This is a genomic window from Kribbella caucasensis (genome assembly GCF_004361855.1).
GTDB lineage: Bacteria > Actinomycetota > Actinomycetes > Propionibacteriales > Kribbellaceae > Kribbella > Kribbella caucasensis.
The window spans coordinates 112,892-162,379 of the sequence record NZ_SNWQ01000021.1 but is presented as its reverse complement, the minus strand read 5'-3'; the positions used below and the strand labels follow the sequence as shown (position 1 = coordinate 162,379).

The window sequence follows — 49,488 nt, the reverse complement described above, 5'->3', positions numbered from 1 at the left end:
TGAACTGTCTCGACAACAGCCAGTGTTCAGAGGCCACGAGCCCCTACCCCGCAGGCAGAGACCGCGTGTCGTGCCCGGTCAAGATCGAAGAGCCAGTTTGTTCGTATTGGCGGACGGGACAACTATTCACGGTACGCACTTCCAGGCGATCTGGGCACTACTCGGCTTGACCGGTGATTGGCGCAATCATCCGAATGACGCCCTGCTCTTGAGGGAAATTCGAGAAAAGCGCAACGATGTTGCTCACTGGAAAGCGGATCCTGTCGACGTGGGACGCAGCAAGAGGCCCTCGGATCTTAAGCGGATGGTCGAGAACCTCACGAAACTGTTAGAGCATCTCCAACTTGCAATCTGGTACTGGCTCGAAGAGCGATTGCCAGCAGTGGCCCAACTGTTGTTGGGTTGCCTCCGCGGGACACACGCGGTCACGACCTAGCTAGTGAGCGGCAACTGAAACAGGGCACCGCTCATTCGGCCCGGCTCGTTGCACGTTCGCACGTGCTCGAAACCGTGGGCGGTGTAGTACCTATGCAGTTCGGTGTTGGTGCTCCAACAGTTGAGGCGGATCCAGTGCTTGCCTTCCCGCCGCGCTTGCTCGATGACCGCCCGCAGCAGGGCGGAACCGTAGCCCTTGCCATGCTGCACAACGAAGAACCGACTGATGTACGTCTGTGGCTCCTTGAGTTCCTCAGGTGACCAGAACTCAGGCTCCGGCTCAATGAGAGCCATCATGGCCACAACCTGGCCATTGACCACCCAGCCGACGAAAGGGTAGGCGTCGAAGTCGCTGTCGATATTGGCGTGGACCTGGGCCATGTCGAGGCCGCCTCGGTACTGGTCGGTGCCCTTTGTTGCTAGCCACTCGCCCGCCTCGTCGCGGACCTGGTGGACGAGCTGGCGGTGGGATTCGTCGAGCGTGATCAGCATCAGGCGTCCACATCGTAGGAGACTTCGACGCGGTCGGCCGCCATGCGGGAGACCATGTAGCGAACGGGGCGACCTTCGGCGTCGTAGCCGACGCGAGTGTGGACGAGCAGAGGCGTGCCGGGGGCCATCATCAGGCGCTGAGCTTCATCGGCGCTTGGCATCCGAGCAGTGAGGGTGTCGTGCCAGCGGACCTGCGTGTGTCCGGTTGCCGCCAGAAGGCCGCCGTTGACACCGAGGTCGCTGGGGTTCCAGAACAGATCGTTTCCGTCCGTGACGAACGGTGGGAAGTAGGAGTCGCTGAGCTGGTGCGGCTCATCGTTGACCCAGCGCAGGCGGTTGCGCGCCTGGATCGCCGTTCCTACAGGGATCTGGAGCGCTTCGGCAACATCGGCCGGCGCCTGGATCGTGAGGATTTGCAGGTCGTTCCCGGGCTTCCCGCCCTGAGCCTTGATGGTGTTCGCCCAGGCGTCACCGTCGTTGTTGTGGGCCTTCTCCCACTCGGCCATCTTCCATTCCCAGCGGCGGATCTCGCGGACGCGGCGGGTCCGGCCTTGGCTGCTGGTGATCAGACCTTCGGCCTCCAGAGCGGCCAGCGCGGCCCGAACCGTGTTCCGGCTTGCGCCGTAGCGGGTCACCAGCTCCGCCTCGCTGGGCAGGGCTGACCCCGGTTCGCCGAGTGAGGCGCGAATCAAGCGCGCCACTCGCTCTTGCAACGTCTCTGGCATCCCACATTCCTCTCGTTTGCTGCTTGACAAGCTTATGCGGCTTGTTCCAACATGTCACTCAAGCAACTTGTTCCTACAAGCCACATAGGTAGACCAAGGCCTATAGGCAGCAAACAAGCGACGCCCCGGCGGTGGCACCCGCCGAGGCGTCTGGGTCGCGCCCGTCCCATTACGAACAGGAGCACAACCCGTGAAGATCATCCACCTTCAGGCCGCCGACAGCGAGGGTCCGACCGCCGCCGAGCTGGCCGAGATCGCGCAGGAATGGCCGCTGATCGCGGCCGAGCTGGACCTGCTCGACGCTGAGATTTCCTTCATCACCGCTGGACCGGCCGCCTCGGTTCTGGACCGCCGCCGCATCCGCCGCGCTCAGCGCAAGGTCCTGGCTGCTAGCCGCGAGCTGGCCGTTTACGAGACCGCTGCGGATGGTGCGGCATGAGCACCGCTGACATGGCCCGCGCCGGTGATGCCGCCTACGAGGCGATCCGATCCCTGAACCACGAGACCATCTCTCGCACGGTGCCTGCTCCGGTGGCCTATGACGTGCTGGGCAGCTTGCAGCAGGTCGGGTTCGCCCTGGACCAGTTGACGCGCCAGCTCGGTGCCGGGCTGGTCCGGTCGCTGACCACGTACGACGTGTACGACGACAAGGGCGACCCAGCCGCCAGCGTCGCGCTGGCCGTCGATGCGCTCCTGCTGGCTGGGCAGCATGCCCGCCGGGTCGGCGAGTGCCTGGCCACCGCGCAGAGCGCGATCTCCGGTCAAGGCCACACGGGAGTCAAGGAGGACCAGCGATGAGACGTGCTCGGACGCTGAGCTTCGGTGAGATCTTGGCGAACCGCCTGGGCGTCAAAGAGACCGACCTGTACGACGAGCTTGAGGCCCGGCTCGGGTCGTTGCTGGACACGGTGAGCGGTGACGCACCGGCTGATTCTGCGGAGGTTGCGACCGCCTATGGCGACCTGTGGGCGCTGGGGTGGCTTGTTGATGACGCCCGGCGCGAGCTGGCCATCCGGGAGGCCCAGTCATGAGCACCCTGGTTCGTACCTCTGAGATCGGTGAGTCCGGCAAGGCGAAGCGGTCCGGTGTCGAGCGGCTGCGGGTCGCCGCGGCTGAGGCATCGCAGGTCCGTGCGTTGTCCACTCACCCTGACGTGGTCGCGCTGCGGGTGGAGTCGATCCGTACGCAGGTGGATCGCTGCATGTGGCTGGGGATCGTGCTCGGTCTGGCGTTCACGATGGTGAACGTTCAGGACTTCGCCGCCCGTGGCGCGGCGGTGTTCTCGCTGGCATGGTTCGCCGCCTGGCTGCTCGACCCGATGGTGTCGCTGGTGCTGATCGCGGTTCTTCGGGCCGAGCAGATCACCGCCCGGTATCAGGTGAGCGATGTCGGTCCGTGGATCGGTCGGACGAAGCGGTTCGCGTTCGCCGCGACCTACGCGATGAACACGTGGTCGTCGTTCCTGAAGCTCGACGTTGCCGGGATCGTGCTGCACTCGGTGCCGCCGCTGTTGGTGTTCTGTGCTGCCGAGACCGCCCCGGTTCTGCGGGACCGGCTGACCGAAGCGGTGCTGCGGGCCGAGCAGGCGGCCGCGCTGGCTGACCCGGTGAAGGCCGCTGAGTCGTTGGAGATGCCACCGGCCGGGGCAGGGACCCCGCCCGCTCCGGCAGCTCTGGTGGCGAGTCCTGCGGCGCCGACCGAGTCCGAACCTACCCACGTGGCCCGCAAGCCCGGCAAGCCCCGCAAGAAGGCCACGGCGAAGCACGGCCGCAAGCTGCTGGCCGACTACGTGGCCGACGCCCTGGCGGCCGTTGAGCCGGACGTCGAGATCACTCCCGCGTGGGCTCGCCGGGTTAGTGGCTGTTCGGCCGGCCTTTCGGCCAAGGTCGCCGCCGCCGTTCGCGCCGAGCTGAGCAACCGAACCACCACGGCCGCCTCGGCGGCCGTCGAGACCACCACTGACGACGCGGCTGATGCGGGCGACCTCGCCCGTGCGGCGGCTTGATCGAGACAGGAGGCAGGTTCATGGACAACGTCCACAAGCTGCACGACGACAGCCGTGAGGATGCTCACGAAACTGTTCAGGACAGCGTTCACGAAAACCTTCAGGACGAGGTTCAGGACATCGTTCACGAGGACGCTGAGCGGGTGCCCGCCGAGGATGTTCACGGCGCGGCGGAAGTGCAAGTGATCGAGGGCGAGATCCTGACCGATGAGGAGTCGGCCGACCTGGACCGCCGGTTGGCGAACCGGGGCGCGCTGGTCCGCCGCGCCGTGACCACTGGTCAGGTCGCGACCCGCGCCGTGGTCAAGGTCAGCACCCATGACCGGACCAAGACGGTCGGCAAGGTCGTGCTGCGGGAGTCGTTCACGGTCGTGCAGGGCGTGGAGTCCTGGGCGAAGCGGCTGTGGGATGCCTCGACCATGGGTGTCTACCGCCGTCAGATCAAGGCCGCTGAGGCGGCCGGTGACCGCGAAGAGTTGAAGGAGTGGGCTGACCGCAAGGAGATGGCCACCGAGCGCCGTCACCGCCGCCTGATGGACCTGCCGAAGCTGTTCGTCGGTGTCGTGAAGGTGTTCGCTGCGCTGGTGCTCGGGGTCCCGCTGGCGGTGTTCGTGATCGCGGTGCTCACCAAGGCCACCGGCAACGGATCGTTCACGGGTGTGTGGTTGGGGTTCTTCGGACTGATCGGGTTCGTGATCGCTGCTGTCGCGTTCGTGTGGGGACTGTTTACGATCGCCGCACCGTTCCTGCTGGTGCTGGCCGCATGGCGGGAAGGCAAGCGGCGCGCTGAACCGCCGTCCTGGCTGGTCACGACCGGGGATCAGGCGTGGGATGTCGCGATCGATGAAACCACGATCGCGAGCGCGCTGAACGCGCTGCGGATCCCGTCCATCACGCAATACCTGAAGTCCGGGCTCAAGCTGCAGTTCATCACCCCGGCCCGCGTCGACGGGCGCGGCACCCACGCGGTCGTGCGGCTGCCTGCCGGTGTCACGGCAGAGAAGATCGCACGTCGCCGCGCGGAGCTGGCCACGGGGCTTAGCCGGGCTGCGAAGGAGGTCTGGCCCACCACCGGCAGCGAGGCCGGAATCCTGGATCTGTGGGTCGCGGACAAGGGCGCACTCGCCGAAGGTGCGGGCGAGTATCCCTTGCTGGAGGGAGGTTTGGTCGACTTCTTCAAGGGCGTTCCGGCCGGGCGGACGCTGCGGGGTGATCCGATGCTCGCGCCGATGGCGGAGCGCAACACCATTACCGGCGGCATTCCCGGTCAGGGCAAGTCCGCGTCGGCGCGGGTGATGATGATCGGTGCCGCGCTCGACCCGACCGCAGAGCTGCGGATCTGGGTTCCGGACACCAACTACGACTTCGAGGTGTTCCGGCCTCGCTGCTCCCGCTACGTGATGGGCTCCGACGCCGAAGCGATTGAGAAGATTCGCGACGATCTGAAGGAGTTGTACGACGAGGTTCAGGCGCGCGGCGCGCTGCTCGTGAAGTACGAAATCCCTTCTGTCACAAGGGAAATCGCGAACAAGGGCGTAGGTCTGCACCCGCTCGTTGGGCTGCTCGAAGAGGCGCACGTTGCGCTGTACGACGACACGTACGGCAAGGAGATTCAGAAGTACGTGATCGAGATCGTCAAGCTCGGTCGCAAGCGCGGTATCCACCTCGTCGTGTCCACCCAGGCGCCCACGGCCACGTCCATGCCGCGTGACGTGACCCGCAACTGCTCCAACGGCATCGCGTTCGCGGTCAGCGACCACGTCGCCAACGATGCACTGCTGGGGCAGGGCGCCTACACCGCCGGGCACCGCGCAACCGAGCTGATCCCCGGCACCGACCGGGGAACCTCGATCGTCAAGGGCTTCAGCGGCGAGCGCTCGGAGATCTTGCAGTGGTACTTCCTCGATGTGTCGAGGGAGAACGACCAAGTGACACCGCTGATCGAGCGGGCGATGGCCGCCATCGCCGAACGCGGCGGCTCCAAGCCGGGCACCGCGCGGATCGAGATCGAGACCCGCGACCTGCTCGCCGACCTGGACGAAGTCCTCGGAGATGACCCGGTGCCGAGCGCTGACGTGCCCGCGCTGCTCAAGCGGCTCGCGCCGACCTGGGCGCCATACCAGGGCATGACAGGCAAGTCCCTTCGCGACGAGCTCGCGAGGGGGCACGGGGTCAAGGTCCCCTCGACCGGGAACCGCTGGCCGGTCGATCCAGCTACGATCCGTGACGCGATCGTCCGGCGCGAGCAGGACACGGACGAGGCCGACGACGGCACGGGGCAGCTCGCGAGTTAACCCACGGCCGGGGGTCGGAACACCGCTCTGAGCGGCTCTGACCAGCGGTTTCCGACCCCCGTCTAACTCGGCTCACTCCCTAACTTTCCGCAGGTCAGAGCCGCAATCAACCCACCTCACCCGCCGAGTGACGAACCTAACCCGATCACCGGCAGCTAACTACATCCCGAAACCTCCCGGACGGACACCGCGCAAGGTGCCCGGCCTGGCCCGTCGCACCCTCATCCGACTACAGAAAGTGACAGAGATGGCTGAGTATGTGCCGCCGCTAGTCGCACTCGTCACCGCCGGATCGGTCCTGCTGCTCGCCGCGTTCGTCGCCGTCATGGTCGTCGGCTACCTGGCAGGTTGCCGGATCTGGCCCTACGCCAACTGCACCCGCTGCGCAGGTTCCGGCAAGTCCGGATCACCGACCCGCAAAGCCTTCCGCAACTGCCCCCGCTGCCAAGGCACCGGCCGCCGGACCCGCCTCGGTCGCCGCCTGCTCGACCGCAACAGCAACCGCTGACCCGAGGAGACCGCGCCCATGACCACCCCACGCAAGCACCGCAAGCCCGTTGTCAAAGGCAAGCAAGACCCGGACCGGCCGCAGACGCCGCGCGAGGAGTACCGCGCCGCCCTGGACGAACTGAACCGCTACTCCGAGAACAACGAGACCGCCGAAGCCGTCGACGCCCGCGACCGCTTCGACAAAGCCGACCGGAACCGCCGTCGCTGGTGGAGCTTCCGGTGACCGGCCCGCTGATGGATCGGGCCAGCTTGCACCCGGCCGCCTCGAGGTGGATCGAGCTGTGGAACGGCAAGCAGGCGCTCGGCTGGGATCTGCACGGAACCCCGGTGTTCCGGTTCAAGTGGGCGCCGGCAGGACTCGCCACCCGCCGCCAGCTCCGAGCCATGCGCATGTGTCCGGGCGGACACGAGCCGTACGCCGTTCTCGTGTGGAGGCACGGGCAGCGGTGGGCCTGGCTCTACCGGCTCGACCTCGCCAAGCCCTCCCGCGTCCCGTCACCGGCCCAGCTCAACGCACTCGACAAGGCAATGGAAGCCCGGCGCCGCTGCCAGCTCTGCGGGACCGTCGCCGACTACTGCATCCCGACCTCTGACGGCCGCTGTGTCGACTGCATGACCGCACCTGCCTACGCGCCCGCTGCCTGACCACACCAAAGGAGAACCCATCGTGAACGTCTACCTGGCTGCCGCTCTGACCGCCGCCGCACGTGGCTGGCACGTGTTCCCGCTCGTGCCGGACGGCAAGCGCCCCGCGGTTGAAGACTGGGAGAACCGCGCCACCACCGACCCGAAGCGGATCGAGCGGTGCTGGTCAGCGGGTCCCTACGGCGTCGGCATCGCGTGCGGACCGTCGCGGCTGGTGGTGGTCGACCTGGACCAGCCCAAGCCCGGCCAGACGGCACCCAAGGAATGGAGACGGCCGGGGATGACGTGTGGTGCGGACGTGCTGGCTGACCGCGCCGACGAGGCCGGAGAGCGCTACCCCTGGAACACGCACACGGTGATGACCGGCCGGGGCGGTGAGCATCTGTACTTCGCCGCCCCGACCGGTGCTGACCTGCGGAACACACAGGGGCGCCTGGGATGGCTGATCGACTCCCGTGCAGCCGGTGGCTATGTCGTCGGGGCTGGCTCTACGGCCGCTGGCCGCCGTTACCGCACCGTCCACGACATCACCCCGGCCGCGCTGCCGGGATGGCTCTCCGACGCTCTCACGGCCGCACCGCCACCGGCTCAACTGACGGCACCGATCCAGCTGGCAACCGCCCGCCGGTCGAGCTACCTAGATGCCGCGATCCGTGCCGAAACCGAACGCGTCGCAACCCCGGACGAGGGCAAGCGCAACCTCAACCTCTACAAGGCTGCGGTCGCGCTCGGACAGCTGGTGGCCGGTGGCGCTCTAACCGATGCCGAGGTCCGCGCGGTGCTCGGTGATGCGGCGGCCGGCCAAATCGCGGCGGGTGCCTACACCGCTCGCGAGGCGGACAAGACAATCAGCTCCGGGCTCCGAGCTGGGGCCAAGCGTCCCCGGCAGGTGGCGGCATGAGTGTGGCCGAAGACTTCCCGGACAACGTGTGGCCGCTGCACTCCGTCGAGCCCCCGCCCGAAGACGAATGGGAACCGCCTTACGACTTGGCCGACGCCGTACCAGACAAGCCGATGAAGGCCGACCCGTTCGCGAACGCGTGGACCGCAGACAAACTACTGGCCGAAGAGTTCCCGCCGCCGCGCTGGGCCGTCTGCGGGCTGATCCCCGAAGGTCTCACGGTTCTCGCGGGGGCGCCAAAGGCCGGGAAATCGTGGCTAGCGCTGAACTTGGCGCTGGCAATCGCGAGCGGCACAACGGTCCTTGGAGAGATCCACGTCGACGCCGGAGACGTTCTCTACCTCGCGCTCGAAGACACTCCCCGCCGTCTGCAAAGCCGCATGCGCAAGATCCTCGGAGACCAACCGGCACCGGCCGGACTGACGTTGCTGACGGAGTTCCCGACCCTGCCCAGCGGGGGAGCCGACGCTATCTGTGCCTGGTTGGAAGCCCGGCCGAACGCGCGCCTGGTCGTCATTGACGTGTTCGCCAAGGTGCGCGGGAACAACGCTCCCGGCGTGAATCCCTATGACGCGGACTACGCGGCAATGGGCCGGGCAAAGGCCATCGCCGACCGATTCGGTATCGCCGTCATCCTTGTGCACCACTTGCGGAAGATGGCAGCCGACGACTTCACCGCTGAGCTTTCCGGCACCAACGGAGTCGCTGGATCAGCCGACACGATCATGGCGCTGAAGAGGCCGCGCGGTGAAGCTGACGGCGTACTCCACATCACCGGCCGCGACGTCGACGAAGCCGAACGCGCCATGCGCTTCCACCCCGACAACGGCACCTGGGAACTGCTCGCCGGACCCGCGATGGACCACACGTTGCAGCCGACCCGCGCCGCAATCCTGACCTACGTACGTCAGTTCCCTGGCGCGACGCCAAAGGCCATCTCTGACGCCCTCGGAGAAGACCGCGAAACCATCCGCCGGACCTGCTCCCGTATGGCCGACGACGGCCAACTACGGCGCCGTGACGGAGGCCGCTACTTCCCGGCCGAACCTGGGACAGCCACCGAGCAACAGCTACCTGTCCCAGGTGTCCCACTGTCCCAGAACCCCGCCTGACCAGCGCAAACACCTGGGACAACCCGACCAAGGCCCTGTCCCAGATGTCCCAGCAACCAACCGTAAATCAGGATCGAAGGAGAGACCTTTCCCGATGAGCATCAACGAGGGTTCGACCGCTACCGCTGGTCCCTTGCTGCTGACGGTGGAGGAAGCCGCGCAACGGCTCGGCATCGGACGTACGACCGTCTTTGGACTGGTGAAGTCCGGCGAACTGGAATCGATCCCGCTCGGTCGCCTACGGCGCATTCCTGCCGAGTGCATCACCGAGTACATCGACCGTCTCCGAGCGGCCGCCCGCGCCAACAACCAAGCCGCCTAGGAAGGAAGCTCAAGTGGACAAGCGACACAAGAACCCGGACGGCCGGTCAACCATCTACCTCGGCGCAGACGGCAAGTGGCACGGACGCGTCACGATGGGGGTGAAGGACGACGGAACGCCGGACCGGCGCCACGTTAAGCGCAAGTCGAAGTCGGACGTAGTCGACCGCGTCAAGGAGTTGGAGAAGGAGCGAGACAGCGGGAAGGTCAAGCCAGTCGGCAAGGAGAAATGGACAGTCGCGGGATGGCTCACCCACTGGCTGACGATCGCCCGGCCGAACCTCCGAGATGGCGCATACGCCGCCTACGAAGTGGCCGTGCGCGTCCATCTGATCCCCGGCCTCGGTGCACACAAGTTGCACAAGCTGGAGCCTGAGCACCTGGAGCGTTTCTACACGCGAATGCAGGAGAAGGGAGCCAGCGCGGGAACGGCCCACCAGGCGCACCGCACCATACGAACGGCACTCGGTGAAGCCGAGGCGCGCGGAGCGCTCACGACAGGCAACCCGGCGGAGAAGGCAAAGCCGCCACGGCTCGACCTGGAGGAAGAGGACGAGATCGAGCCCTACACGGTGGAAGAGATCAAGGCACTGATGGGCGAGGCGAGCAAGCGGCGGAATAGCGCTCGGTGGGCGATCGCGCTAGCGCTGGGCCTACGGCAAGGAGAGGCACTCGGCTTGAAGTGGTCAGACGTTGACCTAGACACGGGAATTCTGAAGGTTCGCCGGAGTCTCAATAGACCGAGATACGTTCACGGCTGCAAGCCGCTGTGCGGACGCAAGCCCGACTTCTGCCCGGACCGACAGAAGGCGCGGCCGGATGCCGCACCGACTAAGTCACGAGCTGGCCGCCGGACCATCGGTCTGCCAGACGAGCTAACCGCAATCCTACGAGAGCACCGGACTCAGCAAGCTGCCGAGAAGGCGCTAGCGCGACAACTCTGGAACGACGAGGATTGGATGTTCGCCGGACGAACCGGCAAGCCGATCAGCCCGAACATGGACTACCGGGAGTGGAAAGCTCTGCTGGCCGCCGCTGGCCTTCGGAACGGCCGCCTGCACGATGCCCGGCACACTGCCGCTACGGTGCTCCTCCTCTTGGGCGTCCCAGAGCGAGCGGTCATGGATGCGATGGGCTGGTCCTCATCAGCGATGGTGAAGCGATACCAGCACATCACCGCGCCGGTACGAATGGACATCGCGAAGCGGGTTGGCGGCCTGCTCTGGGCGGAGCCGACAAGCAAACCGAAGGGCGAGAACGAGGACCCGGAGGACGGGGTTGCCGGGGTGTTGGCGTCGGCCTGAGAGGGCTGTTGAGACCCTCGTTGAGACCCTGAGCGAAAAGGTGGGCCGGTCGCGGTTGCGACCGGCCCACCTTGTGTTCGTCCCTCTGAGGGTTAGAACCACGCTCTGACCTGGGGAAACGTGGTTCTGTGTGCCTCTCGGAGAGTGGCGGAGGATACGAGATTCGAACTCGTGAGGGGTTGCCCCCAACACGCTTTCCAAGCGTGCGCCCTAGGCCTCTAGGCGAATCCTCCAAGCGGAGAGGATACGCGAGGCGGGGGCGTGGGATGAAATCGGGGTTGGGGAGCTGTGAACTGTGGGGTGGAGGGGGAGGGGAGGTGGCCGGGTGCTGATTTAGGGTCCCGGCATGGAAATTCGGGCGATCGGGATCGATGACGTCGGTCAGGTGCAGGAGTTGATCGAGTCGGATGCGGGGTATACCGAGCGGATCACGGGGTATCCGCCGGGCGCGGCCGATGCGCAGAGTTTGTTGATGGGGCGGCCGGAGGGGGTTGCCGAGGACGCGAAGGTTGTGCTTGGGGTGTTCGACGGGGCGCGGTTGGTGGCCGTGGCTGATCTGTTGCGCGGGTATCCGGTGGAAGGGAAGGCGTTCATCGGGTTGCTGGAAATGCATGGGGAGTACCAAGGGCGCGGTGTCGGCAGAGCGGCGTACGGGTTGGTGGAGCGGTACGTCGGGGACTCGTGGCCGGAAGTGCGGACGTTGCGGCTTGCGGTAGTGGACACGAATGCCGAGGTCGCCGAGGGGTTCTGGCGGCGGCAGGGGTTTGAGCCGACGGGCGAGGAGAAGACGTACCAGTACGACAAGCTGGTCTCGACGGTGAGGTTGTACGAGAAGAAGGTCGGCTAGGTCAGTAAGGCGGGGGCCAGGGTGCGCCACTGGTTGACTGGCTGGGGGCCGGTGATGCCGGTGATTACGTTGATCGCGACGTGGTCGGCGCCGGCGGCCAGGTGTTCGTGGAGTTTGGTGGCGATCTGGTCGGGGGTTCCCCAGGCGGCTAGTGCGTCGATCATCGGGTCCGGGAGTGTGGCGAAGTCGGACCTCGGGAAGCCCATCCGCTCCAGCGAGGCGGCGTACGCGGGTATCCGGGTGAAGAAGCTGATCGTGTCCCGGGCGATCGCGCGGGCACGGTCGGCGTCGGGTTCCACGACGACGAGGTGGTTGACCGCGAGCAGCTTGTCGTCGCCCAGGATCGCGCGCGCCTCGGCCGTGTAGGCGGGTGTGATCAGGAACGGGTACGCGCCCGCCGTACGGTCCCGGGCGAGTTCGAGCATCCGCGGGCCGAGGGCGGCGAGGACGCGGCGGTCCGCTGGTACGGCGTCCAGTCGATCCAGGAAGCGACCCAGTACGGCGAGCGGATGAGGACCGTGGGCGCCGCCGAGACCGACTGTGAAGCGACCCGGGTACTCCGCTTCGAGTGTCTCGTATGTCGCGGTGATGTCCGCCGGGCCGTATTTGTCGACCGAGAGGATGCCGGGCACGAACTTGATCGTGTTGGTCGCCTGGATCAGGTCGGTGACGGTCCTGAGGCCGGGCAGCGGACCACCGGACAACCAGATCGCGGGGTAGCCGAGTTCTTCGGCAGCGGTCGCGGCTTCGAGGGACTCTGGGGAGCTGGTGAGGCCGGTGGTGATCCCGAACGGGCCGAAAGCGAGTCTGCTCACATCCGCCAGCCTAGGTCGCCGCTCAACCCGCGCTGCCCCGTCCGCCCGGCGCACCCGGCGTATGTCCTAGCCACTCAACCGGGGCCCGGCGGAGGTGGGGTCGGATTCCGCTTTGGGGTTGGTGATCGCGTACACTGCTGGCTGGTTCCCCGCGTGGCGGTATCTCGCCCAACTCCCCCAGGGCCGGAAGGCAGCAAGGGTAAGTGAGCTCTTCCGGGTGCGCGGGGAATCCTCATGTCTGGACCCCGAACGGGCGTGTCTAGGCTGGACGGGCCGACCCACCGCAGCAAGGGAGCCCGATGAGCGACGAACGCCGCTACCTGCAGGAACTGATCATCGCCGAGCTCGGCGTCACCGCGTCGTTCGACCCGGACGTGGAGATCGAGCGCCGGATCGAGTTCCTGGCGGACCAACTCCGGCGGACGGGCGCGTCGTCGTACGTGCTCGGCATCAGTGGCGGCGTCGACTCCAGTACGGCGGGACGCCTGTGCCAGTTGGCGGTCGAACGGGTCCGCGCCGAGGGCGGTGAGGCGACCTTCATCGCGATGCGGCTCCCGTACGGCGTCCAGGCCGACGAGGCGGACGCGCAGCAGTCGCTCGAGTTCATCCGGGCGGACGAGACGCTCGTGGTGGACGTGAAGCCGGCGACGGACGCGATGGTCGAGTCCGTCCAGCACGCGGGTCTCGGCGACCGGGCGGACTTCCACACCGGCAACATCAAGGCGCGGCAGCGGATGATCGCGCAGTACGTCGTCGCCGGCGCGCGCAGCGGGCTCGTGGTCGGGACGGACCACGCGGCGGAGGCGGTGATGGGCTTCTTCACCAAGTACGGCGATGGTGCGTGCGACCTGACGCCGTTGTCCGGGCTGACCAAGCGCCGGGTCCGGGAGGTCGGGTCGCGGCTGGGTGCCTCCGACGAGATCACCGGCAAGGTGCCGACGGCCGACCTGGAGACCGACAACCCGGGCGTGCCGGACGAAATCGTTCTCGGCGTCACGTACGACGAGATCGACGACTTCCTGGAGGGGCGTGAGGTCGACGACAAGGCGGCCGCCACGATCATCGCGGCCCACCGCCGTACCGCCCACAAACGGGCCGTGCCCCTCGCCGTCTGATCTCCACCTGATCGGCTGCCACAGGTTGGGTTCTTCGTCGCCGGACCTGTGTGCACCGGAACTCCACACCGGGCAGGAGCTGGGGAGCAGCCTTTACAAGGGTGTCGGTGACCAGAACCATCTACGGTGGTTGAACACCGAACGGCTGGAGGGGCTCATGGTCGACTTCTCGCTCAGTGAGGAACAGCGGGCGATTCGCGAGACGACCCGCGAGTTCGTCCGGAAGGAACTGATGCCGCTGGAGAGCGAGGTGCTCAGGCGGGAGCGGGAAGGGCTGCCGGGGGTGGAGCCGGCCGTCGTCCGGGAGATTCGGCTGAAGGCGAAGTCCTTCGGGTTCTGGGGTCTGAGCACGCCGGAGGAATACGGCGGGATGGACCTGTCGGCGGTCGACCAGGTGTTGATCACCAGCGAGCTCGGCCGGACCTTCGTGCCGTTCTCGTTCGGTGGCGAGGCCGACAACATCCTGTACGAATGCAACGAAGAGCAGCGCAACGACTACCTCCTGCCGACCATCTCCGGTGAGCGGCGGTCGTGTTTCGCGATCACCGAGCCCGGCGCCGGTTCGGACACCCGCGCGATCCGGACCACTGCGCGCCGCGACGGTGACAAGTGGGTCATCCGGGGCGAGAAGACCTTCATTACAGGAGGTAACGAAGCCGATTTCGCCATCGTCATCGCCGTCACTGATCCGGAGAAGGGCTCGAAGGGCGGGTTCACCGCGTTCCTGGTCGACCGGGACCGCGGCTGGACCTCCGACCGGATCGTGACGATGGGCCCTGCCGTCCCGGCGACGCTGAACTTCGACGATGTACGGGTCCCGCAGGATCACGTGCTCGGCGAGATCGGCCAGGGGTACGAGCTGGCGATGCGCTGGATCATGAAGGGCCGCTTCATCATCCCGGCCCGCGGCATCGGTGCCTGCGAACGGCTCCTCCAGCTGGCGATCGACCACGCGAACACCCGGCAGACCTTCGGCACCCCGATCGGCGACAACCAGGCGATCCAGTGGATGGTCGCCGACTCCGAGGTCGAACTGGAGGCCGCCCGCTGGCTGGTCCTGTACGCCGCCTGGACGGTCGACCAGGGCCGGCATCCCCAGCACGACAGCGCGATCGCCAAGCTCTACGGCACGAACATGGTGAACCGCGTCGCCGACCGGGTCCTGCAGATCCACGGCGGGATGGGCTACACCAAGGAACTCCCGATCGAACGCTGGTTCCGCGAGTTCCGCCTCTGGCGCATCTTCGAAGGCACCGACGAGATGCAGCGCCTGATCATCGCCCGGGACCTCCTCCGCGGCCACCGCAAACCCGGCGCCCACTTCAGCTGACCCCACGGCCTGCCGAGAGTCAGCTGTCCAGCAGTACCGCGTCAGCGCCTGTACGGCGGCGGTTGCGGAGCCAGTGGCCGAGGGTGATGAGGCCGAAGCCGACGGCGTAGATGGTGCTGGTGAAGGCCAGGTAGCCGAAGGAGCCCTTGGTCGGGTCGGCTGGGAAGGCCTCCGTGGAACCCTTGGCCCACTCCATCAGCAAGGTGGCCGTCTGGAAGGTGAAGACCTGCGCGAACAGGATCGCGTAGGTCAGGTAGGCGGCCAGCCGGTTGCGGACCAGGAGTCCGAGTGGCAGGGCGACGAGGATGGTCAGAATGGCGATCATGGTGATCCCTCCCGGAGATGGTGGAGGTTCCAAGGTCGCTCGCCGGCGTCGTCCGGCGCATCGTGGTCTGCGCTGATCCGAAGGTCAGTACAGGTACTGATCACCGGATCGGCGATTCCAGTGGACAATGCGGGCATGAGCCGCAGGTTCTGGCCGATCTGGCTCGCGACCGCCGTGTGCGTCGCCGCCGAACTGGTCCTTGCCCTGAACGCGTTCCACCCGGCTGGCGAGGGGTGGCCGGCGGCCGTCTACCTGCTGGGGGTGGTACCTCTCGCGCTGGGCTGGCTACTCGCAGTACGTGCTCCTGCTTCACCTGTGGGCGCGGCAGTGGCTTGGCTGGCCGCCTCCCTGCTCGTCGTCCCCGCGCTCAATGCCTGAGGTCAGATGTCCTGGCCGGCGGCGGACTTCGTCGATGCCCTGAGCGTGGTCGGCTGGCCGTGGCAGCTCACCGGCTTTCTGGCGCTGCTACTGCTCTTCCCAGACGGGTTGCTCGCCGGTCGCCGCTGGGTGGTCATCGCAGTCGGAGTTCCGGTGTCGGCCCTCAGCGTCGGCGTGGCGATGACCGTCACGATGGACTACGGCGAGCCCCGCTACTTCACGGCGCCCTTGCTCGTGCCGGAGCCGATCGCGATGCCGCTGATGATCGGTGCGCTGACGTTCCTGCTGGCCGTGGTAGTTGCCTGCAGCATCAGCGTCGTGCTGCGTTACCGGCGCGGGGACGAGCGGACGAAGCAACAGCTGCGCTGGCTGATTCTGGCGACCGGTGCCGTGGTGGCCTTGATGGTGGCCAGCTGGATCGTCAACTCCTTTGGATTGATCGGCGAGGCGGCCTATTCGGCTTTCCTGCTGGGGATTCTGGTCCTCGTTCCGGCTGCCGTCGCCATCGCCGTACTGCGGTACGACCTGTTCGAGATCGACCGGATCCTGAGCGACTCGGTGGCCTGGGTGCTGACGACGCTGATCGCTGCCGCGCTGCTGGCGGCTGGTGTCGTTCTCACCGGCTACTTGGCCGGACGGGACTCCGTGATCGGGCTGACCGGCTCGGTGTTCCTGGTGGCAATCCTGGTGCTGCCCTTGTATCGAAGGATTCATGGTGCGGTCGGAAGGCTGCTCGACCGTTACCGGACCGTTCTGGTCGCGCAGATCGAGCGCTTCGTCGAGCAGGTGCGTGACGGATCAGCCGAGCCCGAGGAGGTCGAGCAGGTGCTGAGGTCCGCGGTCCGGGATCCCGAGCTGACATTGCTGTTGACCGATCCGGCCGGGACCGGGCTGGTGGATCTGACGGGCACCGGGCAGGTGGCGGGAAACGACCGGGTCGGGGTGCCGCTACGGACCGCCAGTGCGGACATCGGCGTCATCCTGGTTCGTCCCGGCTCGATGCGCCGCCTGCGCCGGGCCAAGCTGGCCGCGTCGACCGCGCGGTTGCCGATCGAGGTCAGCCGGCTCCGGATCGGACTGCGGCGGGCGCTGACCGAGGTGGACGAGAGCCGTCGACGCCTGGTCTCGGCCACGATCGACGAACGCCGCCGACTGGAACGGGACCTGCACGACGGCGCCCAGCAGCAACTTGTTGCCATCGGCATGCAGCTGCGGGCGGCGCAGTACCGGCTCCGACCCGATGACCCAGTCTCCGACGATCTCGAACTGGCCGTCGAACGACTGGAGGCAACGGTCGGCGAGCTCCGCCGGCTGGCCCACGGCGTACGACCCGCCAGCCTGGACGACGGGCTTCCCGCCGCCCTGGCCCGGCTGGGTGCCGAGTGCCCGTTGCCGGTCGACTTCGTCGTCGAGGAGACGGCAAGCTCCGAAGTCGTCACGGTGACCGCGTACTTCGTCGTCGCGGAGGCGATGGCGAACGTCCTCAAGCATGCTCGCGCATCCCGGATCGGCATCACCGTCGAACGTCAGGGCGACCGTCTGCACGTCGCGGTGATCGACGACGGGATCGGCGGCGTCCCGGTCGGTGCGGGTCTGACCGCGTTGAGGGATCGCGTCGGTTCCGTCGGTGGCCGCCTGAGTGTGACCTGTGGGCCAACGGGCGGTACGACGGTTGAGGCGGTGCTGCCGTGCGCGTCCTGATCGCGGAGGACTCGGCGCTGTTCCGGGAAGGTCTCGTCGGGCTGCTGACCGCCGCGGGGCATGAGATCGTAGCGTCCCTGACAAGCGCGGACGGCCTGATCGACGCGGTCATTGAGCACGAGCCCTCGGTCGCGGTGATCGATGTGCGGATGCCGCCGACGATGACCGACGACGGAGCGGACGCGGCCCGCGAGATCCGGCAGCGTCGACCGGAGCAGCCGATCGTGTTGCTGTCGCAGCATCTCGAGACCCGGCACTCCGTGCAGTTGGTGTCGACCGGGGCGTTCGGATATCTGCTCAAGGATCGGGTGCTCCGGGTCGAGGACTTCCTCGACGCGCTCGAACGGGTCGCAGCCGGTGGATCGGCGCTCGACCCGGCCGTCGTCTCGGCACTGCTCGCTCCCCGGCGATCGGAGCTGGAACCCTTGTCACCAAGGGAGCTGGAGGTACTCGGTCTGGTCGCCGAGGGCCACTCGAACGCCGCGATCGCCGGCAAGCTCTTCGTCGCCGACCGCACGGTCGAGAGTCACCTGCGCTCGATCTTCCAGAAGCTGGCGCTCGACGAATCGGCGGCCACGCATCGCCGGGTGCATGCGGTGCTCACCTATTTGCGGGCCTCAGGCAACGCCTAGGACCCGATCCCGCAGCCGCTCCAGGCGTACTGCGGCGATACCGCGGTAGGCAGAGCGCAGTACTGCGGCCAACGGGCCGCCGTGTTCGAACGAGTGGGTGACCATGCTGCCTTCAGGGCCGTCTTCGAGCAACCACTCACCGCGCTCGCGGAAGCCCGGAACCTGCCAGCTCATCTCGATCCGGCCCGGGGTGATCGCGGTGTACTCCAGCCAGCCGCTCAGCCCGGGGCGAACCCGCAGCGTGTACCGCACGCCGACCGCAGGGGTGGCAGGACCGTCGATGCTGAGGAAAGCCTCGTTCCACAACGGCAGAGCGAGCGGGTCGAGCAGTACGTCGGCAGGTGATCCGTTGATGGCGAGACTCGCCTTTTCCATGGTTCAACCCTCCTGGGCAGCAAGCCGCCGAGCCAGAGCCTGTCCCGCGGGAAAGGCGCTTGCGACAGCGCGCAGTGTGGTGATGGTCTCGTCGACCGGTTGTCCGGCGACCAGCTGATCAATGGCGTCGTGCAGCGCGTCCTCGGCTGCGACGATGCGTTTGCTGAGCGCTTTGCCCTCAGCGGTCAGGCTCAGGGCCAGGTAGCGGCGGTCGTCCGGATCGGTGTCTCGTTGGACCAGTCCTTGTGTGACCAGGCGATCCACCAGTCGGCTGGGGCTGTTACCGGTCTCGCAGACGAGCATCCCGCCGAGCGCGCTCAGCGTGAGCGGTCCGTGATCGCGCAGCACCCTCAGCACCTCAGCCTGTGAAGGCGTCAATCCCAACGGACGAAGCTCTGCCGCCAGCAGCCGGTTGCCCTCCCGCTGAATCGCCAGGATCAAGTACCGCAGCTCCTCCGCGACGTTCATGCCACACCTCGTACTGCGATGCGCCCGGCCGCGGCGGGATCGTGGGCGGCGAGGACCACCAGATCCGGGAACAACTCCCGCAACTGGTTGACCTTGGCAACCGACCGGCGGAGCTCCGGCTTCTTGCCGATCCCGGGGACCTCGCCGGCCGCGAGCAGGTTCGCGTCGTACGTGAGGTCGCCGACCATCAACAGCGGCGCCTCGTCCGGTCGCCGTACCAGCATCGACAGCGATCCGGGCGTGTGTCCTGGAGTCGGCAGCACGAGCAGGCTCCCGTCCCCGAAGAGATCGTGTCCATCGGTAAAGGGCCCGACCGACCCGGAGCCGAGCGACTCGAAGTGAATCCGCTCCCACTGCAGGTCATGGCGCTCGATGTGCTGCCGCAGATAGCCCCGGGCGGCGGCCAATGGCCGGCGCATCGACTTCCACTCCTCGTCGGCGATCACGATGCGCGCCTTGCTCAGCTCGGGCAGACCGCCTATGTGGTCCTGGTGCAGATGCGAGAGCACAGCCGTGTGGACGTCGCGGACGTCGTACCCGTTGGCGGCCAGCAGGCGCGGCAAGGTCTGCTCCGGCCCGATCTCGAAGGCCGCCAGCCGGTCGTAGATCACGCCGTTCAGTCCGCCCGGAAAGTAGTCGGGCTCGGTGACCGATGCACGGTCCTGGCCGGTGTCGAACAGCACCAGGCCATCCCGGTGCTCGACGATGTAGGTATTGATCGGGCGCGGCGGGGTCCAGCTCTTCGAGGTCGCGAGCCAGACGTACATGTTCTTGTCCGTCGGTCCGACATGTTCAGGCCGGATCCGGACGTTCCCGGTGCTGACTGCGCTGACGCTGCTGATCTCCATGGCAGATACATTACACGACATATATGTCGTGTCAACTGTTTGTCGTGCAGCTGTTCCGGCGGCGGGGTCAGGCGGCGAGGGACGGGTCGGCGAGCTGTTTCAGCCGGCGCAGGGCGGCCTTCTCCAGTTGGCGCACCCGCTCGGCGGAGATGCCGTGGACCGCGCCGACCTCGGCCAGCTTGGCCGGTTGGCCGTCGTGCAGGCCGTAGCGGCGCCGGACCACGTCTGCCGACCGCGGGTCGAGTTGATCGAGCAAGCCGAACAGGTCCGAGCGATCCGACGCCTCGTCGACGAGCTGGTCCGGACCGCGAAGTGTCTCGGCGGCGATCAGGTCGCCGAGACAGCCGTCACCTTCGTCGTCGATCGGGCTGTCCAGGCTGAGGTGCTCGCGGCTGAGGTGGAGCAGCTCTGTGACTCGCTCGGGGTCCAGGCCGAGGTCCGCGGCGATCTCGTCGACCTCCGGCTCGCGGCCGAGCGTGGCCGCCAGTGTGCGCCGGGCGGTTTCGATCTGGTTCAGCTGCTCCACCAGGTGCACGGGTATCCGGACCATCCTGGACTGCAGTGCGATGCCACGGCTGATGGCCTGCCGTATCCACCAGGTCGCGTAGGTCGAGAACTTGAATCCCTTCCGGTAGTCGAACTTCTCCAGCGCGCGGATCAGACCCGCGTTGCCCTCCTGGATCAGGTCCAGTAGCGGCAGCTGGGACCGTGTGTAGCGGCGAGCGATCGAGACCACCAACCGCAGGTTCGCGGTCACGAACTGCTGCTGTGTGCGTCGGCCATCGTCTGCGAGCCACTCGAGTTCTTCCTCGGTGGCACAACCGGGGGCATTGCCCGTACTGCGTCCACCCCGTCTTTCGGCCAGCAGTTGCTCCGCGAGCAGGCCGGTCTCGACCGTCTGAGCGAGCTCGACTTCTTCTTGCGCGGTCAGGAGGGGGGTCCGGGCGATCTCGTCGAGGTACTGGGCGACGCTGTCTCGGCCGTTGTCGGGCCGCCGGGCCTGAACCATATGAGCCGCCTCTCGGTTGGAGCCCTCCCGATCACTATCACCACCTGCAGCTGGCTCGGGGACCGGGGAAATACCTAGATCGCTACGTATCCGCCGTATGGTCGCTCACGGATGGCGGAGAACCTCGAAGACGATCGAGTCGTCCTTGCGGCCCAGGCCCTTGCGGCGGCCGGTGAGGTAGAGCTGTTCGGCCGCGGAGGCGAGCGGGGTCGGCTGTTCGACCGACTTCGCGGCAGCCGTGACGATGCCCATGTCCTTGACGAAGATGTCCAAAGCGCTGCGGACGTCGTCGAAGGCGCCGGTGACCATCCGCTCGCCACGATCGCCGAACATGAACGAGCTCGCCGCCCCGGACTTCAGCACCTGCCAGGTCGACTCGACGTCCAGTCCCATCGAGTCGGCCAGTGCCAGTGCTTCGCCGGCGGCCGCGATGTGCACACCACAGAGCAACTGATTGACGACCTTCACCTTCTGCCCGTCGCCGGGTCGTGGTCCGACCACCGGCGCAGTCGATGCCATCGCGTCGATGATCGGCTGGGTCACCGCGAGAGCTTCGGCCGAGCCGGACACCATCACCAGTAGGTCGCCCTTGGCTGCCCGGGCGACCCCGCCGGACACGGGCGCGTCAACCAGGCCCACCCCGATGTCACCCAGCCGACGAGCCCAGCCCTCGATCGGACCCGGACCGACCGTCGCCATCACGACGACGATCGCGCCGGCTTGCAATTGCGCAGCCGCGCCGTCCGAGCGGAACAGGACCGACTCGACCTGGTCCGGCGTCGCGACCATGAGTACGACGACCTTCGCGCCGGTGACCGCTTCCTGCACGGACCCGGCTGCGCTCAGACCGCCACCGGCCAGCGACCGCGCCCGCTCGACCGACACGTCGTACGCCGAGACCGGGAACCCGGCCTGGGCGACGCACTGGGCCATCGGTCCGCCCATGGCGCCAAGGCCGATCCACCCGACCGTCGTGGTTGTCACCATGTCAGTTCTCCTTGCCGGACAGGACGCCGATCTTCTCGGCGGCAGTAATGGTCATCGCCGCGACGGCGGCTCGCTGGATGCGGAGCAGGTCATCGCCTTGTTCAGCGAGGGCGTGCTCCATCGCTTCCCGATGGGCCTTGCGCAGTTCGGCGTTGACGTTGACCTTGGCGATGCCGGTCCTGACTGCGGCGGCCAGGTTCGCGTCGGGAAGACCAGACGCGCCGTGCAGGACCAGGGGTATTTCAGTGCAGGCTGCGATCGCGGCCAGCCGCGGGAGGTCGACGTACATCGGAGTCGCGCTGAAACCATGGACCGTACCGACGGCGACCGCGAGCGCGTCGACTCCGGTCCTGGCGGCGAAGTCGGCGGCCTGGGCGGGATCCGTCAGCTCCACCGCGCTCGCATCGGTCGACGCGTCTTCGTCACCGGGCAGAGCACCGAGTTCCCCCTCGACCCAGACACCCTCGGCATGCGCCAGGGCCACCACGGCCTTGGTTCGCTCGAGGTTCTCGGCGTACGGCAGGGCGGAACCGTCGAACATGACCGAGGTGTAGCCGAGCCGGATCGCGCGGGCGATCTCGGTTTCGTCGGTGCAGTGGTCGAGGTGGACGCCGATGGGTACTGACGCGCGTTCGGCCGCAGCCAGGGCGGCGGCCGCGAGCTCCGGGGCGCCGGTGACCCGGTACGAGCTCGACCCGGAACTCATCAGCACCGGTCGTGCGGTGGCTTCGGCGGCGTCGACGACAGCGCGGATCGATTCGAGGGTATAGACGGTGAAGGCGGCGACGGCGGTACCGGCAGCCTGCTCGTACTTGAGAAGATCGGTGCCGCGGGCAAGCATCAACGCACTCCTTGAGTTGCGGCGACGAGTCGGTCGCGGACGTCGGCGAGGGCTTCGATGCCGCCGACGTTGCCGGGGAAGACGACGTACGGGCAGCCGAGGACGTCCGGTGGCGCCTCGACGGGGGTGAACAGGGAGATCTGGCCGGGGAGGAACTGACCGGCGACCTTCGCCCGGCGGATGCCCAGGCCGTGCACCGCGACATCGTGGGAGGTGATGCCGCCCTTGGCGATGACCCACGCCGGGCGGGCCTTCCGGGCCTTCTGGACCAGGGTCACGAGCGCGGTCGAGACCGAGCGGGAGATGGTCAGGCTCGCGGCCGGATCGTCGTCCACGGCGATGAGATCGCGGCTGGTGTAGACGAGGACGTCCGACTCCTTCAATGCGGCGATCACCCGCTCGGTGGCGGCATCGACAACCGCTTTGGACGTCGCCGGGTCGAGCAAGGCCGGAACGTCGAGCTCGACCTCGACCAGGCCGCCGCGATCCCTTGCAGCCTTGACCTGCTGGGTGGTCAGCCCGACGTGACTCCCCACCACGATGAGACCGTGATTCGCTCGCGACCGGTCGATGGCGATGTCGCCGGGACCGAGCGGATCTCTGGCCTCGATACCGGCCAGGGCACGAACCAAGGACGGCCCGGATCGGGCCAGGAAGGTCTTGCCCGCATCTTGAGCGAGCTGCAGACCGAGTACGACGACCTCGAGGTCCGCGTACTCCGTGACGTTGACGACCACCCACCCCAGATCGGACACCCCGGCCAGGATCTCGGCGACCCGTTCGGGACCGCCGAGCCGGATGTCCTCCAGCGACAGGCTATGGACGTCAGCCGCGTCGACTGCTCCGCCGGACCGCTCCTCGAGGAACTCCCGCAGGTTCGACGAGGTGTAGCCGAAGGACTTGTCTTTGGCGAACTCGGTCTCGCCAACGGGAGTCGGAACGCCGTCGACCAGGGCGAAGTGGACATCGCTGACGGTGAACCGTCCGGCCTCCAGCATCGCCGGGCAGAACAGCACGCCGTCCACCGGCCGCCCGGTGACCGCGAGGTGTTCGGCGGCGATCGTCTCGATCTCGGCGAAGACGTGCCCGCGCAGCGTGCTGTCGCTGCGGGACACGATCTCGACGGTCGACCCGGTCTCGGCTGCGAGCGTGTACAGATCGCGTGCCGCGGCTGCGTTCAACGAGACCGCCTGACCCTCGTCGATCGCCCGGGTGTTGGTCAGGATGAAGCAGGTGTCTCCCGCGTCGGCCAGGCCACCGGCGTACTCGGCCTTCTCCAGCACGGTCACAACGGACACCCCGTGTACCGCCTGGGAGCCGGTCGGGTCGTCGTCCAAGGCGGCCAGCCGCCGGCCCGTACGCCGGTTGTGCTCGCGGATCCTGGCCGCCGCCCCGGGAATCTCGAGTACGGCAGGCAGAGTGATGAGGGTCATGTCAGCACCGATCCGGCGCCGGCGGGGACCTTGTCGTCGACCTTCAGCTTGCGGCCGACCGGCTCGATCTTGCCCCGGTAGCCGACGAAGGTGATGCAGGCGAACAGGATCATGCCGAGTACGCCGACCCCGGCGATGGTGTACGTCGCCATGTCCTGGGCGTGCGAGTTGATCGCGAGTTGGGCGCCGTCCAGGGTTCCCGTCTTCGGAGGCGCGACGTACCCGTAGACGGACAGGACGGTGGCCCGGATGTTCGGAGCGAAGAAGCCGCCGAGGTTGCCGAGGGAGTTGATCAGGCCGATCCCGGTCGCGGCAGCGGCGCCGGTGAGGATCGAGGCCGGGAACGTCCACATGATCGGCTGGACGGAGACGAGCGATCCGGCGACCAGGCAGAGGAATCCGATCGCGACGACCGGGTTGTCCTTGAAGAGCACCGAGCCGGACAGGCCGATCACGGCCAGGGAGTAGGCGAACACCGCCATCCAGCGTCGCTGACCAGTCTTGTCGGAGAGCAGCGTGGTGTAGCGGGTGATCACCAGCGCGACCACCCAGGGGATGGCGGTGATGAGGCCGACGAGGAGGCCGACCTTCTGACCTGTCAGCGCCTGGACCTGGCTGGGCAGATAGAAGGTGAAGCCGTACATGCAGATCTGGATGGTGAAGGAACAGGCCGCGATATACACCAGCTTCGGATTGGTCAGCGGCTTGTACCAGGGTTCGTGGTGACCGCCGCCGGCCGCCGCCCGCTCGTCGTTGTCGAGAGCGATCGCGGCGTTGAGGACCTTCTTCTCGCCGGCGGTGAGCCACTTGGCGTCGTCCGGCTTGGAGTCCAGGTAGAAGTACACCCAGAACCCGAAGAGCACCGTGATGAGTCCTTCGAGTCCGAACATCCACTGCCAGCCGGCGAAACCGAGAGTGCCGTGCAGGTCGAGGAAGGCGCCCGAGACCGGTCCGCCGAAGACGTAGGCCAGCGGGATCCCCATCATGAACAGCCCGGTGAACCGGGATCGGTACTCGGCCACCGCCCAGTAGGTGATGTAGAGGATGACACCAGGGAACAGACCGGCCTCGGCCAGACCGAGCAGGACGCGGACCCCGTAGAAGATCCACTCGTTGGTCGCGAACACCATCAGCGCCGAGATGACGCCCCAGGTGACCATGATCCGGGCCAGCCAGAACTTGGCGCCGACCTTGTGCAGCATCAGGTTCGACGGCACCTCGAAGACGGCGTACGCGATGAAGAAGATGCCGGCCCCGAGCGCGTACGACGCCTCGGTGAGGCCGGTGTCGGCCATGAACTCGGTCTTGGCGAAGCCGATGTTCACCCGGTCCAGGAAGGCCAGCGTGTACATCACGAGCAGGACCGGGACGAGGCGCTTCTGCACCTTGCCCATGATCGATCCCAGGGTCGCCTCGGCTGCGACGCCGGTCGGTGGTCTGGTCATGGCAAGTCCTCGATTCGACAAAGGTGTCGGGCTGGTTACGGGACCCTTGCGCGGAAGGTCGGTTCACCGGTTGGTCGCGAAATCTATATGAAATAGATTTTGCGAACCAGAGGGAGAAATGTGTGACCTGCGTCACAGGCGAGTCGAGGCATGGCAGGACGACGGACGGCGGCGGTGGCCACTCGGTGGTTATCCGGAGCTCATCCGAAGGTCGTCCGGTGGGGGGAAGTGGAGACGGTCAGCGACCCGGCGGCTGAGCGGACAGGTCCTTCATCGAGCGGTGCCGGATCTGCTCCATGTGGACCCGCATCGCCTCGATGGCCGCGCGCAGGTCGCCCTTCTCGAACTCGGCCAGGATCGCCGCGTGCTCGCGGACGGCGTGCTGGGTGTCGTTGACCCCGACGACGACACCCTGGCGCCGGCGGTGCAGGTGGCCGCCGAGTCCCTCGGCCATCTGGAGCACGTAGCGGTTGCCCGGATGGCGAAGGATCGCCAGGTGGAACGACCAGTCGGCGTCGAAGTACTCGCGCAGTACGACCAGGGTGGCGGGGTCGTCCGGGGCCAGCTCCGCGAAGCGCTGGGCTGCCGCCTCGTGCCGCTGTTGCGCGGTCACCAGCTTTGGCACGAGGGTGTCGAGCTCGCCCGAGATCAGCTCCATCGCGCCGAGTTCCAGCATCTCCCGGGCGTCGATCAGCTCGGACATCTGCGCGGCGGCGAGCAGCGGCGCCACCCGGTAGCCCTTCTGGGCGACGCGGGTCACCAGGCCGGTCGCCTCGATCTTGGCGAGCGCCTCCCGGACCGGCGTGGGGGACACGTCGAGCAGGTTCGCCAAGTGCTCGATCCGCAGCGCCTGCCCGGGTTCGACCCGGCCGCTGATCAGCAGGTCGATGACCGCGTCGTACACGCGGTCGCGGAGGACGAGCCGATCGTTCTCGTTGAGCGGTGTCACCGGCAGGGATTCGGACATCTCGCTCACTGCTCCGGCGGGCGGCGATCCCTTGCCCGCAGCACCATCTGGTACACGCCGAGCACGATGCCGAGGGCCACTCCGACGTAGAAGAGCGGCTTGGTGACTTGCGTCTGGAAGTCCGCGGCCAGGCCGATGTAGGCCAGCACGATCCAGAGCGCCAGGACCATGCCGGCGACGCGAACAGTCGACTGCTTGATGGCCGACCCCCTTCGTGACCGATAACCGGAAACTACCCTAGAGCTCACAGTTGCCGCTGACGCTATCGCCGGTACTGAGACCTCTCAATGCTGCCGGGTCCGGGAGAGCGAGCGGAAACGGAGATGCAACCATCGCGGCCTTTCGTCGCAACAGGCGACCGCCACGCTACTGGGAGTCCGCATCCGCTGACGCTCCGACATGAACCCGAAGTGGGTCGCCATGGCAACAGTTGAAGAGTCGTCTGTCACGACCGAGCCTGTCCCGACCAGCGAAGTCCCGACCAGCGAAGCGGCTGGCCGAACGTCTCGTGGCGGTCTGCGAGCGTTGCTGGTCCGCCTGCACTTCTACGCCGGCGTACTGGTGGGACCGTTCCTTCTGGTGGTGGCCGCGAGCGGATTCCTGTACGCGCTGGCGCCGACGATCGAGAACGTGATCTACCGCGACACCCTCTTCGTGGACAGCGATTCCAGTACGACGGTGCCGGTCAGCGAACAGGTCGCGGCGGCGCGGCAACAGCAACCGGACGGCACCCTGCTCGCCGTCCGGCCGGCTCCCGGCCCGGGTGACACCACGCGTGTGCTGTTCGGTGTCCCCGGGCTCGGTGAGAGTGAACGCCTTGCGGTGTTCGTGAATCCGGCCAACGCGGAGGTGACCGGAGAGATCGCTGCCTACGGCTCCAGCGGGGCGTTGCCGTTCCGGACCTGGTTGTCCCATCTGCATCGCAGTCTGCACCTCGGCGAACCGGGCCGGATCTACAGCGAGCTGGCCGCGTCGTGGTTGTGGGTGATCGCCCTGGCCGGTCTGGTGCTCTGGTTCACCGGTCGGCGGAACGGCTCTCGACGGAAGCCACAGCGGTCCGGGAGCGCGCGTCGGCGGACCTTGTCCTGGCATGGTGCGTTAGGGACCTGGGTGATCCTTGCGATGCTGTTCTTGTCGGCCACCGGGCTCACCTGGTCGCGGTTCGCCGGTGAGAACGTCGGCGAACTGAAAGCCGCGCTCGACTGGACCACGCCGACGGTGAGCACGAAGCTCGACGCGACTGGTCATGGCGGGCACGAAGGGCACACCATGCCGGCCGGTGCCGATCCCGCGGTCACCAGCTGGGATCAGTCGCTGGCCTCGGCCCGGTCCGCTCAGCTCGACGGGCCCGTGGAGATCGCCGCGCCGAAGAAGGCCGGTACCACTTTCGTCGTCCAGGAGATCGGCAAGCAGTGGCCGACCCAGGCCGATTCGGTCGCGGTCGACCCGGCGACCGGGAAGGTGCTCGACGTCCAACGGTTCGACGACTACCCGCTGGCCGCGAAGTTGTCCCGCTGGGGGATCGACGGCCATATGGGTCTGCTCTTCGGGCTGCCGAACCAGTTGCTGCTGGCAATGGTCGCCGGTGTCATCGTGGCGATGGTGATCTGGGGTTACCGGATGTGGTGGCAGCGCCGCCCGACCCGGGGACATGCTTTCCGGCTCGGCCGTCCGGCCCGACGCGGTACGTGGCGCGGCGCACCGATCCCGGCGTTGGCGGCGTTGGTGGTGGTCGCGATCGGGATCGGCATCTTCCTGCCGCTGTTCGGCGTGACCTTGCTGGCCTTCCTGGTTCTCGATCTACTGGTCGGCCTGTACCGCGGCCGTTCGTCGGAGTCGACCGCCGAGCAGGGGGACGAGTTGTTGGTATGACGAGCCGCCGGTGTGACGCGCCGACCATGGCCAACGTGACATCGGGACTGGCAGAGTGTGCCCATGAAGGGTCTGATGCAGGACTACCCGTTGTCCCTGGACGCGATCTTCCGGCGTGCTGAGCAGTTCTTCACCGACAAAACCGTGCACACCGGTGGGCCCGCGCCGACCACGACGACGTACGGCGAATGGGCGGACCGGACCAGACGGCTGGGCGGGGTGCTCGACACGCTCGGCATCACTGCCGACGGGCGGGTCGGCACCTTCGCCTGGAACTCGGGCCGGCACCTCGAGCTGTACTTCGCGGCGCCGTGCACCGGGCGAGTCCTGCACACACTCAACATCCGGCTGTTCCCCGATCAGGTCGTCTACATCGCGAACCACGCCGAGGACGAGGTCGTCTTCGTCGACCGCTCGCTACTCGGCCTGTTCCTTCCGCTGCTCGAGCGGTTGCCGCTGGTCCGGCACGTCGTCGTGATGAACGACCTGCCGGCCGGTGCACCCGCGGTCGAAGTACCGGACGACGACCGGTTCCACGACTACGAGGAGCTGCTGGCCGCCGCCGAGCCGGTCGAGTTCCACGTCGAGGACGAGAACCAGGCCGCGGCGATGTGCTACACGAGCGGTACGACGGGCAACCCCAAGGGCGTGGTCTATTCGCACCGGTCCACCTGGTTGCACTCGATCGGCGTGCTCACCAACGCGGGGATCGGCCTGCACGAGACCGACACGGTGATGCCGGTGGTGCCGATGTTCCACGCGAACGCATGGGGTCTCGCGCACGCGGCGCCGATGGCCGGGGCGAGCCTGGTCTTCCCCGGGCCGGACATGTCGCCGCAGGGCATCCTCAAACTTCTGCAGGAGCAGGAGGTCACGCTTGCCGCTGGTGTTCCGACGATCTGGCAGGGCCTGCTGCCGTTGCTCGACGGGGTTGAGTTGCCGAAGCTCCGGCGGATCCCGTGTGGCGGTTCCGCAGTACCGCAAGCCCTGTCGGAGGCGTTCCGGGCGAAGCTGGGCAAGCCGATCCTGCAGGCGTGGGGGATGACCGAGACCAGCCCGGTCGCGACGGCCGCCCATGTCCCGGCGCGGAACGAGGGTCTGCCGGAGGACGAGAAGGCGTTGCTGCGAGCGAGACAAGGGCAGCCGTTGCCGGGCGTCGAAGTACGGATCGTGGAGCCGGGGTCGACCACACCGTTGCCGTGGAACGACGAGGCGACCGGTGAGTTGCAGGTGCGGGGTCCGTGGATCGCGGCCGACTACTACCGGCCCGACGCGGGTGTGGAGCTGAACACCGAGGACGGCTGGATGAAGACGGGCGACGTGGCAGCGGTCGACCAGTACGGATCGGTGCGGCTCGTGGACCGGACGAAGGACCTGGTGAAGTCCGGTGGCGAGTGGATCAGTTCGGTGGAACTGGAGAACCTGTTGATGGCCCACCCGGCGGTGAAGGAGGCCGCCGTGATCGGCGTACCGCATCCGAAGTGGGACGAGCGGCCGCTGGCGTGCGTAGTACTGCAGGAAGGGCAGACCGCGACGGGCGAGGAGATCCTGGCCTACCTGGAACCGTTGGTGGCGAAGTGGTGGCTGCCGGATGCGGTGGAGTTCATCGACGAGGTGCCGAAGACGTCGGTGGGCAAGTTCTCGAAGAAGGACTTGCGGACTCGCTTCGCTGACTATCACCTGGAGTAACCGGTAGCCGATGTGGCATGGACCGCGAACCTGGGTAAGGTGCGGTCGCATGCGAGGGATCATCCTGGCCGGCGGCTCCGGCACGCGACTGCACCCGCTCACGATGGCAGCCAGCAAACAACTGCTGCCCGTGTACGACAAGCCGATGATCTACTACCCGCTGTCCACGTTGATGCTGGCGAACATCCGCGAGGTGCTCGTCATCACCACGCCGTCCGACGCGACCCAGTTCCAGCGGCTGCTGGGTGACGGGTCGCAGTTCGGCATGGAGATCTCATACGCCGTACAGCCGAGCCCGGACGGACTCGCGCAGGCGTTCCTGATCGGTGAGTCGTTCATCCAGGACCAACCGGTCGCGCTGGCGCTGGGCGACAACATCTTCTACGGGCCCGGACTGGGTGTTCACCTGCAGACGTTCAACTACGTCGACGGCGGGGTCGTGTTCGCCTACCGGGTGGCGGACCCGACGGCGTACGGCGTGGTCGAGTTCGACGCCGACGGGCGTGCGTTGAGCATCGAGGAGAAGCCGAAGGAGCCGAAGAGCAACTACGCGGTGCCGGGGCTGTACTTCTACTCCAGCGATGTGGTCGAGATCGCCAAGGAGATCAAGCCGTCCGCCCGGGGGGAGTTGGAGATCTCGACGGTGAACGAGGTTTACCTGGACGCCAAACGGCTGCAGGTCGAGGTGCTGCCGCGCGGGACGGCGTGGCTCGACACCGGGACGTTCGACTCGCTGATGGCGGCGGGTGAGTTCGTCCGTGCGGTGGAGGAGCGGCAGGGGCTGAAGATCGGCTGCCCGGAGGAGATCGCCTGGCGGCGCGGGTTCATCGACGACGCCGGTTTGCAGGCCCGGGCCGACGCGCTGGCCAAGTCCGGCTACGGCAACTACCTGCTCGGCCTGCTGGAAGAGGCCGGCCGCCTGGGCTGAGGTTTTGTCGGTCCTCGGCGCTAGGGTGGCCGTCGTGGAAGCACCCCTTGCGCTGTACCGCCGGTATCGCCCGGACACGTTCGCCGAGGTGATCGGGCAGGACCATGTCACCGCCCCGCTGCGGAACGCGTTGAGCAACAACCGGGTCAACCACGCCTACCTGTTCTCCGGGCCGCGCGGCTGCGGCAAGACCACCAGCGCCCGGATCCTGGCCCGCGCGATCAACTGCGAGAAGGGCCCGATCGCCGAGCCGTGTGGCGTCTGCAAGTCCTGTACGGACCTGGCCCGCGGCGGTCCCGGCAGCATCGACGTGATCGAGATCGACGCCGCGTCGCACGGTGGTGTCGACGACGCGCGCGATCTGCGTGAGCGAGCGTTCTTCGCGCCGGTCGAGAGCCGGTACAAGATCTACATCATCGACGAGGCCCACATGGTCACCACGCAGGGCTTCAACGCCCTGCTGAAACTCGTCGAGGAGCCGCCGCCGCATCTGAAGTTCATCTTCGCCACCACCGAACCGGACAAGGTGATCGGGACGATCCGGTCCCGCACCCATCACTACCCGTTCCGGCTGGTGCCGCCGAAGGTGCTCGGCGACTACATGGCAACGCTGTGCGAGGCGGAGGGGGTCGCGATCGCGCCGGCCGTGCTGCCGTTGGTGGTGCGCGCTGGTGCCGGTTCGGTGCGCGATTCGCTGAGCGTGCTCGACCAGCTGATCGGCGGTGCCGGTCCCGATGGGGTGACGTACGAGCTGGCCGTGGCGCTGCTCGGGTTCACGCCGGACTCGTTGCTCGACGCGTGCGTGGACGGGTTCGCGGCGCACGACAGCCGGGCCGTGTTCGAGACCATCGAGAAGGTGATCGAGACCGGACAGGACCCGAAGCGCTTCGCCGAGGACCTGCTCCGGCGGCTGCGCGACCTGGTGGTCTTGTCGGCTGTGCCGAATGCGGTCGCCTCGGGCCTGATCGAGGTTGCCGAGGACCAGGGCGAGCGGCTGCAGACCCAGGCCGCGGGGATCGGCGCGGCCGAGCTCACCCGGGCCGCCGACATCGTCGCCGCCGGCCTGCTGGAAATGCGCGGTGCGACGGCCCCCCGCCTCCAACTCGAACTGATCTGCGCCAAGGTCCTCCTCCCCGGCGCCGACGACTCCACCAACGGCATCCAGGCACGGCTTGATCGCCTAGAACGCCGCCTGACCATCAGCTCCGGAACTGGTGGCCCCGCCCCAGCCCCACCCGTCCCCCTTGCGTCGCAACCTGCCCAGCCCGCGGTGTCAGCCCAACCGGCGCCGGTCGCGCAGTCCGCGCCATCTGTCGGTCAGGCCGCCGCGGAGGTCGTCTCGCCTGCGCGGTCGCACCCAGGCCCGCAGATACCGGATACCGAGCAGCCAGGCGATCGCTCCGCACCTGCGCAGTCCTCTGGGGGCACCGGCCGTACCGGCGCCTGGGGCGACGAGTCGACGACACCAGTCGCCCCAACTCCACAAACACCTTCCTCAACTTCTCCGGAGGCTCCCGCGCGGGCCGCCTCTCCAGCCGGCGCGGTGACTCCTCCGGCTGCTGCTGCGGCGGCTCCGGTGTCGGCCGGGTCGATGGGCCTGGCGGATGTCCGGCGGCTGTGGCCAGAGGTGCTCGAGGCGGTGAAGGCGAAGCGCCGGTTCGCCTGGATCATGCTCAGCCAGAACGCCCAGGTCATCGCCGTCGACGACCAGACCCTCACCCTCGGACTGGTGAACGCCGGTGCCCGGGAGAGCTTCGCCCGTTCCGGCAGCGACGAGATCCTCCGCCAGGCGATGATCGACACCATCGGCCTCAACCGCCGCGTCGAAGCCGTAGTAGACCCCTCCACCGACCCCGGCACCGGCCACACCTCCCCGCCGCCCCCCAACACCCCACCCCCCTCCTCCTGGGACCGCCCCACCCCCAGCACCTCCGGCCCCAGCACCCCAGCCCCCACCAACGCGGGCCCCACCGGCGGCCCCGCTCCCGCGGACCCCACCACCTCCGGCTCGGCAGGCGGCCCGGACACGAGGTCACATCACGCTCCCGGACACTTTGGCTCCGCAGACACCGGCCCAACGCCCCCTACCCCCGGCCAGACGGACCAAGGACAACCCGGCGCCGGCCAGTCCGGAGCGGGGCAGCCGAGCGGAGGACAGCCCACCGGGCAGTCCCGAACGGGCCAGGTGGGCGGAGGACGCCCCGGCACCGAGGAGTCCGGAACGGGGCACGCCGGCGGCGGAGGTCAGCCTGGCGCAGGGCAAGTGGGTGTAGCCCAGTCCGTGGCCGGTATCTCCGGATCTGGTCACCCGGCTAACGCTGGCCTCGCCCCCACCGACTCGCAGCACACAACGGGTCAGTCAGCCGGACGCGGCGACCTGACAGGCGGATCAGCCGCGTACGCACAGCACGCCGCAGTCGCAGTACAGGACGCCCCGGACCAAACCGCCGGCACCAGCCCCGCCGTACAGGCTCACGCCGGTCAGCAGGCGAACGGCACGACCTCGGCGACCTCGGCCCCGTCCTCGGCGGCGGCCGCAACGCAGGCGCCTGAGCCCGCGATGGCGAACCGTCGCGGGCAGGCCGCCAGCAAGCGCCGTGCCGCCGAGGCAGCCGTCGCCGCCGAGCAGGCCAAACGCGTCCCCGCCCACCACAGCCAGGAACCCCCGCTCTCCCCGGAGGAAGAAGCCGAGGCGATCGGCGACGACGACCTGGTGCTGGAAGACGACTCCAAGTCCCACACCGACCTCCTCCGCGAAACCCTCGGCGCCCAGATCATCACCGAAGAACCCACCTAATCCACCGCCACCCACGAGGCAAGCCGTGCTCGGCTGCTCGGCGTGCTCGGCATGCTCGGCGTTCGTGGCGTTCGGCGTTCGGGGCGGGTTCCTGACCGTCCTGAGCCAAATCCTCTCCCCGGTCACCGCGAAGAACTCTCCCCGGACCATCTGCAGGCACGCCTGGCCCGGCCGACGTGCCGGGCGCGACCTTGGGCACCGGCCAGTCACGTTTCCCCCTCGATGACACCCGGCGGGTGCCCAAAGTGGCGGGTGTCTTCCACAGGTGGGCGGTTGGGTTGTGGTTATCGGGGCGCGACCGTGTCACGTGGCGGCGTACGGGGATCGCCCACAAGGTGTGGAATTGGATGTCCACAACCTGTGGATAAGGCTTGGGAGACTCATCGGTTTCCTTCCCGGTGCCGCCTCCCGGTGGGGTTGCCCGGCGGACCGGCTAGGCTCGGGGCCAAGCGAAAGGCAGTCCGACGGGAGATCGCGGTGTTCGACGGTGGCGGTGCGCAGGGCGGGGCCGGTGGTTTCGACATGTCCGCGCTGCTGGCGCAGGCGCAGGAGATGCAGAACCAGCTGATGGAGGCGCAGGCCAACCTGGAGAACCAGGAGGTCGAGGGCACCGCGGGCGGTGGCCTGGTGACCGCGCTGGTTTCCGGTACCGGCGAGCTGCTCAGCCTGACCATCAACCCGCAGGCGGTCGACCCCGACGACACCGAGACGCTGGCCGACCTGATCGTCGCCGCCGTCCGGGACGCCTCGGAGAACGCCAAGGAGGTCGCGGCCCGGGCGATGGGCCCGCTGGCCGGCGGTCTCGGTGGCGGCCTTCCGGGTCTCGGCGGTGGCCTGCCGGGCCTCGATGCGGGCGGTGCAGGCGGTTCGGACGGCCCGGTGGGCGGTCCTGGGATCGGGTTCGCGAACCCGGGTGGCACGACCGGTCCGTCCGGTCAGAACCCGGGCTGACGTGTACGAGGGGGCCGTCCAGGACCTCATCGACGAGCTCGGCCGGCTCCCCGGCGTCGGTCCGAAGTCCGCCCAGCGGATCGCGTTCCACCTGCTCGCCGCGGACGAGACCGACGTCCGCAGGCTCGCCCACGTGCTGGTGCAGGTGAAGGAGAAGGTCAAGTTCTGCGAGATCTGCGGCAACGTCTCGGAGGAGACGCAGTGCCGGATCTGCCGCGACCCGCGCCGCGACCTCGCGCTGATCTGCGTGGTCGAGGAGGCCAAGGACGTGGTTGCGATCGAGCGGACCCGCGAGTTCCGCGGCCGGTACCACGTGCTCGGCGGCGCGATCTCGCCGATCGAGGGCATCGGGCCGGACGAGTTGCGGATCCGGGAACTGATGCAGCGGCTGGCCAGCGGTGAGGTCACCGAGATCATCCTGGCCACCGACCCGAACCTGGAGGGTGAGGCGACCGCCACCTATCTGAGCCGGTTGCTCCGGCCCATGGGGTTGCGCGTCACCCGTTTGGCCAGTGGACTACCTGTAGGCGGTGACCTCGAGTACGCCGACGAGGTCACACTCGGACGGGCGTTTGAAGGGCGACGATCGATCGATGACTGATACCACCGACAAAGCGGGCAGCGTGGACATAGCCGAACGGGCACTGGGGACCGACGCGGACGACCTGGCCGAGTTCGCCGAGCAGATCGCCGACCAGGTGCGGAGCTTCCTGATCTCGGTCCGCGACATCGCCGGGCAACCCGATGAGGACGGGGTCGACGAGGGCCTCGCCTCGCTGCCGTACCTGCTGCTCGAGGTGAGCCAGTTGCTGCTTGCCGGCGGCCGGCTCGGCGCTTTCGAGGACTTCGTCCCGGAGGAGCGGTTCGAGAGCGACGCGGGTCCGGACCCGGACCTGGACGCGATGCGGGACCGGCTCGCCATCCTGTTCGAGGGCCTGGACGAGTACGCCGAGGTCTTCGACCCGTACGCCGCGCCGCCGGAGATCACCGTGAACCGGCTGTCCGACGACCTGACCGCGATCGCCCAGGATCTCGTCCACGGCTTGGCCCATTACGAGGAGGGCCGGATCGTCGAGGCGCTGTGGTGGTGGCAGTTCTCCTACGTGTCCACGTGGGGCGCGGCCGCGAGCGCAGTACTGCGTGCCGTCCAGTCCCTGATCGCTCACGATCGCCTGGAACCGGCCCACGACGCCGAGACCGAGGCCACGGATCGCGAGCTGGTCGAGGTCGCCGAAGAGGCAGTCCAACGCCGCTGAGTCACAGGTAACCTGAGCCCTCGGTCGCGACCCGAGGGAGGGCGCAGGTGCAGGACGACGATCCGGTGAAGATCGGTCCGTTCGTGGTGCAGGGGCGGCTCGGTCGGGGTGCGATGGGTGCCGTCTACCTGGCCAAGTCGCCGGGTGGACGGCTGGTCGCGGTCAAGGTGGTGCGCGGGGCACTCGGCGGTGACGACCGATTCCGGGCCCGCTTCGCGCGCGAGATCGAGGCGGCGCGGAAGGTGAGCGGTGCCTTCACGGCCGCTGTCGTCGATGCGGATCCGCTTGGTGAGCGTCCTTGGCTGGCGACCGAGTACCTGCCTGGTCCCACCTTGCAGCAGGCGGTGGAAGCCCATGGTCCGTTGGCGGCGGGCGGACTGCGGTATGTGGCCGCGGGGCTGGCCGAGGCCCTGCTCGCGATCCACCGGTGTGGAGTGGTCCATCGTGATCTGAAGCCGTCGAACATCGTGCTCACCGACAACGGCCCGCGCGTGATCGACTTCGGCATCGCCCGCGCACTCGAAGACGTGAGCCTGACCGCGACAGGTCTCGTGATCGGCACCCCCGGCTACTTGTCGCCGGAACAGATCACCGGAGCCGCGGTCGGACCGGCGTCGGACATGTTCTCGTTCGGCGCCGTCGTCGTGTACGCCGCGACCGGGCACGGCCCATTCGGCAGTGGACCAGTGGCCGCGTTGGCGCATCGCGTGGTGCACGAAGAGCCACGAATCCCTGTCCTGGTTGACGGATTGGACACCATCGTCCACCGCTGCCTGACCCGAAACCCCGAAGCCCGCCCCACACCTCAAGACGTCCTCCAGCAACTGGAGCCGGTCAGCACCACAACGATGCCGGCTGCGGGCACCCTCATCGCACCGCCACCACCTGCCGCACCGCCGCCTTTGCCTCCTACCTTGCTCGACAGGCCACCTGTCGAGCCTGTTCCAATCCACCACCCTCCGGTCAGTCAGCCCGTGATCGTGGAGCCGCCGCCCGTCGGTGGGACGACCTTCGTCACCACCCGCGCCCGCCCAGCGGTGATCGCGGCGATTGCCACCGTCGTGGCCCTGTCCGCAGGCGAAGCCTCCTCGGCACAGGCCACCGCCAACGAACCGATCGCGGCGTGGTTCTCCCTGATCGTCTGCCCCGCGGCCTGGTGGATCGCGATCACCCGCGGCCGTCTCGCTTTGCGCCGAAGGGTCCGCCTCCAACTGACCGCCGAAGGTCTGACGATCACCAGAGGATCACGAACCGGCAACGTCCCATGGGCCGCAATCGCCCGCCTCCGCATCGCCGGCGACCTCCGACGCCCCTGGCTCGTCATCTGGTTCCACGCACCACCCGGCGACCTCCCGGTGTCCAGGCGTCGTCATCACGGCGCCCACCGCATCTACCCCGTCGGTCACGAACTCTCGTCGTCCCGCCGAGCCCGCCTGTACGCCGAACTCCGCGCCGCCCTCACCTGGTACGCAGCCCGCCTGCACGACCTGAGTCCCTGACCCGCTTGGATAGTCACGTGTCCGTTCACGAAGTGATCCGTCGACTGCCCGACCTCTCCACCGTTCGCCGGGTCAGCCGCGCCCTCGCAGTACTGGACCTGATCCTCTGTGAGGAACCCGAGTCCCGGTACTACGTCTTCGACGCGCGCTGGTCGGCCACCGAGGAGGCGGCCCTGATGGACAACGGCTCCGGCGACGCGTACTCGATTGTCTTCTCACCGGATGGCGCCTTCGCCCGAGGATTCGCCCACGAGTCCCCGATGTCGCCGTACGCCAACGACGGCGAACTCTGGCCCGGCCTGCTCGACGGCCTGCCACCCCACTTCCACTCCGCGCGCGACGAGCCGGCCTTCCGCGACGAGGACGGAATCCTCAACGCCACGGTCTGTTTCTGGCGCTCCACCTCCGATTCCGCCTGGACCTGCGGCCCCGTCCCGTCGGACGCCAGCGACGGCGCCGACACCCTCTTCGAACTCCTCACCGACGGTCCCGAGGCCTACCTCACCTTCGCCGAGGACTACTACGAAACCGCCCTCGACCTGGACGCCATCCGTCACGTCTACGCCCTGATGCCCCTCACGGAGTACGTCGTCACCTCCCTCAACCCCGACCGCCGCCTCCCCGACCTCAAAGAGGACATCGCCGAGATCGGCTACCCCCGATCTTGATTCCCTGTTCATCGGCGTCAGTCCGGGAGCATCGGTACGGTGAGGCCCTGGTCGCGACCGAGCAGGATGCCGCGGGTGATGGCGTTGGTGCCGTACTTGTCGCGGACGTGGTCGAGGGCGCTGTCGAGCTCGTTGTTGCTGGCCTTGTCGAAGGGGAGCGCGAGCTGCACGGTCGACTCGTTCTCCAGATTGGCGACCGAGATACCGACCATGGTGATGCCCTGGCGCTCGATCAGCGGGCGCGCGGTCGCCATCAGGGAGCGCGCGGTGACCAGGATGGCCCGGGTCTGACCGGTTGCCTGAGGCAACGTATGGGACCGGGTCGCGCGGCTGAAGTCGTCGAACCGCAGCCGCAACGTGACCGTCCGACCGGCCCTGCCCGCCGACCGCATCCGTCGCGTCACCCGGTCGACCAGGCCGGCCAGCACGGCGTCCAGCGTCGCCGCCGACTTCGGGGATCGGCCGAGCGCGCGTTGTGAACCGATGGACCGGCGCCGCCGGCCGACCTCGATCGGGCGTGGATCGCGGTTGTGCGCGAGGGCGTGCAGGTGCCGCCCCGACGCGCGCCCGAGCATCGCGATCAGCGCCGCCTCGGGGAGCATCGCGATATCCCCGACCTTGGTGAGCCCACGGGTGCGCAGCTTCTCGGCGGTCACCTCGCCGACGCCCCACAATCGCTCGACCGCCAACGGATGCAGGAACTCCAGCTCCTGATCCGGCGGCACCACCAGCAACCCGTCCGGCTTCGCCACCCCGCTCGCGACCTTGGCCAGGAACTTCGTCCGCGCCACCCCGACCGTGATCGGCAGGCCCACCCGCTCCAGTACTTCGGCTCGCAGCCGCCGGGCGATCTCCACCGGCTCCCCGGCGATCCGGCGCAGCCCGCCGACGTCGAGGAAGGCCTCGTCGATCGAGATCCCCTCCACCAGCGGGGTGGTGTCCTCGAACACCTTGAAAACGGCCTTGCTCGCCTCGGAGTACGCCGACATCCGCGGCTGGACCACGATCGCCTGGGGGCACCGGCGGAACGCCTGCCCACCGTTCATCGCGGTGCGCACGCCGAACGCCTTCGCCTCGTAGCTGCAGGCGAGCACCACGCCGGCGCCGACGATCACCGGCCGGCCACGCAGGCGTGGGTCATCCCGCTGCTCGACCGACGCGTAGAAGGCGTCCAGGTCGGCATGCAGGATGCTCGCGCTGCCAATTTGTGACACGAACACATGTTCGCATAAGCTCACGACAGAAACCTAGTCAGCGCAGCGGTCTCAGATAGGGATAAATCCGGAGGCGGGGTTCGGGTATGTCAGGACAGAATGCGGTTCATGGACCTGTCGGCTTATCGCGCCCTGTGGCAGACCAAAGGTGTCGCCCAACTGCTCGCTTCGGCACTGATCGCGCGGCTGCCGGTGATGGCCACCCTGGTCCCGGTCTCGTTCCTCGCCAAGGACGCCGCGGGGAACTTCGGCTGGGCCGGCGTGGTGGCCGGCGCCTACTCGATCGGTATGGCGGTCGGTGGGCCGATCTGGTCCCGGCTGGCCGATCGCCGGGGTGGCAAGTGGATCGTGATCGGCACCGGGATGGCGTGGTCGGTGGTCATGACGGTGCTCGCGCTGCTCCCGTTCGAGTGGTTCCGGGTGATGCCGGTGGTCTCCGCGCTGGCCGGCGCGTTCGTCTCGCCGGTGACCGCGACGTTGCGGGCGGCGTGGCCGCGACTCGTCCAGGGCTCGGGGCTCCGGGCGGTGTACGCCCTGGACGCGACCGCGCAGGAGGTCCTCTTCGTCGTCGGCCCGATGCTCGGCGCGGTGATGGTCAGCTTCGCCAGCCCGCGAGCCGGCCTGCTGGCGGCAGCGGCCGCCGCCGCGGTGTCGATCTGGTGGTTCGGCATGCAGCAACAGCCCGCGCCGAAGCACGACAAGGAAACGGTCCGGTTGACCACGCCGCAGCTGTTGTGGCATCGGTACAGGCTGCCGTTGATCCTCGCCTTCGGCTTCTTCGTCACGTCTTTCTCGTCGGTGTCGCTCGGCATCGTGGCGTTCGCGGACGACCACGGCAACCGGTTGATCGCCGGCGTGCTGGAGACGTTGTGGGCGGTCGGCAGCCTGGTCGGTGGTCTCGTCGTCGGCGCGCTGCCGGGTCGCCAGCGCTCGTACGTCTGGCGGCGTGCGCTGCTGGTCTCGGCCGGCATGCTGCTGTGCGTCTTCGCGACCGGATCAACAGTGGCGCTCGGGATCGCCCTGATGCTGTCGGGGCTGGTGCTGGCGCCGACGGTCGGTGCGCTCTACGAACGACTCGGCACGATGACACCGGACTCGGTCCGCACCGAGGTCTTCGGCTGGATGGGCAGCGGCGCGATGGTCGGCGGCGCGATCGGTTCCGCGGCGGGCGGCTTCGTCGTGGAGACCTTCGGCGTCCGCTACGTCTGGGCCCTGGCCGCCGGCCTGGCCCTGCTCGCCACCCTGTCGCTACTGCACATCCCCCCACACGAGCCCGCCGAGGTCGCAGTCCAGGAGGTTCCGGCCACGGCCTAGTTCGTGGTCATCGAGTCTCGGGGTGGCGGGTCGTTGCCGTCTTCGGCGGCTTGGTAGGCGGCGATCTTCCAGTCGATCACCTCGAGATCGGCCTGCAACTGGGCCAGATCCATCGCGACGCGCTCGCGGTGGGCCCGGAGCAAAGCCAGCCGGCCGGCCCGCAGGTGATCGCCGGCCCGCACGTACTCGGCGAACTCCCGCACCTGCTCGACCGGCATCCCGGTCCGCCGCAGCCGCAGCAGTACGTCGAGCAGCCCGAGCGCGTCCGGCGTGAAGCGGCGCCGCCCACCGGCGTCCCGCGGCAACTCGCCGAACAAGCCCTCACGGTCGTAGTACCGCAGGGTCTCGATCGGCAGGCCGGAGATCCGCGAGGCCTCTCCGATGGTCACGGCGCCGGTCAGTTCGTCCTGGATCACCCCGCCAGCATGCAACCTGGAGCCCACTCCAGGTCAACCCACCCCGGAGTGTCAGGCGGGCCGGTAGGCGGTGTGCAGGACGCCGGTGGTGAAGGTGGTGCTGGAGATCAGCTCGAGCGGCACGGTCTCGCCGTCGTCGAACAGGCGTACGCCGTGGCCGACCGCGATCGGGTGGACCAGCAGGTGCAACTCGTCCAGCACCTTCGACCGCAGCAGCGAGCGGACCAGGGTGACGCTGCCCACGACGTTGATGTTCTTGCCCGGCCCGTCCTTGAGGGCGGTCAGCTGCTCGATCGGGTCACCCTTGACCAGCGTGGAGTTCTGCCACTCCTCGACGCTGTCGAGTGTGCGCGAGACGACGAGCTTGTCGACGCCGTTCATGTGTGCCGCCATCTCGACGTCGTCGCCCTGGTGCGGCCAGTAGCCGGCGAACATCTGGTAGGTGTTCCTTCCCAGCAGCATGGTGTCGGACTGCGCTGCCAGGGAGTCGACCGCGGCACCCATCTCGTCGTCGAAGTACGGGAAGTGCCAGGTCTCCGGCGCTTCGACGACGCCGTCGAGCGAGATGAACAGGCTGGCGATGATCTTCCTCATGGTGAGCTCCTCGGTCGGTTCGGTTGCCTTCACCGACGCGTCGGCCGAACCCGTCGAGATTCGACACCTGCACCAAACAATTTCTCCCGCACTTTCACCGCGGGGAGTTGTGAGGGTGGAGAGGTCAGGCGGTGCCGGCATCGGCCGGCGGGGTCGCCTCGGCGGAGCGGCGGGCTTCGCGGCGGCCTCGGCGGAGTTCGGTGTCCAGGGCGTCGAGGCGGTTGGTCCAGAACTTGCGGTACTTGTCGAGCCAGGCGTCGATCTCCTGCAGCGGACCGGTGTCGACGGCGTACAGGCGGCGGGTACCGTCGACGGTCACCGTGGCGAAGCCGTTGTCGCGGAGCACGCGGAGGTGTTGCGAGACAGCGGGCTGGCTGATGCCGAACTCGTCGCCGATCGTGGCGGCGATGCTGCCGGCCGGCAGCTGGCCGTCGGCGAGGAGTTCGAGGATCCGGCGCCGGACCGGGTCGCCCAGGATGTCGAAGGCGTGCATGCACCGAGTATTTCAGCGAAGACTTATATAAGCAAGAGATCCGGCCGGCCGGAAGTTGTCCGGCCTGATCGAAGCGCGGCCACGGTTCGTCCAGCACCGGCGGAAGCGGGCCGGAAGAGGCCGCCCGGTCCTGGTCACGCATTGGTCGGCCCGCAGACAACAGGCGAGTCACGGCTAGAATGACCCCGGAGAACGCGCCTGGTGCAACGCCGCACGGCGTACCGCAACCAGTGTGAGCTGCTGGTGTTCAAGCTTTGAGGAGACACAGCTGTGGGACGCGTCGTGCACAAGTACGGCGGTTCTTCGGTCGCAGACGCCGATGGCATCAAGCGGGTGGCGCAACGGATCGTCGCGACGAAGAAGGCCGGGAACGACGTGGTGGTGGTCATCTCCGCCATGGGTGACACCACCGACGAACTGATGGACCTGGCCCAGCAGGTCTCCCCGCTGCCACCACCGCGTGAGCTGGACATGCTGCTCACGTCGGGGGAGCGGATCTCGGCCGCCCTGCTGGCGATGGCGATCGCGAACCTGGGCTACGAGGCGCGCTCGTTCACCGGTTCGCAGGCCGGTGTGATCACCACCGCCGCGCACGGCAACGCGCGCATCATCGACATCACGCCGGGCCGGATCGAGAGCGCGCTGAGCGAAGGTCACGTCGCGATCGTGGCCGGCTTCCAGGGCGTCGCGCAGGACACCAAGGACATCACCACGATGGGCCGCGGCGCGTCCGACACCACCGCGGTCGCTTTGGCCGCGGCGCTGGAGGCGGACTACTGCGAGATCTACACCGACGTGGACGGCATCTTCACCGCGGATCCGCGGATCGTGCCGGCCGCGAAACAGATCCCGAAGATCTCCTACGAGGAGATGCTCGAGATGGCCGCCTGCGGCGCGAAGGTGCTGCACCTGCGCTGCGTCGAGTACGCGCGGCGCTACAACGTCCCCGTCCATGTGCGCTCCTCCTTCTCCCAGAAGGAAGGCACCTGGGTCGTCGATGCGAAGGAACTGGATCAGATGGAACAGGCGATCATCTCCGGCGTGGCCCACGACCGGAGCGAGGCCAAGATCACCGTCGTCGGGGTACCCGACAAGCCCGGTGAGGCCGCCCGGATCTTCGAAACGGTCGCCGGCGCCGAGACCAACATCGACATGATCGTGCAGAACGTCTCGGCGGTCTCGACCAACCGCACCGACATCTCGTTCACCCTGCCGCGCACCGACGGCGCCCGGGCGATGTCCGCACTCGCCCGGATGAAGGACGAGGTCGGCTACGAGCAGTTGCTCTACGACGACCAGATCGGCAAGGTCTCGGTCATCGGCGTCGGGATGCGCTCGCACCCCGGTGTTTCGGCGAAGTTCTTCTCGGCGCTGGCCGATGCCGGCGTGAACATCGAGATGATCTCCACGTCCGAGATCCGGATCTCGGTGGTCGTGGATGAGAACGTAGTGGACGCAGCCGTGACCGCGGCGCACACTGCTTTCGACCTGGACGACGAGCACACCCAAGCTGTCGTGTACGGAGGAACTGGACGGTGACCCCTGTGAGCGCTTTGGACCAGACGACCGAGGACCGGACGGGCCTCCCCTCGCTGGCGGTGGTCGGTGCGACCGGCGCCGTCGGCACGGTGATGCTCGCCCTGCTCTCCACCCGGGAGAACAAGTGGGGGGAGATCCGGCTGATCGCGTCCGAGCGCTCCGCGGGCAAGAGACTCAAGGTCCGCGGCGAGGAGGTGGAGGTCGTCGCGATCAGCGCGGCGGCCTTCGACGGCATCGACGTGGCGATGTTCGACGTCCCGGACGAGGTGTCCGCGCACTGGGCACCGATCGCCGCGGCCAAGGGCGCCGTCGTGGTGGACAACTCCGGCGCGTTCCGGATGGACCCGGACGTCCCGCTGGTGGTCCCCGAGGTGAATGCCGAGGCGGCCCGCAACCGGCCGAAGGGGATCATCTCGAACCCCAACTGCACCACCCTGTCGATGATCGTGGCGATGGGCGCGCTGCACCACCGGTACGAGCTCGAGCAGCTCGTGGTCGCGTCGTACCAGGCGGCCTCGGGTGCCGGTCAGGAAGGCATCGACGCGCTCTACGACCAGCTGATGAAGGTGGCCGGCAACCGCGAGCTCGGCACCACACCGGGTGATGTCCGGCGGGTGATCGGCAACGCCCTCGGCCCGTTCCCGGCGCCGCTGGTGATGAACGTGGTGCCGTGGGCCGGATCGCTGAAGGACGACGGCTGGTCGTCGGAGGAGCTGAAGGTCCGCAACGAGTCCCGCAAGATCCTCAACCTGCCCGATCTGAAGGTGTCCGCGACCTGCGTCCGGGTGCCGGTGATCACCACGCACTCCCTGTCCGTGCACGCGCGGTTCGCTCGCGAGGTGGACGTCGACGACGCCCGCGAGGTACTGCGGGACGCGCCCGGCGTGATCCTGTTCGACAACCCGGCCGAGGGTGAGTTCCCGACCCCGGCCGATGTGGTCGGCACGGACCCGACCTGGGTCGGCCGGCTGCGCAAGTCCCTGGACGACCCGCAGGCCCTGGAGCTCTTCGTCTGCGGCGACAACCTCCGCAAGGGTGCCGCCCTGAACACGGCCCAGATCGCAGAGGTCGTCGCCAAGGAGTTCACCCCGGCCGCCTAGCCCTACAAAACGTAGCCCTACAGCCAGTTCTCCCGGGCTGCGTGGAGGGCTAGCTGGAAGCGGGTGCTGGCGCCGGTGCGGTTCATCAGGCGTTCGAGGTAGCGGAAGAAGGTCCGGCGGCTGATGCCCAGGGTGCGGGCGATCGTGTCGTCGGCCGCACCCGTCGCCAGCAGGGCGAGCAGGCGGCGTTCGATCGGTTCCAGCCGGTCGTCCTCGGTGCCGACGGACGCGTGCAGCGGCAGCGCATTGCGCCAGCAGAGCTCGAACATGCCGAGCAACGCGGTCAGCAGGCTGCTCGGCCGGATGATCAGCAGGGACCGGTTCACGTCGGTGTCGCGCACCGACATCGACACGAACGCGATCGAGCCGTCGATGATGGTCAGCTTCGCCGGTACGTCGGGGAGAACGCGGGCCTGCTCACCGGCTTCCACACAGGGCAGGATGTTCTCGGTCAGGTAGCCGGGCACCTCGACGGACTCCGGCGAGTAGACGACCCGGTAGGAGACACCGCGTTTGAGCTGGTCGATCTCGTGCTGGTTCGGGCCGGCGCCGAGGTAGTACGGCGGGCTGTCGATGGCGAGGATCTCGCGTTGCGCGCTGTCCTTGATCTGGTGGATCCGCTCGACGATCGCGGTCCCGGTGACCACCTCGACCAGATGCGTGGTCGACTCGTTGTGCACGGTCCGGCGGAACTCGTCGTACGCGTTCAGTACCTCGATCCGGGCCTGCTTCAGCTCGGACTCGCGGCGCAACGTCAACGCCTCGAGGCCGGCGTCCGGCGGTACCGGCAGGAAGCGGGAGTGGTCGGATCCGGATCGGCGGGCCAGCCCGGCCTGGACGAGTCCGCCGAGAGTGGTCTCGATCGGGGTGGTCCGTCCGGTCACCGCCTGGTCCAGCTCGGTGATCGAGGACGGCCCGATGCGGAGCAGGTACTGATAGATCTGGATCTCGTCGTCTTCGAGTCCGAGCACGCGCAAGTGATCGGCACGCTCCGTGTCGGTCGAGCTCATGGCCTTCCCCTCCCTCCCCACTGCGGTCACCTGCGGCTACCGCTACTACAGGGTAAGGCGAACCGCCAAGACCGGACCGTACGGTCCGTAATCCGGCGGCTGCGCCGTGCGACATTTGTTGTTTCGTCAGCATTCTTGTGCCGTGTCACCATCTGGCCACCATTTCCGCGCAGTCGTGAGCGAGAATTGAGGTCCAGCAGCCCGGCGACGGACCACCTGAGCGCCGCCGGGCTGCTGTTCCAATTCTGGCCCGAGTTGGCCGACCCGTCAGCGGCGCCCGTTTCGGTTGGGTCTCGATCCCGGCGCATCGGTGCCCTAGCACTCCAGTGCCATCACCGGCTGTGCCGGAGGGTGTACAAATCGTGCATCCGAGGCCGTTCAGGAGGCACCGCCCATGCTTCTTTCCAGACTTCGCAAGTCCCCAGCTGCCCCCCACCGGGGCACCAGATCCCTGAGCAGGTTGCTCAGGTCCGCCGGCTTGTGCGCGATGACCGCCGCCCTGGTCATCGTGCCCGCCCACTCGGCGAGTGCAAAGTCCACCTCCGCCCAAGGTGAACCGAGCCCCCGAGTCGTCGGTGGAACCCGCGCAGCGCTAGGCGAGTTTCCGTGGATGGTGAGGCTGTCCATGGGATGTGGTGGCGCGATGTACACCAATCAGCTCGTGCTGACCGCTGCGCACTGCGTGGGTTCCACCGGCAACAACAGTTCGATCACCGCGACCGTCGGGGTGGTCGACCTGCAGGACTCGTCCGCGATCAAGCGGCAGTCGACGTACATCCACCGCTCGCCCACCTACGGCACCAGCACCGGTGGCGACTGGGCGCTGATCAAGCTGGCCACCCCGATCACCGGTGTGGCGACGCTGCCGATTGCCACCACCACGGCGTACAACACGGGGACGTTCACCGTCGCCGGCTGGGGTGCGGCGAGTGAGGGTGGTCCGCAGGAGCGGTACCTGCTCAAGGCGCAGGTGCCGTACGTCGACGACGTCACGTGTCGCGATGCGGGTCCGTACTACTCGGATCTGATCTTCGCGGCCGAACTCTGCGCCGGCCGGATGGACGTCGGTGGGGTCGACACCTGCCAGGGCGACTCCGGTGGGCCGATGTTCCGCCGGGATTCCGCGAACGCGTGGATCCAGGTCGGCATCGTCTCGCACGGCGACGGGTGTGCCCGGCCGAGCGCGCCGGGTGTGTACACGGAGGTGAGCACGTTCGCATCGGCGATCCAGGCGGCCGCGGCCAGCCTCGGCGGCGGTGGTGGACCCGGTGCGTGCGGGCCGTTCACCAACGCGAACAACGTGAACATCCCCGACGCGGGAGCCGCCGTCACGAGCCCCGTGACCGTCTCCGGTTGCACCGGTACGGCGTCGTCGTCGAGCCAGGTCGCGGTCGACATCAAGCACCCGTACCGCGGTGACCTGGTGATCGATCTGCTCGCGCCCGACGGTTCGTCGTACCGGCTGAAGAGTGCCAGCGGCGACTCCGGCGACAACATCCTCACCACCTACACCACCAACGTCTCCTCGGAGACCCGCAACGGCACCTGGCGCCTCCAGCTCCGGGACGCCTACTCCCAGGACGTCGGCTACCTCGACTCCTGGTCGCTGACCCTCTAACCCAACTCCCAGGTCAGCGTCCCCATCGCGACCGAAACCTTGGCCCCGAGTCCGCGCTGGACTCGGGGCCTTGGCCTGTCAGGCCGGGGTGTGAGTGGAGAGCAGGGCGTGCAGCGCGAGCTCGGTCGCCGGGTCCGCAGGCGTGAACGTGAGGACGTACTGGCCGTCGTCGCCGGGCAGGTCGAGCGACTCGAGCGTGAAGGTGACGTGACCCATCGCCGGGTGGTTGAACACCTTCGGGCAGTGCGACCGCGTCCGAACGTCCTGGCCCCGCCACCACTGGGCGAACAGAGGACTCCGGGTCGTCAGCTCCTCGACAAGCTCGGCCAGCTCCGGGTCGTCGGCGTACTCGGCCGAGGCGCGGCGCAGTTGAGCGACGGCGTCCTTGGCCACCGTTGTCCAGTCCTCGTAGAACGCCGGCGCCGCCGGGTCGAGGAAGTACAACCTGGTGACGTTCCGCTCGTCGGCGTCCAGTGCGGTGAAGTCGGTGATCAGGGCAGCGGCCGCGGAGTTCCACGCCAGCACGTTCGTCAGCCGGTCCAGTACGACGGCAGGGATGTCCCGCATCGACTGGATCAACGTGTCCAGCGCCGGCCGCACCACGGCAGGCGCAGGCCTAGCGCGCGCCGGCGGATCAGCCAGCGACAAGAGGTGCTCCCGCTCCGCCGGAGTCAGCCGCAGCGCGTCGGCAACAGCGCCCAGTACTGCGGGGGACGGGTGCCTGGCTCGCCCCTGCTCCAAGCGCACGTAGTAGTCGACGCTGACGTTCGCCAACAGCGCGACCTCTTCGCGCCGGAGGCCACTGACCCGGCGGTCGTGTCCCGTGGCCAGGCCGACCTCGTCCGGGCGCACCCGAGCACGCCTGGTCTGCAGGAACTCGCCGAGCTGGGGGCGCACACTCACGTCGCCCAGTATCCCCGACCACCACAACGGCCTGGGTGGTACTGCCAGACCCACGGTCGACCGGGATCTGGTCCGCCCGGAGCACGCACCGGACGGTGGAGGCATGACCAACCGAGTAGCCCTGATCACCGGCGCCGCCAGCGGAATCGGCGCCGCCATCGCCACCCGTCTTGCCCACGAGGGAGCCGCCGTCGCCCTGCTGGCCCGGCGCGCCGACCGCCTGGAGAAACTCGCCGCCCGCATCGTCGAAAGCGGCGGCACCGCCATCGCAGTACCGGCTGATGTAGTGGATGAGGAGTCGGTGGCTGCTGCCGCGGCCCAGGTCCAGGAGCGCCTCGGCGACATCGATCTGCTGGTGAACAACGCCGGCCTGATGAAGGTGGTCCCCTTCGAGGCGTTGCCGGCCGAGCAGTGGCGGCGACTGATCGACGTCAACGTCAACGGCATGATCAACGTCACCCGGATCTTCCTGCCCACGCTAAAGCGAAGCGCGGCGACCAAGACCACAGACCTCGTCAATGTCTCGTCGATCGCCGGCGAGCGGTTCATGGCGGGCATGGCCACGTACGGCGCGTCGAAGGCGGCGCTCACCTACCTGTCCCGTGCGCTGCGGATTGAGGTGGCCGGTGACGGGATCCGGGTCACCAACCTCGAACCCGGGATGACCGGCGGCACCGAACTGGCCGACGAGTTCCCGGCCGACCTGCAGGCGATGGTCGACGAGATCCGGACCAGCCTGCCCGCGATCCAGGCCGACGAGGTGGCCGACCTGGTCGCGTACGTCGTCAGCCGGCCTCGCAATGTCAACCTGTCCCGGGTCGTCATCCAGCCGGCCAAAGAGATCTAGTCTTCAAGGCCTGTTCACTCGGGCGAACCCGGTGGCCCCTAGCGTCGGGCGCATGACTATGACGCGACGCGCCCTGCTGGGGGCTGGTGGAGTCGGTATCGGTCTGGCCGCGCTCAATCCGGGCCAGTCCTTCGCGGTGACTAGGCGCCGGACTCGGGTGCTGTTGGCAACGAACGAGCCGTGGGGGACGTACCACGCGGCGCCGCTGCTGGCCGAGGCCGCGCGCCGGGGCTGGGAACTTGTCCAGGTGGTGCCGGACCGGTCGCGGATCACGCCGACCGATCCGGTCACCGTGGCCACGCTGGACGACGTTCCGCCGGCCGATCTGCTGGTCGTCAACGGTGCCGCGGACTGGCCGGCCGATGTGGCCGCGGCGCTCAACCGGATGCCGTTGGTGGCGAGTTCGCTGGCTTACCAGAAACCGGTGGAGGCGCCGCGGGCGAAGGAGTTCCGGTCTCGGCTGGAGCTCGTCACGGCCGCGTCGCCTGCCGAGTCGGACGTGTTCGCGGCGTACCTGGGC

The 49,488-nt window shown here is 67.9% G+C and carries 52 protein-coding genes, 1 tRNA gene, 1 other RNA gene and 1 pseudogene (1 of these 55 running past the window's edge); 34 read left to right on the top strand and 21 right to left on the bottom strand.

All coding sequences use genetic code 11. The features are described from left to right. Positions 1–432: 432 nt before the first annotated feature. Positions 433–927: a GNAT family N-acetyltransferase gene (locus tag EV643_RS34275; RefSeq protein ID WP_133804340.1), complete on the bottom strand. Its 495-nt coding sequence runs from the start codon at positions 925–927 to the stop codon at positions 433–435. Continuing rightward, on the bottom strand, positions 927–1,652 hold the full coding sequence (locus EV643_RS34270) for a GntR family transcriptional regulator (protein ID WP_133804339.1): 726 nt from the start codon (positions 1,650–1,652) through the stop codon (positions 927–929). The genes EV643_RS34275 and EV643_RS34270 overlap by 1 nt, the downstream gene beginning before the upstream one ends. Positions 1,653–1,842: 190 nt before the next feature. Here EV643_RS34270 and EV643_RS34265 point away from each other — a divergent pair, with 190 nt between their 5' ends. From EV643_RS34265 to EV643_RS34210, 12 genes are all read left to right on the top strand, one after another. Further along, positions 1,843–2,091 carry a DUF6284 family protein gene (locus tag EV643_RS34265; RefSeq protein ID WP_133804338.1) on the top strand — a complete coding sequence of 83 codons (249 nt, stop codon included), beginning with the start codon at positions 1,843–1,845 and terminating at the stop codon, positions 2,089–2,091. Continuing rightward, entirely contained in the window at positions 2,088–2,450 is a 363-nt protein-coding gene (locus EV643_RS34260) for a hypothetical protein (protein WP_133804337.1), read from the top strand. The genes EV643_RS34265 and EV643_RS34260 overlap by 4 nt, the downstream gene beginning before the upstream one ends. Next, positions 2,447–2,683, top strand: coding sequence for an adenine nucleotide alpha hydrolase family protein (locus EV643_RS34255; protein WP_133804336.1), 237 nt, complete (start codon positions 2,447–2,449; stop codon positions 2,681–2,683). The genes EV643_RS34260 and EV643_RS34255 overlap by 4 nt, the downstream gene beginning before the upstream one ends. After that, entirely contained in the window at positions 2,680–3,657 is a 978-nt protein-coding gene (locus EV643_RS34250; protein ID WP_133804335.1) for a hypothetical protein, read from the top strand. Before EV643_RS34255 ends, EV643_RS34250 begins: the two co-directional genes overlap by 4 nt. Before the next feature lie 20 nt (positions 3,658–3,677). Continuing rightward, positions 3,678–5,951, top strand: a complete 2,274-nt coding sequence (locus EV643_RS34245) for an ATP-binding protein (RefSeq protein ID WP_133804334.1) — start codon at positions 3,678–3,680, stop codon at positions 5,949–5,951. A gap of 247 nt (positions 5,952–6,198) precedes the next feature. Beyond that, positions 6,199–6,459 (top strand): hypothetical protein, encoded by a 261-nt coding sequence (locus EV643_RS34240; RefSeq protein WP_133804333.1) that lies wholly within the window; start codon positions 6,199–6,201, stop codon positions 6,457–6,459. 18 nt (positions 6,460–6,477) lie between these two features. Beyond that, positions 6,478–6,684 (top strand): hypothetical protein, encoded by a 207-nt coding sequence (locus EV643_RS34235; RefSeq protein ID WP_133804332.1) that lies wholly within the window; start codon positions 6,478–6,480, stop codon positions 6,682–6,684. Then, complete coding sequence (locus tag EV643_RS34230) at positions 6,681–7,106, top strand: RRQRL motif-containing zinc-binding protein (RefSeq protein WP_238165991.1); 426 nt, start codon at positions 6,681–6,683, stop codon at positions 7,104–7,106. Before EV643_RS34235 ends, EV643_RS34230 begins: the two co-directional genes overlap by 4 nt. Before the next feature lie 22 nt (positions 7,107–7,128). Next, the gene (locus EV643_RS34225) at positions 7,129–8,007 is read left to right on the top strand and encodes a bifunctional DNA primase/polymerase (RefSeq protein ID WP_202869883.1); all 879 of its coding nucleotides are present in this window, start codon (positions 7,129–7,131) and stop codon (positions 8,005–8,007) included. Next, on the top strand, positions 8,004–9,119 hold the full coding sequence (locus EV643_RS34220; protein WP_133804330.1) for an AAA family ATPase: 1,116 nt from the start codon (positions 8,004–8,006) through the stop codon (positions 9,117–9,119). The genes EV643_RS34225 and EV643_RS34220 overlap by 4 nt, the downstream gene beginning before the upstream one ends. A gap of 94 nt (positions 9,120–9,213) precedes the next feature. Beyond that, positions 9,214–9,441 (top strand): helix-turn-helix domain-containing protein, encoded by a 228-nt coding sequence (locus EV643_RS34215; protein ID WP_133804329.1) that lies wholly within the window; start codon positions 9,214–9,216, stop codon positions 9,439–9,441. A 13-nt stretch (positions 9,442–9,454) separates the two neighbouring features. Then, on the top strand, positions 9,455–10,744 hold the full coding sequence (locus EV643_RS34210) for a tyrosine-type recombinase/integrase (protein WP_133804328.1): 1,290 nt from the start codon (positions 9,455–9,457) through the stop codon (positions 10,742–10,744). A gap of 145 nt (positions 10,745–10,889) precedes the next feature. Here the strand turns inward: EV643_RS34210 and EV643_RS34205 are convergent. Then, positions 10,890–10,977, bottom strand: a tRNA-Ser gene (locus tag EV643_RS34205). A 113-nt stretch (positions 10,978–11,090) separates the two neighbouring features. Here EV643_RS34205 and EV643_RS34200 point away from each other — a divergent pair. After that, on the top strand, positions 11,091–11,591 hold the full coding sequence (locus EV643_RS34200; protein ID WP_133804327.1) for a GNAT family N-acetyltransferase: 501 nt from the start codon (positions 11,091–11,093) through the stop codon (positions 11,589–11,591). Here EV643_RS34200 and EV643_RS34195 read toward each other — a convergent pair. Then, complete coding sequence (locus EV643_RS34195; protein ID WP_166665680.1) at positions 11,588–12,406, bottom strand: TIGR03620 family F420-dependent LLM class oxidoreductase; 819 nt, start codon at positions 12,404–12,406, stop codon at positions 11,588–11,590. The genes EV643_RS34200 and EV643_RS34195 overlap by 4 nt on opposite strands. Positions 12,407–12,546: 140 nt before the next feature. Here EV643_RS34195 and ffs point away from each other — a divergent pair. From ffs to EV643_RS34180, 3 genes are all read left to right on the top strand, one after another. After that, positions 12,547–12,643: signal recognition particle sRNA small type (ffs, locus tag EV643_RS34190), an RNA gene on the top strand. Between the two features lie 62 nt (positions 12,644–12,705). Continuing rightward, entirely contained in the window at positions 12,706–13,521 is an 816-nt protein-coding gene (nadE, locus tag EV643_RS34185) for an NAD(+) synthase (RefSeq protein WP_133804325.1), read from the top strand. A gap of 157 nt (positions 13,522–13,678) precedes the next feature. Beyond that, positions 13,679–14,851, top strand: a complete 1,173-nt coding sequence (locus EV643_RS34180) for an acyl-CoA dehydrogenase family protein (protein WP_133804324.1) — start codon at positions 13,679–13,681, stop codon at positions 14,849–14,851. Between the two features lie 19 nt (positions 14,852–14,870). Here the strand turns inward: EV643_RS34180 and EV643_RS34175 are convergent, their stop codons facing one another. After that, positions 14,871–15,176, bottom strand: coding sequence for a hypothetical protein (locus EV643_RS34175; RefSeq protein ID WP_133804323.1), 306 nt, complete (start codon positions 15,174–15,176; stop codon positions 14,871–14,873). A 135-nt stretch (positions 15,177–15,311) separates the two neighbouring features. Between EV643_RS34175 and EV643_RS34170 the strand changes: the two genes are divergently transcribed. From EV643_RS34170 to EV643_RS34160, 3 genes are read left to right on the top strand one after another with little or no spacing between them, the layout of a single operon-like run. Then, the gene (locus EV643_RS34170) at positions 15,312–15,554 is read left to right on the top strand and encodes a hypothetical protein (RefSeq protein WP_133804322.1); all 243 of its coding nucleotides are present in this window, start codon (positions 15,312–15,314) and stop codon (positions 15,552–15,554) included. A gap of 6 nt (positions 15,555–15,560) precedes the next feature. Further along, positions 15,561–17,255 (top strand): sensor histidine kinase, encoded by a 1,695-nt coding sequence (locus EV643_RS34165; RefSeq protein ID WP_133804321.1) that lies wholly within the window; start codon positions 15,561–15,563, stop codon positions 17,253–17,255. Beyond that, complete coding sequence (locus EV643_RS34160; protein ID WP_133804320.1) at positions 17,243–17,887, top strand: response regulator transcription factor; 645 nt, start codon at positions 17,243–17,245, stop codon at positions 17,885–17,887. The genes EV643_RS34165 and EV643_RS34160 overlap by 13 nt, the downstream gene beginning before the upstream one ends. On the opposite strand, the gene EV643_RS34155 is transcribed toward EV643_RS34160, so the two are convergent. The 10 genes from EV643_RS34155 to EV643_RS44400 all read right to left on the bottom strand — a co-directional run bounded on the left by EV643_RS34155 (position 17,873) and on the right by EV643_RS44400 (position 26,430). Next, positions 17,873–18,262, bottom strand: a complete 390-nt coding sequence (locus tag EV643_RS34155) for an SRPBCC family protein (RefSeq protein WP_133804319.1) — start codon at positions 18,260–18,262, stop codon at positions 17,873–17,875. The genes EV643_RS34160 and EV643_RS34155 overlap by 15 nt on opposite strands. A gap of 3 nt (positions 18,263–18,265) precedes the next feature. Further along, positions 18,266–18,730 (bottom strand): MarR family winged helix-turn-helix transcriptional regulator, encoded by a 465-nt coding sequence (locus EV643_RS34150; protein WP_133804318.1) that lies wholly within the window; start codon positions 18,728–18,730, stop codon positions 18,266–18,268. Then, positions 18,727–19,578, bottom strand: a complete 852-nt coding sequence (locus EV643_RS34145) for an N-acyl homoserine lactonase family protein (protein WP_133804317.1) — start codon at positions 19,576–19,578, stop codon at positions 18,727–18,729. The genes EV643_RS34150 and EV643_RS34145 overlap by 4 nt, the downstream gene beginning before the upstream one ends. A gap of 67 nt (positions 19,579–19,645) precedes the next feature. Beyond that, on the bottom strand, positions 19,646–20,587 hold the full coding sequence (locus EV643_RS34140; protein WP_133804316.1) for a sigma-70 family RNA polymerase sigma factor: 942 nt from the start codon (positions 20,585–20,587) through the stop codon (positions 19,646–19,648). 105 nt (positions 20,588–20,692) lie between these two features. After that, a complete protein-coding gene (locus EV643_RS34135) occupies positions 20,693–21,574 on the bottom strand; it encodes an NAD(P)-dependent oxidoreductase (protein ID WP_133804315.1) in 882 nt (293 codons plus the stop codon). Between the two features lies 1 nt (position 21,575). Further along, positions 21,576–22,415, bottom strand: a complete 840-nt coding sequence (locus EV643_RS34130) for a class II fructose-bisphosphate aldolase (protein WP_133804314.1) — start codon at positions 22,413–22,415, stop codon at positions 21,576–21,578. Then, a complete protein-coding gene (locus EV643_RS34125; RefSeq protein ID WP_133804313.1) occupies positions 22,415–23,848 on the bottom strand; it encodes a four-carbon acid sugar kinase family protein in 1,434 nt (477 codons plus the stop codon). Before EV643_RS34125 ends, EV643_RS34130 begins: the two co-directional genes overlap by 1 nt. Further along, complete coding sequence (locus EV643_RS34120) at positions 23,845–25,293, bottom strand: MFS transporter (RefSeq protein ID WP_133804312.1); 1,449 nt, start codon at positions 25,291–25,293, stop codon at positions 23,845–23,847. Before EV643_RS34120 ends, EV643_RS34125 begins: the two co-directional genes overlap by 4 nt. 238 nt (positions 25,294–25,531) lie before the next feature. Beyond that, positions 25,532–26,260 carry a GntR family transcriptional regulator gene (locus EV643_RS34115; protein ID WP_133804311.1) on the bottom strand — a complete coding sequence of 243 codons (729 nt, stop codon included), beginning with the start codon at positions 26,258–26,260 and terminating at the stop codon, positions 25,532–25,534. A gap of 5 nt (positions 26,261–26,265) precedes the next feature. Further along, positions 26,266–26,430 carry a hypothetical protein gene (locus tag EV643_RS44400; RefSeq protein WP_166665679.1) on the bottom strand — a complete coding sequence of 55 codons (165 nt, stop codon included), beginning with the start codon at positions 26,428–26,430 and terminating at the stop codon, positions 26,266–26,268. 250 nt (positions 26,431–26,680) lie between these two features. On the opposite strand from EV643_RS44400, the gene EV643_RS34110 reads away from it, so the two are divergent. The 9 genes and pseudogenes from EV643_RS34110 (at position 26,681) to EV643_RS34070 (ending at position 37,920) form a co-directional block, all read left to right on the top strand. Beyond that, entirely contained in the window at positions 26,681–28,132 is a 1,452-nt protein-coding gene (locus EV643_RS34110) for a PepSY-associated TM helix domain-containing protein (protein WP_133804310.1), read from the top strand. A gap of 63 nt (positions 28,133–28,195) precedes the next feature. Beyond that, complete coding sequence (locus tag EV643_RS34105; RefSeq protein ID WP_166665678.1) at positions 28,196–29,821, top strand: long-chain fatty acid--CoA ligase; 1,626 nt, start codon at positions 28,196–28,198, stop codon at positions 29,819–29,821. A gap of 49 nt (positions 29,822–29,870) precedes the next feature. Beyond that, positions 29,871–30,749 (top strand): glucose-1-phosphate thymidylyltransferase RfbA, encoded by an 879-nt coding sequence (gene rfbA, locus EV643_RS34100; RefSeq protein ID WP_133804309.1) that lies wholly within the window; start codon positions 29,871–29,873, stop codon positions 30,747–30,749. A 4-nt stretch (positions 30,750–30,753) separates the two neighbouring features. Beyond that, positions 30,754–33,546: a DNA polymerase III subunit gamma and tau gene (locus EV643_RS46085; protein WP_370452416.1), complete on the top strand. Its 2,793-nt coding sequence runs from the start codon at positions 30,754–30,756 to the stop codon at positions 33,544–33,546. A gap of 522 nt (positions 33,547–34,068) precedes the next feature. Further along, a pseudogene (locus EV643_RS47190) lies at positions 34,069–34,329 on the top strand (YbaB/EbfC family nucleoid-associated protein); the annotation flags it as partial. 169 nt (positions 34,330–34,498) lie between these two features. Next, positions 34,499–35,098, top strand: coding sequence for a recombination mediator RecR (gene recR / locus EV643_RS34085; protein ID WP_077017959.1), 600 nt, complete (start codon positions 34,499–34,501; stop codon positions 35,096–35,098). Beyond that, positions 35,091–35,753 (top strand): DUF5063 domain-containing protein, encoded by a 663-nt coding sequence (locus EV643_RS34080; RefSeq protein ID WP_133804306.1) that lies wholly within the window; start codon positions 35,091–35,093, stop codon positions 35,751–35,753. The genes recR and EV643_RS34080 overlap by 8 nt, the downstream gene beginning before the upstream one ends. 47 nt (positions 35,754–35,800) lie before the next feature. Further along, positions 35,801–37,252, top strand: a complete 1,452-nt coding sequence (locus tag EV643_RS34075) for a serine/threonine-protein kinase (RefSeq protein WP_133804305.1) — start codon at positions 35,801–35,803, stop codon at positions 37,250–37,252. Positions 37,253–37,269: 17 nt separating this feature from the next. Then, positions 37,270–37,920: a hypothetical protein gene (locus EV643_RS34070; protein WP_133804304.1), complete on the top strand. Its 651-nt coding sequence runs from the start codon at positions 37,270–37,272 to the stop codon at positions 37,918–37,920. Between the two features lie 17 nt (positions 37,921–37,937). On the opposite strand, the gene dinB is transcribed toward EV643_RS34070, so the two are convergent. Next, complete coding sequence (gene dinB, locus EV643_RS34065; protein WP_370452415.1) at positions 37,938–39,134, bottom strand: DNA polymerase IV; 1,197 nt, start codon at positions 39,132–39,134, stop codon at positions 37,938–37,940. Between the two features lie 108 nt (positions 39,135–39,242). Here dinB and EV643_RS34060 point away from each other — a divergent pair, with 108 nt between their 5' ends. Further along, complete coding sequence (locus tag EV643_RS34060) at positions 39,243–40,448, top strand: MFS transporter (RefSeq protein WP_238165990.1); 1,206 nt, start codon at positions 39,243–39,245, stop codon at positions 40,446–40,448. Here EV643_RS34060 and EV643_RS34055 read toward each other — a convergent pair. From EV643_RS34055 to EV643_RS34045, 3 genes are all read right to left on the bottom strand, one after another. Continuing rightward, on the bottom strand, positions 40,445–40,864 hold the full coding sequence (locus tag EV643_RS34055; protein ID WP_133804302.1) for a MerR family transcriptional regulator: 420 nt from the start codon (positions 40,862–40,864) through the stop codon (positions 40,445–40,447). The genes EV643_RS34060 and EV643_RS34055 overlap by 4 nt on opposite strands. Positions 40,865–40,915: 51 nt before the next feature. Beyond that, positions 40,916–41,458 carry a dihydrofolate reductase family protein gene (locus EV643_RS34050; protein ID WP_133804301.1) on the bottom strand — a complete coding sequence of 181 codons (543 nt, stop codon included), beginning with the start codon at positions 41,456–41,458 and terminating at the stop codon, positions 40,916–40,918. 124 nt (positions 41,459–41,582) lie between these two features. Then, positions 41,583–41,951 carry an ArsR/SmtB family transcription factor gene (locus tag EV643_RS34045; protein ID WP_133804300.1) on the bottom strand — a complete coding sequence of 123 codons (369 nt, stop codon included), beginning with the start codon at positions 41,949–41,951 and terminating at the stop codon, positions 41,583–41,585. A 270-nt stretch (positions 41,952–42,221) separates the two neighbouring features. On the opposite strand from EV643_RS34045, the gene EV643_RS34040 reads away from it, so the two are divergent. Further along, positions 42,222–43,490 carry an aspartate kinase gene (locus tag EV643_RS34040; RefSeq protein ID WP_133804299.1) on the top strand — a complete coding sequence of 423 codons (1,269 nt, stop codon included), beginning with the start codon at positions 42,222–42,224 and terminating at the stop codon, positions 43,488–43,490. Beyond that, entirely contained in the window at positions 43,487–44,590 is a 1,104-nt protein-coding gene (locus EV643_RS34035) for an aspartate-semialdehyde dehydrogenase (protein WP_133804298.1), read from the top strand. Before EV643_RS34040 ends, EV643_RS34035 begins: the two co-directional genes overlap by 4 nt. A gap of 17 nt (positions 44,591–44,607) precedes the next feature. On the opposite strand, the gene EV643_RS34030 is transcribed toward EV643_RS34035, so the two are convergent. Next, a complete protein-coding gene (locus EV643_RS34030; protein WP_133804297.1) occupies positions 44,608–45,600 on the bottom strand; it encodes a helix-turn-helix domain-containing protein in 993 nt (330 codons plus the stop codon). Between the two features lie 394 nt (positions 45,601–45,994). Here EV643_RS34030 and EV643_RS34025 point away from each other — a divergent pair, with 394 nt between their 5' ends. Further along, entirely contained in the window at positions 45,995–47,218 is a 1,224-nt protein-coding gene (locus EV643_RS34025) for a trypsin-like serine protease (protein ID WP_238165989.1), read from the top strand. A gap of 78 nt (positions 47,219–47,296) precedes the next feature. Here the strand turns inward: EV643_RS34025 and EV643_RS34020 are convergent, their stop codons facing one another. Then, the gene (locus EV643_RS34020) at positions 47,297–48,121 is read right to left on the bottom strand and encodes a helix-turn-helix transcriptional regulator (protein ID WP_202869882.1); all 825 of its coding nucleotides are present in this window, start codon (positions 48,119–48,121) and stop codon (positions 47,297–47,299) included. A gap of 103 nt (positions 48,122–48,224) precedes the next feature. On the opposite strand from EV643_RS34020, the gene EV643_RS34015 reads away from it, so the two are divergent. Then, entirely contained in the window at positions 48,225–48,968 is a 744-nt protein-coding gene (locus tag EV643_RS34015; protein WP_133804294.1) for an SDR family oxidoreductase, read from the top strand. Between the two features lie 52 nt (positions 48,969–49,020). Beyond that, on the top strand, positions 49,021–49,488 hold the start of the coding sequence (locus EV643_RS34010; RefSeq protein WP_202869881.1) for a hypothetical protein. The gene runs 555 nt beyond the window's last position; only the first 468 of its 1,023 coding nucleotides appear in the window; it begins with the start codon at positions 49,021–49,023; the stop codon falls past the right edge of the window.

Coding starts and splice junctions, on each gene's coding strand:
- EV643_RS34275 (WP_133804340.1), bottom strand. CDS start 927: ATGCTGATCACGCTCGACGAATCCCACCGCCAGCTCGTCCACCAGGTC.
- EV643_RS34270 (WP_133804339.1), bottom strand. CDS start 1,652: ATGCCAGAGACGTTGCAAGAGCGAGTGGCGCGCTTGATTCGCGCCTCA.
- EV643_RS34260 (WP_133804337.1), top strand. CDS start 2,088: ATGAGCACCGCTGACATGGCCCGCGCCGGTGATGCCGCCTACGAGGCG.
- EV643_RS34255 (WP_133804336.1), top strand. CDS start 2,447: ATGAGACGTGCTCGGACGCTGAGCTTCGGTGAGATCTTGGCGAACCGC.
- EV643_RS34250 (WP_133804335.1), top strand. CDS start 2,680: ATGAGCACCCTGGTTCGTACCTCTGAGATCGGTGAGTCCGGCAAGGCG.
- EV643_RS34245 (WP_133804334.1), top strand. CDS start 3,678: ATGGACAACGTCCACAAGCTGCACGACGACAGCCGTGAGGATGCTCAC.
- EV643_RS34240 (WP_133804333.1), top strand. CDS start 6,199: ATGGCTGAGTATGTGCCGCCGCTAGTCGCACTCGTCACCGCCGGATCG.
- EV643_RS34235 (WP_133804332.1), top strand. CDS start 6,478: ATGACCACCCCACGCAAGCACCGCAAGCCCGTTGTCAAAGGCAAGCAA.
- EV643_RS34220 (WP_133804330.1), top strand. CDS start 8,004: ATGAGTGTGGCCGAAGACTTCCCGGACAACGTGTGGCCGCTGCACTCC.
- EV643_RS34215 (WP_133804329.1), top strand. CDS start 9,214: ATGAGCATCAACGAGGGTTCGACCGCTACCGCTGGTCCCTTGCTGCTG.
- EV643_RS34200 (WP_133804327.1), top strand. CDS start 11,091: ATGGAAATTCGGGCGATCGGGATCGATGACGTCGGTCAGGTGCAGGAG.
- nadE (WP_133804325.1), top strand. CDS start 12,706: ATGAGCGACGAACGCCGCTACCTGCAGGAACTGATCATCGCCGAGCTC.
- EV643_RS34180 (WP_133804324.1), top strand. CDS start 13,679: ATGGTCGACTTCTCGCTCAGTGAGGAACAGCGGGCGATTCGCGAGACG.
- EV643_RS34175 (WP_133804323.1), bottom strand. CDS start 15,176: ATGATCGCCATTCTGACCATCCTCGTCGCCCTGCCACTCGGACTCCTG.
- EV643_RS34170 (WP_133804322.1), top strand. CDS start 15,312: ATGAGCCGCAGGTTCTGGCCGATCTGGCTCGCGACCGCCGTGTGCGTC.
- EV643_RS34165 (WP_133804321.1), top strand. CDS start 15,561: ATGTCCTGGCCGGCGGCGGACTTCGTCGATGCCCTGAGCGTGGTCGGC.
- EV643_RS34155 (WP_133804319.1), bottom strand. CDS start 18,262: ATGGAAAAGGCGAGTCTCGCCATCAACGGATCACCTGCCGACGTACTG.
- EV643_RS34150 (WP_133804318.1), bottom strand. CDS start 18,730: ATGAACGTCGCGGAGGAGCTGCGGTACTTGATCCTGGCGATTCAGCGG.
- EV643_RS34145 (WP_133804317.1), bottom strand. CDS start 19,578: ATGGAGATCAGCAGCGTCAGCGCAGTCAGCACCGGGAACGTCCGGATC.
- EV643_RS34140 (WP_133804316.1), bottom strand. CDS start 20,587: ATGGTTCAGGCCCGGCGGCCCGACAACGGCCGAGACAGCGTCGCCCAG.
- EV643_RS34135 (WP_133804315.1), bottom strand. CDS start 21,574: ATGGTGACAACCACGACGGTCGGGTGGATCGGCCTTGGCGCCATGGGC.
- EV643_RS34130 (WP_133804314.1), bottom strand. CDS start 22,415: ATGCTTGCCCGCGGCACCGATCTTCTCAAGTACGAGCAGGCTGCCGGT.
- EV643_RS34125 (WP_133804313.1), bottom strand. CDS start 23,848: ATGACCCTCATCACTCTGCCTGCCGTACTCGAGATTCCCGGGGCGGCG.
- EV643_RS34120 (WP_133804312.1), bottom strand. CDS start 25,293: ATGACCAGACCACCGACCGGCGTCGCAGCCGAGGCGACCCTGGGATCG.
- EV643_RS34115 (WP_133804311.1), bottom strand. CDS start 26,260: ATGTCCGAATCCCTGCCGGTGACACCGCTCAACGAGAACGATCGGCTC.
- EV643_RS44400 (WP_166665679.1), bottom strand. CDS start 26,430: ATGGTCCTGGCGCTCTGGATCGTGCTGGCCTACATCGGCCTGGCCGCG.
- EV643_RS34110 (WP_133804310.1), top strand. CDS start 26,681: ATGGCAACAGTTGAAGAGTCGTCTGTCACGACCGAGCCTGTCCCGACC.
- EV643_RS34105 (WP_166665678.1), top strand. CDS start 28,196: ATGAAGGGTCTGATGCAGGACTACCCGTTGTCCCTGGACGCGATCTTC.
- rfbA (WP_133804309.1), top strand. CDS start 29,871: ATGCGAGGGATCATCCTGGCCGGCGGCTCCGGCACGCGACTGCACCCG.
- EV643_RS34080 (WP_133804306.1), top strand. CDS start 35,091: ATGACTGATACCACCGACAAAGCGGGCAGCGTGGACATAGCCGAACGG.
- EV643_RS34060 (WP_238165990.1), top strand. CDS start 39,243: ATGGACCTGTCGGCTTATCGCGCCCTGTGGCAGACCAAAGGTGTCGCC.
- EV643_RS34050 (WP_133804301.1), bottom strand. CDS start 41,458: ATGAGGAAGATCATCGCCAGCCTGTTCATCTCGCTCGACGGCGTCGTC.
- EV643_RS34045 (WP_133804300.1), bottom strand. CDS start 41,951: ATGCACGCCTTCGACATCCTGGGCGACCCGGTCCGGCGCCGGATCCTC.
- EV643_RS34030 (WP_133804297.1), bottom strand. CDS start 45,600: ATGAGCTCGACCGACACGGAGCGTGCCGATCACTTGCGCGTGCTCGGA.
- EV643_RS34025 (WP_238165989.1), top strand. CDS start 45,995: ATGCTTCTTTCCAGACTTCGCAAGTCCCCAGCTGCCCCCCACCGGGGC.
- EV643_RS34015 (WP_133804294.1), top strand. CDS start 48,225: ATGACCAACCGAGTAGCCCTGATCACCGGCGCCGCCAGCGGAATCGGC.